Source organism: Solibacillus sp. FSL W8-0372 (assembly GCF_037969735.1).
Lineage (GTDB): Bacteria > Bacillota > Bacilli > Bacillales_A > Planococcaceae > Solibacillus > Solibacillus faecavium.
Genome location: NZ_CP150204.1, coordinates 1,019,899 through 1,077,569, shown reverse-complemented (window position 1 = coordinate 1,077,569; position 57,671 = coordinate 1,019,899). Strand labels below are relative to the sequence as shown.

Sequence of the window (57,671 nt, the reverse complement as noted above, 5' to 3'; positions counted from 1 at the left end):
ATTGCAATTAAAATCGAATAAGCCATATGGGCGAAGCTTTCCCCTGCAAAAAGTAAACTTCCAATAATTAGTACGCCCCCGATGATACCTAATATGCCACCTGGTACAACCAGCTCGGCAATGACTAAAATCAGTCCAATAACGAAAATGATCAGTGTTTCATATCCTGCAAATCCTGCAATGAGATGCCCAAAGAAAAACATACCTAATGAAGCAAGCCCCATTGACCCGGCAAGACCAAAGCCAGGCGAGTACAACTCTACTACTAATCCAATACTGGCAATCGACAACAGTATAGGAACAATTATCGGATTGGTAATAAAGCGCGCAAGTTTTTCTGCAAATGTTTGCTCAACTTTTACAACTTCACTATCCTCAAGCTGCAGTGTTTTAAGCAGTGCATCAATGGAAGCAACTGTTCCTTCAGAGTAATTCACCTTTTCGGCATCTTCAGCAGTCAATGTAAGAAGCTTTCCTTTCGGGGCTCTCAACTCTGGTAAATCAAAGTCATTTCTGACCATTGCCTGGGCGAATTTTGGATCCCGTCCGGAGTTTTCAGCAGCTGACGTCATTTTTGCAAGCCAATCGCTTTCTGCCTTTTCACCAGCTGTATTTCCTGCAGAATCGATAACCGCCGCTGCCCCCATTGTTGCATTTGGCGTCATATAAATTTTATCCGCATGTAATGCGATGAACGCACCTGCCGACAGCGCATCAGAATTAATGAAGGCGATAATCGGTATATCCGTATTATCCATTAGCCTGCCAATTTCAGAAGCCGCAGCGACAAATCCACCCGGTGTGTGCATATTAAGGATAATTGCCTCCGCATTATTGCTTTTCGCCTCATCAAATCCGCGCTTTAAATGCTCGACTAACCCTTTTTCAATTTCATTGTTTACCGATATTTCATATACTTTACCATTCGCAAATGCTGTTAAAGAAGGAAATACTAATACGAATGACATGACCATTAGAAAAATCCAACTAAAGATCTTTGTTCGTTTCATTATTCTCACCTCTCTTTGCTAAATTGTATGTATAGTAGGTATACGGATGAAAAGATAAAAGGTTTCAAAAAAGTTAACTTTTATCTGCGCCTTTTTCAAAATGGCTCCTCACCGAACTATTATACGCTAAATCAACCACAAAATTAATAATTTTCTATAATTTGCAATAAAAATCATTATTTCCGGTTAAAATATTCTCATTCGTAAATAAAAAAACGAACCCATTTAATTAGATTCTACTAAATAGGCTCATCTTATTCATGCATATACTCTTTTTGTTGAAATCGGGATTGTTAGGCTTTCTCTATATTTTGTAATAGTTCTACGCGATATTTTTATTTTTTCGGCACATCACCATAACATGGGGAAGATTTTCTAATAAGGTTTCACTTGATTGATTGGTGGGCTACGGCAAGACAGCGCTAAAGCCACGTTTATCACTGCCTTTATTGCCGTTTGCGAGGCCCACCAACCCCAAAATTTTGCCCTCGTTATAAAGTGTAATATAAATATACAACCAAGCCGCTTGCGCTATCGCGAGGCGGCGGAGAGCGGAAATGCTATGTTTTATATCTTCATTTTCGCAGAAATGTGTTTATGCCACAGCAGAACGGACTTTATTAAAAAATCTTTTTTTGTAATAAAATAAATAACCCCCAAGCCACATAAGTAGCTTGGGGGTTATATCATTTGTCTGCTCAGTTAAATCTGAAAATTGCGTGTTATGAACGTAGGGTTTTTACAGGGAAAATTACCACTTACGTTTACGTGCAGCTTCTGATTTCTTTTTACGCTTAACGCTAGGTTTTTCGTAGAACTCGCGCTTTCTAACTTCCTGAATTGTACCTGATTTTGATACAGTACGTTTGAAGCGACGAAGAGCATCTTCAAGCGATTCGTTTTTGCGAACGACAGTTTTTGACATCTCTCTTTCCCTCCCTCCGAACACACGTCAATACAATCATCAACATTTAGATAATGTGTACTAAAGTAGTATAGCTTATCATTAAAAAAGAGTCAACAAAAACTATCTATTTAGTAATTTGAATCTGATTTTAAACCATTCATGATAGCAACACCAGATGACGCGCCGATTCGAGTAGCTCCATTATCAATCATATTTTGCATATCTTCAAGGCTGCGAACTCCGCCGGATGCTTTTACACCAAGGTCCGGACCAACTGTTTTACGCATTAAAGCGATATCTTCCGCCGTAGCTCCACCTGTTGAAAAACCAGTAGAAGTTTTTACGAAATCAGCACCTGCTTCAACTGCCAATTCACATGCTTTCACTTTTTCTTCATCTGTTAAAAGACATGTTTCAATGATTACTTTTACTAAAGTACCATTTGCAGCGTCTACTACTGCTTTAATATCGTCACGCACTAAATCGAAGTCTCCATCTTTTAATGCACCAATATTAATGACCATGTCGATTTCACCGGCACCATTGGCAATCGCGTCTTTTGTTTCAAAAGCTTTTACTGCTGAAGTTGTAGCCCCTAATGGGAAACCGATTACTGTACATACTTTAACTTCTGTACCAGCTAATTGATCTGCACTGAACTTTACCCATGTAGGGTTTACACATACTGAAGCAAAACCGTATTCCTTCGCTTCTGCACAAATTTGTTGTACCTGTTTTTTTGTAGATTCAGCTTTTAATAAAGTATGATCGATCATTACCGCATAATTTTGAGTCATTGTATCATTACTCCTTTTAATGTTTCTTTAGTTGTCCGTACATCTTCTAGTTTAGCATTTTTTTTATCCGAGTTAAATTGTCAGACAACTAAAATTATTCGTCGGAATAGGCGAATTCCGTCCGTATAATTTTCTCTTCCAGTTGTTCGCCTGTACTCAGTACATATCGTATTTTCAATTCAGGTTGATGCCGATTTGCCAATTGATAAGTTAATATATTTTTTATTAAATGTTCCTGCGCTAATTCAAATGATTCTTGCTTCATAAGAGAATCGTCCGATAACGTAATCTCCCATTCTGAATACATGTCATTTGATGTAATACTAGTCACCCCATCGCCTGAACCTTTTCCGGTAACTTCTTTATATTCTTCTAGAAATTGCTTCGTCTGTTGGGAAATTTCACTAAGCTGCTGCTCATTCACCTGTAACGAGACAACCCCATCAGGCTGTATCGTCTTTTGAACTTCCGTAGCCTTAAATTCAATATTCAGTGATCCATATTGCCGTGCCACTTCTGGAGGAATATTTACTTCTACAGTCGGTTGCTCCAATTCGGTTTGAACTTCTTTTTGCTCTGTGCAACCATATAAAACAAATAACATAGCAAGCATCCATATCCATTTCATATAAATTGCCCTACCTTCTTTATCTAGATTCCGGATAAAACCGTTGCTCAAATACTAGCTTTGTCTTGTCATCAAGATAATATACTTGTACACCGATAGATTTACGACTATATATTTGAAATTTAATGGCATCTTCTACTATGCTAATTTCCAGCATTTCCGCGAGAATGTCGTGATCAAATAATTCCCGCTTCACTGTAAATTTAAGTTCTGATAAATCTTCATTGTACTCAAATGCTTCAAAAGCCTCTACTTCCGGCCTAATTCCCCGCTCGACCTCATTGCGGAAATCTTCAATTGTGCGGGAAAATTCATTGATCGCTTCCAATCTTACTGACTCTTCCATGTAAATTAATAAACGGTCCTCTTTTAACTCATAGTGCAGAATTCTTGATGGATCGAAATTTTTGAATTGATGTATATTCCCAATAACCCCATCCGGTATTTCTACGATAGATAATTTCGCCAGCTGCTCTTGTCCCATTTCCCATCCCCCGTCCATCATAAATGACCAATACCCTCTTTTTATTAGAATATGCGAATAGCAATAAAACTAAGAATTCTTTTGGATATGTATTATATAATATGCCGGAAAATAGAAACTAAAACTTTTATATAATAAAAAAGGGTTGCATAAAAGTTTTTAACTTCTATACAACCCTTTATATTTAATTTAATAATTCTTCTAAAACACGAACGAATTGACCTTCGTTATATGGGTAGCCTGCTTTTGTAACTTTCACTTTGACAAGCTGACCAATCATATCTTCAGTGCCTTCAAAAATAACTTTTAAATAGTTTGTTGTGTAGCCAACATATAGATTTTCATTATCTCCATCTTTGAAGCGCTCTTCAGGAATAACTTCCAGCACTTCGCCTTCAAAACGGGACGCATATTCTTTTGCCAATTGATCGTTTAATGCAATTAGGCGGTGAACGCGTTCGTTTTTAATTTCCTCATCCACTTGGTCGTCCATTCTCGCAGCAGGTGTGCCTGTACGCTGTGAGTAAGGGAATACGTGAAGTTCAGAAAATTTATGGTCGCGAATGAAATTAAATGTTTCCATAAACTCTTCTTCCGTTTCGCCTGGGAATCCTACGATTACGTCAGAAGTAACAGCTAAATCAGGTAACGCAACTTTCAGCTTCTCAAGACGCTCCGCGAAAAATTCCATCGTATATTTACGACGCATACGTTTTAATACTGTATCAGAACCCGATTGAATCGGAATGTGTAAATGGTTTACTACAATCTCAGAGTTTTGTAGTACTTCAATCACTTCATCCGTTAGTTGAGATGCTTCAATAGAAGAAATACGTAAACGTTTCAAGCCTTTAACTTGCGCTTCCAAGTCACGTAACAGCTGTGCTAGGTTATAGTCTTTGAAGTCTTGTCCGTATCCACCTGTGTGAATACCTGTTAGGACGATTTCTAAATAACCTGCATCTACAAGCTGCTGTGCCTGGCGAATAACTTCTTCCGGATCACGTGAACGCATTAAGCCGCGCGCCCAAGGAATAATACAGAACGTACAGAAGTTGTTACAGCCTTCTTGAATTTTCAGCGATGCACGTGTACGGTCCGTAAATGCCGGGACATCCAATTCTTCATACACACGGTTTTTCATAATATTACGTACAGCATTAATTGGTTGACGTTCATTACGGTATTGCTCGATATAGCCAAGCATTTTATCGCGGTCCTGTGTACCTACGACAATATCAACACCTGGAATGGCCATAATCTCAGCCGGTGATGTTTGTGCATAACAGCCTGTAACACAAATTACCGCATCCGGATTTTGGCGTATTGCACGGCGGATAACTTGACGGGACTTTTTATCCCCAGTATTCGTTACAGTACATGTATTAATAACATAAACGTCCGCCTGATGATCAAACTCCGTACGCTCATATCCCTGATCTTTAAATAATTGCCAAATGGCTTCTGTTTCATAGTGGTTTACTTTACACCCTAATGTATGTAGAGATACGGTTTTCGTACGTTCGTAACTCATAATTTATATCATCCTTTCAAGGTTTCACTTATCAATTTGCCAGTGGCATAGTTTTTAATTAGCTAAATGCAGATAAAATATCAACGTGTTTTATAATAGCACAAAACGCTATGTAAAGCCTATCTTTTTAACCTTCATGTTTTATAATTTGCCCATAGAAAAAGACTTTTAAAACGTGGATTTCATCTTAAAAGTCTTTTTACATGATAACTACTCTTTAATTATAATATTGACTACTTTTGTAACCCGGAGCGCTTTAAGCTTCCCCAGTCATTTTTGCCCCGTATGAAATACCAAAATCCCTGAAGGCGGAAAATAACCATTAGCGGACGGAACCAGAAAACTTCCGATAAAGAATATAAGAGAAGCTTCAATGTATCCCGTATGCGTGGATAAGTACTCATACTCCACGCCTCCAGCAAAATAGAAAACATAGAGATAACCGTACTGTAAATTAAAAACAGGACAAATAATGTGACTGCTGATTCCAAATAAATATCTCCGACTGTGAAAGAAAGGATGACATACAAATAGCCTAGCAGTTCGATAATTGGTCCAATCAATTCAATAAATACAAAATAAGGCACGGAAATAAGACCAATTCGCTTATATTTAGGGTTAAGCAGCATACCTCTGTTAAGTGTGAGACTGCTTAGTAGACCTTGGTGCCAACGTCTACGCTGTGTTTTTAAATCTTTTAAATTATTCGGTGCCTCTGTCCAGCACACCGGATCCGGTATAAATTCAATTGTTTTCTGTATGTTATGGCGCAGTAAATAGCTGTGCATTCGGACGACAAGTTCCATATCTTCACCAATCGTATTTTTATTGTAACCTCCGACTTTCACGGTATACTCTTTTGAAAATACACTGAAGGCACCTGAAATAATCAGCAATAAATTAAACCGGCTAAGTGCAATTCTTCCCATATAGAAAGCTCTTAAATACTCAATAATCTGCATGATCACAACCGGATTGTTCGGTACAACAGACTTTAATACACTTCCTGACTGAATATCCGATCCGTTGGCAATGCGTACACTTCCACCTGCAGCAATAACTCTTCCGTTTGATGCGATGATTGGTTTCATTACTTTCAGAAGGGATTTCGATGATAAAATAGAATCCCCATCAATGGAGCAAAAATATGGATACTGGGATACATTAATCCCTGCATTCAACGCATCCGCCTTCCCGCCATTCTCCTTATCCACTAAAACAATATTGAAATGAAGTGTCGAACGGTAAATGCCCCGGATTTCTTTAGCAGGCAATTGTTGCTGAACGGTCTGGAATATCGGCTCCATTTTAAAAACATCGATAACTGTTTGTAATGTTTCATCTTTTGAGCCATCATTTACTACTATGATTTCGTATTGCGGATATTCAAGAGTAATTAGCGATTGAATCGTATTGATAATCCCTATCTCTTCATTATAGGCAGGGACAATAATTGATACAGGTTTTGAATAAACTGCCTTTAAATTTACTCTATCTAGAAGCAGCTTATCTAGCTTTCTGTCTTTCTTTAACTGGAAAAATGCAAATATTAACATTAACGAATATACCGTAATGACAATAATCATATACAGAAAAATTAACGAAAAAAACACCTCATTAAACCAGTAAAATACTTTATCTGTATTCATTTAACATCACCCTAACTTCATGACTTCCTTCGCCATTTCCACTGCATACAAATCCTTTTTGCGCCCGACTATTTGCTGTAAAATTACTTTCCCTCCCGGCATTTTCAATAAGGATAGTGCTGCCTGTTTCCGTACCCTCCAATTTGAATCGGCCATTAACCGCTGCAAATAATCATAGGATTGCTCTTCCGTTACAAACCGTAAAATTTTAGCCATCATAAACCGCTCTTCCCAATCAGGAGAATTAACGAAGCTTTCATACGGTTTTAAATGAGAAATCATTCCAAAAGAAGTAATTGCCTTCAGTACCTTGACTCGAATTTCCAGATGCTCCGAGCATAATAATTGCTCATAAAAAGATAAGTAGGCTTTACTTAAATTTGTGCTGTAGCTTAAAAAATCAAGTAACGCCAATTTTATTTCGTAGGGCAAAGTTTCAAAATGGTTTTTAAAATAATCAATATAGTTCTCGTCGATATTTGATAATAAAATTTTGTATTCATAATCATCAAAAGGCACTCTCGGCTTATATATATGTGCAAAAAATAAATTCCGATTAAATTTCGCGACAACCTGTAGCATCAGTATATATTCCTCGGTTTCATAATACCGTGGCTTTCTTAAATGCCTCTCAATTATTGGTACGAGAAAATCCAGTTCCAGCATTAATGAACGCTGCAATACGTTAATACGAACTGACTTGTCACGGCTCTTCAGTTGTTTTATATAATACTTTTTCATATTCAAACAAGCATATTCGGACACTCTTCGTTGAATATCCTCATTACTAAACGTCGTCATATACGAAACAAAAATGTGATCTATTGCCATCATCGAAACCTTGTTCAATGTTTGTCGGGCAAACGGTTCATTGTGAATCAAAAAATTGTACCATTCCCTCTCGTTTTGCTCTACGTACTCTTGAATTTTCGCATTAATACGATTTCTTTTTATCCCTTTAAAAACCAAATAAATAAATATAAAAAAAACAACCAACAGCATTGATACGCCTATTAATATCGCCCCATATAAAAATTGAGTAGTCATCATTTCCGTGGCCTGCTCAAATAGTTTTTCATTTGTATTTCAAAAATCTTTAAGTTAAAAGGACGAACAAAGTAAGCGTCTGCACCATTTTCAAAGCTATAAAGCTGTGAGTCTTCCGAATTGCGAGTAGAGATAAAAACAATTAAGTACTTCTGTTCATTCGGTAATCCGCGTAAATAATGCAACACTTCAAAACCATTTTTTCTAGGGAGAATATCATTTAAAACGACAATATGGCTATGACTGCTCTGGTACCAGTCGGATTCTATAAAATCCTGCCCATCATTAAATTTCCTAATTTCCAATTCTCTATGCTCTGTCTCAATATTATGAAACAGATTCGAAAAAATCGACTGGGTGATTAAGTCATTATCTATAATACTTACTTTAACTATTACGCTTTCTTTCTCTAAAAAGTTCGATAAAACGATTGATTGTGAATGGTGAAACTCCAACCTCATCACCGTTTCCTCCATAATTCCCAGCACTTCCTCAAGGGCGTGAAGAGAATTAGCGATTTCAGCAATAACCGAAACGAGCGGCATATTAAATGGCTGCAGTTTCGTTTGTATCCGTCCTAAAAGCGCTTTGGTTTCGTTAACTTTACTAATCGCCAGTAGTAATATTACAAAATTTTCTGATTTATGTGCAAAGGCAAAGTCCGAAGAACGTAACTGGCTCTTTAACACTTGAATAAACTCTTCATAACTAACAGACGCCTCTTGCGAATATTTAATGTAAACGATTGAAAAGTGAATTCTCTTTTTCTTTACATAAACAAGCTGTAACTTATAAAGTTGGTTCAAAAACTGAAAATTTTCAACTGAATTGCTAAATCTACTTGTTGTTTGGTTAAGCATCTTTATGTCACCCCAATTCGTAAAAATTCTTGTAGGAGAACTTCTATTAGTTTTCTATTACCCTAAAATTATAAAGATAAAGATAAAAATGGATCTTCGGGGAATCAAATTTTTCTTAATTGATCGGTCGGCTATGTGGAAAACTTGTGGAAGCTCGCGTCCTTTGTAGGATAGTTTTGGGTGGCGAGACCACAAAGCATTTGCAGATTAAATTCGTAAAGAGATATATAGAGGAAGGAATTTCCGCTATTTCGCAAATAAATTTAAGAACAGTGAAAATAAGGGAATGGATTTCCTTTATTGACCTAAAAAGCATAAAATTTCACGATTATATTTAAAATAATGGTAAAACGTTCCCTTATTTATCCTAAAAGGAGCTATATCATTTAAATAACGGTAAAATCTTCCCTTATTTTAGAAGGACACTGAAAAGTGGGCCTCGCAAGCGGTAGTATAGTGCAATTTTATTGGAAATCTTTCTACATTACTCAGCCTATAAATTCCACAAAAAAATAGAAGCGCGCAGTCTTGAATACCGCACGCTTCTACTTTTAATTAATTATTAATATATTTTTCGAAAACATCTCCAAAATCTTTCTTCACAAATGTTTTCTTTTGATCGATGAGCCAGCTGTGTGAAAATGACGTGATTTCTTTAAATGCCTCTGCCGGAGAAACTCCATCAGCACCTGTACGTCCAAGTGAAGAGGCTGCCAAATTCAAGCTCTGTTTTGCCGCATCCATACTGAAGGAATTCGCTTTTTGTTCCAATGAGATGGCATGAAGCGCCTTATACAAATCTTTAATTTCAGTTAAATACTTTTTATGGATATCAATGCTTAACGGAACATTGCCGATAACAAATTTAATTTCTACGTCTAAATCAATTGTACCCGCAGTTTCAAGCAATACTTCATCAATAGTGAAATACTCATAGTCATAACGACGAAGCATCCGCTTTTTACTAATGGCATTGGCACCGTCAACGTGGATTAATGCATAGTTTGTAAAGCAATATTCGTCAGCTTTCGTTTTAATAAGAAAATAGATTTTTTCATCCATTTCATTAAAAATAAAATCATCTGCATCTGTCTTGTCAAAATCTTCTCTTGAAATAACTACACCAATATCAGATAAGCCTAAAGCATCTGAAGCAAATTTTTTAAACATTTTAGCGCCTCCTTTAATTGCATATATCGTTATACGTATTACACAATTAAAAGTTCCAAAAATACGATTATTAGTTCATATGGATTGCTGCAGGCTGATGCGCGAGATCCTTATCCTTACGTACCGGTTTATAGTGTTCAACTTTCGGTAATGGTTTAACTGGATGAAGCGGCTGTTTATGTTCCTTCAATATTCCATTGGCTGTAATACGGGCAGACTCCAAAATAATCGGCAAGCCACTTCCCGGGTGCGTACCCCCACCTACTAGCCAACAATGGTCAAGCTCTTCGAATTTATTGCGCGGACGGAATACAAGCATTTGCGATAATTGGTGCCCCAAATTGAATGTTGCCCCTTTATACACATGAATGTCTCGTTCCCAATCTTCCGGTGAAATGATACGCTCTTCTTCGATATATTCTCTAATATCTGTAATCCCTAATTTATCCGATACCATATTCAAAATTAAATCTTTGAATGGGGCAGTTATTTGTGACCAGTCAATTCCACTTGTATTGTTCGGTACCGGTACTAAAATATAAAGTGTCGACTTCCCATCTGGTGCTACTGTATCGTCTGTAACAACAGCATTTTGAATATAGATGGAAGGATCTTCAGACAATAGCTTTGTTTTCGTAATTTCCTCAACATTTTTACGATAGTCTTTTGCAAACCAAATTGTATGATGCGGAAGATCAAAACGTTTATTTACACCTAAATACAGCATAAACGTCGAACAAGAATATTGCTTTTTCTCCAATTTTTCAGGCGTATATTTTTTTAATACACCTGGCTCTACTAATTTAGTCATGGCATTGGCAAAATCACCGTTTATAATTACTTCATCTGCAATAATTTCTTGACCATCCTCAAGCACTAAGCCTGTCACCGTTTTACCATTTACTTTCAGTTTTTTTACACCGCTATTCAGTTGAATTTTCCCGCCCAATTCCTTCACGACTTTGGCCATCGCATCCGTTAATTTATTGATACCGCCTTTAATATGATAAACACCGAATGCATGCTCTATATACGATAGGATCGAAAAGGCACCCGGGCTTTCCCACGGAGACATCCCCAAATATTTCGCCTGGAATGTAAAGGCTAGCTGTAAATCTTCATCTTTATAGAACTTCGACAATGTATCTACAAGAGAGTTGCCGATTTCTAATTCCCCAGCAGCTTTTAGCACTTTCGGATTCAATAAATCTGTCATTCGATTCATAGGAGCTTGTAAAACAGGTGCGAGAACTTCCAATTTCTTTTGAGTACGCTCCATATAACGTTCATAGCTGCCTTCATTTCCTGGGAAAAGTTCATCGATTTGACGAATCATTTCATTTGCATCACGCGTCATATTGATCTTTTTATCATGGAAAATCAACTGATACATTGGATTTAAATCAATTAAATCTACATAATCGTTTATATTCCGTCCCGTTAACTCGAAAATTTCCTCCGCAATGTAAAGCATGTTCAAAAATGTAGGTCCCATATCGAACTTATATTCACCAAGTTTAATTTCACTTGTACGCCCACCTACATAGGCCTGTTTCTCATAAATTGTTACGTCATAGCCTTTATGTGCCATTAACATCGCTACCGCTAATCCACCAGGTCCAGCACCTACTACCGCAATTTTTTTCATCTCTACTGCCTCCTTTTATCCCAAGCATTGGACAATGATTAAAATAAATAATTAAATGTTGTACAACGTTAGCAACTTTCTTCATTGCCCTATTACTTTATTTGAATATTAATCGTTAAAATAACGACTTATAGCATGATATTTCACGTTAGACTGTTATTAATATATCCATCACCTTTAAAAAGGCTGCAAATGTTATACAAACATTGTACAATTAATACATGTGATTATACAAGTGAAAATTTCGAATTTGAGATAAAATTAATCAAATAGGACTAATCCATTCATACAAAAAAGGGATTGATTCGAAAGTTACCTTTCAAATCAATCCCTTTTTTTTATTCAAATTCGTAAGAAATGGCTGACAAAGCATATAATGGCGCTGTTTCTGTTCGCAATATACGAGGGCCGAGTGACATTGTTTGGGCACCCGCTTCAATCAGTACCTTTGATTCATTGCGGGAAATTCCACCTTCCGGACCAAAAATACATAGAATGCGTAATTCCTTATCTGTATTAAGTGATTGTAGCTTTTGCTTAAAGCTCGTCCGGTTTTCCAATTTAGCATCTTCTTCATCCGCAATAAAAATCGCATCGTAGTTAGCGAACTTTTGTATAAGCTGTTTAAAGCTTATTGGCTCTTCCACTTGCGGTATATGGGTACGGTGTGATTGCTCCGCAGCCTCCTGCGCAATTTTTTGCAGGCGTTCCTGGTTTTTTTTCACTTTTTTCGCATCCCATTTCACAATAGAACGCTCCGCCGCAAATGGAATCATTGCATACATCCCTAGTTCCGTTGCCTTTTGTGCGATAAGCTCCAGTTTATCTCCTTTTGGCAACCCACATGCGATATCCACCTTTATAGGCATTTCCGGTGAGGGGATAGTTTGTCCAGTCTTTTTGACTCGTACATCCTGATCGATCTCCACAATTTCACATATATTCGCTACATTTTCATGGACAACAATAATTTCTTCCCCTACTGCCATCCTCATGACTTTACTAATGTGGCGTGCATTTTCACCCGTTACAATAAATTCATTTTCATCATTTCCGGCTGATTCAATAAAATACCGTTGCATCGTGTTCACTCCTTGTTATACAAAAACAACAGCTGCATAAAACAGCTGTTGTTCTCTGAAATTTAATTAAGGACGGCGCGAAATAATCGCTACCCAATCTTCCATCATTAGAACTTCTTCAATTTCGAAGCCGGATTTTTCCAACGCTTCTTTTACTTCATCTTTTTTAGCACCAATGATTCCTGAAGTAACATAAAGTCCACCAGGTTTCACAATTGAAAATGCATCATCAGTAAATGACATAATGATTTCCGCTAAAATATTCGCCACTACAATATCGGCAGGCTCCTTAACGGTATCCAATAAGTTGCCGTGGAATACTTCAACAATAGCATCCATTTTATTTAATTCCACATTTTCACGTGCCGCTCTAACAGCTACCTCATCCAAATCAAGTGCATGCACTTTTTCCGCTCCAAGCATAGCAGCCCCGATCGACAGAACACCTGACCCTGTTCCAACATCGACAACTGTATGACCTTGCTGTACAACTTTTTCAAGCGCTTGCAGACACATAACAGTAGTTGGGTGTGTCCCTGTACCAAACGCCATGCCAGGATCTAGTTCAATAATCAATTCGTCCGTTGAAACTGGTTTATAATCTTCCCAAGTCGGTACGATTGTAAAGCGTTCAGAAATTTTTACGGGATGGTAATATTGTTTCCAAGCCGTTGACCAATCTTCCTCATCCACTTCACAAAGCGTTAAAATATTTTCACCAATATTTATATCAAAGTTTACAAGGTTTGCAATTGCAAGCTTAATTTCTTCGATTGTCTCCGCCAAGAAGCTTGAAGCTGATAAATATGCTTTTACAATGACACCTGTTTTTGGGAAGTCTTCTGGATTCAGCGCATAAATCTCACCAAATTTATCGATTCTTTCCTTATCTAATTCCTTTGAATCTTCAATTACTACACCACTTGCACCAGCTTCATGCAAAATGTTCGTCACTGCATCAACGGCCTCATGCGTCGTTAAAATCGAAAGTTCTGTCCATTTCACTTGCAATACACTCCTTAGTCGCCCTTAATTTTTTTTTTGATTTTATCAAATAGTGAACTACCTTGTTCTTCCGGAATGTCACCACTGATTTCTGCAAACTCTCTTAATAGTTGCTTTTGTTTTTCTGTTAATTTAGTAGGTGTGACAACTTTTACGATGACGTATTGGTTACCCATACCATAGCCGTGTACATTTTTTACACCTTTGTCTTTTAGGCGGAATTGCGCTCCTGATTGAGTACCTGCTGGAATTTTCAACTTCACTTTACCATGGATCGTCGGTACTTCTATTTCATCACCTAATGAAGCTTGTGGGAATGTTAAGTTTAGTTCATATAAAATATCGTCGCCATCACGTTCAAAATGTTCGTGCTTACGTACAGCAAAGATAATGTATAAATCTCCCGCTGGACCATTGTTATAGCCTTCTTCACCTTGACCTGCTACACGTAGTTGTTGACCATCATCAACACCAGCCGGGATTGTAATTTTGATTTTTTTCTTTTTCGTGATGCTACCTGTACCTCGACATGGTGTACATTTATCCACGATAATTTTCCCTTGACCACGGCAACTTGGACATGAGCGTTTGTTTACCATACGGCCAAACGGTGTATCAACCGCTTGATTAATTTGACCTGCACCATTACATTGTGAACATGTCTGAGGCTGAGTTCCTGGTTTCGCACCTGATCCGTGACAAGTATCGCACGTTTCTTCTTTCGGAATTTCGATTTCTGTTTCTTTCCCGAATACTGCCTCTTCAAATGTAATATTCATACGGAATTGCAGATCGTCACCTTTACGTGGTGCGTTCGGATCTTGGCGTCGACCGCCACCAAAGAATGAACTGAAAATATCCTCGAAGCCGCCAAATCCGCCGCCGCCATTGAAGCCACCGCCGCCAAAGCCCGCATTCGGATCTTCGTGACCAAACTGATCATAGCGGGCACGTTTTTGATCGTCAGATAGCACTTCATATGCTTCAGCTACTTCTTTGAACTTTACGTCTGCCCCCTCTTCTTTGTTTAAATCAGGGTGATACTGTTTTGATAATTTTCGGTATGCTTTTTTTATTTCATCTTTACTTGCACCTTTACTTAGGCCAAGCACTTCATAGTAATCACGCTTACTCATTGTTCACTCTCCGCTCTTTTTACATAACGTCTATTTTAGCATGTTGAAAAAATGATGTATACCTTTTGCTATCCTACTTTTTATATCAAATAAATAGTGGGTGTTATTTTATGGTTTCTAGTGCTTTCCATAACCGATAGAAAGCTTTCCACGGGCACGAGGCCAACACGATGTTGGTTACAAAGTCATTGTTACAGGACGTGGCGTTCTTAGCTTTTGTTCCTTCTTCTTAGGCGTCGTGAATCGCTCACCTTCGTGTAAGTTCTGCACTTTAATGGCATAAATGTCTCACTCAGACGAAATAAGCGGAGGATTTCCGCTTATTTAACTGATGATCCTCTTTTTAATTGTAAATAAGGGGAAGTTTTCCGCTTATTCATTAAAAAACCAGTGATTTTCATGCTTTTTACGTTAATAGACGGAATTTCTCCGCTTATTTTTGGCATTTTTCACGATTTTTTTAAAATAACCGGAATTTCTCCGTCTATTTAAGTTCCGTGCTTGCCATTTACACGGTAGCATGGGAGTCTCACACGAAATAAGCGGAGGATTTCCGCTTATTTAACTAATGCCCCTCATTTTAAGTGTAAATAGAGGGACGTTTTCCGCTTATTCATTAAAAAAAACGTTATTTTCCTGCTTTTTAAGTTAATAGACGGAATTTCTCCGTCTATTTTTCTCTTTCAATTTCAAAACGGTTAAGCACCCATCCATTTCCGCTAGCTCATCAACAAACTTAAAAGCCAAAGCCGCGAGCGGTCTTTGGCTTTTAAGTTTTATCAATCTCACTTTAGCGAAATTGTGTTAACGATTATTTATTGTCTTTATCGTCTTTTACTTCTTCAAAGTCAGCGTCTACTACACCGTCATCTTTTTTGCCTGCATCTGCAGCGCCATCAAAGCCTTCAGCTCCGCCTTGTGCTTGTGCAGCTGCTGCCGCTTGCTCGTATACTTTCATAACTAATGGCTGTAATACGCCTTCTAATTTTTCTTTAGATTCTTTAATACCATCGATTTCGCCTTTTTCTAAAGCAGCTTTTAACTCATCGCGTGCATCTTCAACAGATTTCTTTTCGTCTTCTGTAATTTGCTCACCTAAATCTGTAACTGTTTTATCAACTTGGAACACTAATTGGTCAGCTTCGTTGCGAAGATCTGCTTCTTCTTTACGTTTAGCATCTGCTTCAGCGTTTGCTTCTGCATCTTTAACCATACGCTCGATTTCTTCTTCAGATAAACCTGAATCAGATTGGATCACGATTGTTTGTTCTTTTTGTGTACCTAAGTCTTTCGCTTTAACTGATACGATACCGTTTGCATCAATATCGAATGTTACTTCGATTTGTGGAATACCACGTGGTGCTGGTGGAATATCAGATAATTGGAAGCGACCTAATGTTTTGTTGTCTGCAGCCATTGAACGCTCACCTTGTAATACGTGAATGTCTACTGCTGGTTGGTTATCTGCAGCTGTTGAGAATACTTGAGATTTAGATGTTGGGATTGTTGTGTTACGATCGATTAATTTCGTCATAACGCCACCCATTGTTTCGATACCTAATGATAATGGTGTTACGTCTAATAATAATACGCCTTGTACGTCACCAGCTAATACGCCACCTTGTACAGCAGCACCCATTGCTACTACTTCGTCAGGGTTAACGCCTTTGTGTGGCTCATGACCTGTTGCTTTTTTAATTGCTTCAACTACTGCAGGAATACGAGTAGAACCACCAACTAAAATTACTTTATCTAATTCTGAAGCAGAAAGACCTGCATCTGATAATGCTTGACGAGTAGGAACGATTGTACGCTCTACTAAGTCTTTTGTTAAATCATCGAATTTCGCACGTGATAATGATACTTCTAAGTGAAGCGGACCATCAGCACCAGCAGTAATGAATGGTAATGAAATTTGAGTAGAAGTTACACCTGATAAGTCTTTTTTCGCTTTTTCAGCTGCATCTTTTAAACGTTGCATTGCCATTTTGTCTTTTGATAAGTCTACTGCATTTTCTTTTTTGAATTCTTCTACTAAGTAAGCAATGATTTTGTCGTCGAAGTCGTCACCACCAAGTTTGTTGTCACCTGCTGTTGCTAATACTTCGAATACGCCGTCAGCTAATTCAAGGATAGAAACGTCAAATGTACCGCCACCTAAGTCGAATACTAGGATTTTTTGGTCAACATCTTGTTGATCTAAACCGTAAGCTAATGCTGCAGCAGTTGGTTCGTTAATAATACGCTCTACTTCTAAACCAGCGATTTTACCAGCGTCTTTAGTTGCTTGACGTTGTGCATCGTTAAAGTAAGCTGGAACTGTAATAACCGCTTTCGTTACTTTTTCACCTAAGTAGTCTTCAGCATAGCCTTTTAAGTATTGTAAAATCATTGCAGATACTTCTTGAGGTGTGTACTCTTGATCATCCACTTTAACTTTCTCGTTTGTACCCATTTTAGATTTAATAGAAATGATTGTATTCGGATTTGTTACCGCTTGACGCTTAGCAACTTCACCCACTTGTTTTTCACCGTTTTTAAATGCTACTACCGATGGAGATGTACGGTTACCTTCTGGATTTGGAATTACTTTTGGCTCGCCGCCTTCTAATACAGATACACAAGAGTTTGTTGTTCCTAAGTCAATACCGATAATTTTGCTCATAATTTAATTTTCCTCCTAATATTAAAAAACAGAATGTATGTGTTTATTTAACAATTACTGTCCAACCAAGCTTGACAGCCATTTTATATAACTAGCACTAAAAAGTACTGAATTACTCGTTTACTGATACCATTGAAGGTCTTAGAACACGGTCTTTAAGTTTATAACCTTTTTGCAACTCGCGTAAAACGATACCCGATTCCTTCTCACTATCCTGTTCCTGCATTACTGCCTGATGGAAGTTCGGATCAAAAGTTTCGCCTTCTGCTGGAATAATTGCTAAACCTTCTTTTTCCATTGCGGCTAACAATTGACCATATACCATTTCTACACCTTTATATAAAGAAGTCGCTTCTTCAGATGTCACTTCTACTTGAAGTGCGCGATCTAAGTTATCCAATGCCGGCAATAGTTCAGTTAATAAACTTTGCGCACGGTATTTTTCAGCAGATTCACGATCTAGACGACTACGGCGAGATAAATTATCATAATCCGCGCGTAAACGTAGGTAACGTGCATCTTCCTCTGCTAATTTCGCTTCTAATTCAGCAATTTTTTGTTCTTTTTCATCTAATACTGTTTCTTCAGTTTCAGCTGTTTCTACTACTTCCTCTTGCTCAGCAGTTTCTTCTTGCTTCAACTCTTCATTTGTTTTTGTTGTTTCAGACAATTCTCTTCCTCCTCGTATATCAACCATTTATTAAGTTACGCCGCTGCGTTACTGTTTCTTATCGAAAAACGCTTGGGAAAGACTGTTTGTCATAACATCTAATAATGTCACAACCCGTCTATAATCCATTCGCGTTGGTCCGATAATTGCGATAGCGCCTTGCTGTTCCTCACCGACTAAAAAGGAAGCGGTAATGACACTGCAGTTTTCCATCGCTAAATGATTGTTTTCTGAACCTATTCGAATTTGAATACCATGATTGCCCTGATTAAACAGCGTTTGAACTTGATTTTCTTTATCAAATAAGTCCATCAGCATTCTCATTTTGGCTATGTCATGGAATTCAGGCTGGTTTAACATATTCGATTTCCCGCCATAATAAAGTTTACTTTCATTTGGGTGGGTAGTTATGGACAATAAAGACCGAATGATTGATTCCGATGCGTTTATATGAGATTTCAATACCGACACTGCCTCTGTTTGAAGCTTTGTTGGAAGGTCATATAATGGTACACCTACTAATCGGTCATTCAGAATATTTACCATTTTTTCAATATCATGCGGGCTAAAACCCGTTGGTAACGTTAAAGTACGATTTTCTACATGACCGTTATCCGTTACAATAATAGCCACTGCCGTTTCCTCTGTTAAAGGAACGATCTGGAATTTCTTTACACGGTGCTTCTGCACATCCGGACCGAGCAATATCGTCGTATACGTCGTTAACTCCGACAAGATATTCGCCGATTCTTTAATAATTTGCTCCGCCTCAACAATTTGCTTTTCAAAGAGCGAGTGTATTTGTGCTACTTCGCCAGTCGAAATGACTTGAGGCTTAAGTAAATGGTCAACATAAAAGCGATAACCTTTTTCGGATGGCACTCTCCCTGAAGAAGTATGCGTTTTTTCTAAATAGCCTAATTCCTCTAAATCAGCCATCTCATTACGTATCGTAGCTGCACTGTACGTAATACCTTCTTTTTTCGATAGTTGACGCGAACCAACAGGCTGAGCAGACATCACAAAGTCATCTACGATTGCTTGCAATATTTGTAACTGCCGATTTGTTAACATCTCTTCACCTCTGTTAGCACTCGATTAAGAGGAGTGCTAATATATTATATAAATTAGCAAATCTCTAAAATGATGTCAATGAATTCGTCCGAAATTTTTAATATTCTTTTTGTGTCCATTTTACGCGCAGTAGGATTTACATCGAACAGCACCTTTACTTAAATTTATTCCCCTACTAAAAAGCGTTGAAAAACTTCATTGCCTATAAATCGGCCTTTTCTAGTTAAGCGAATGCCTTTTGTATCAAATTCAATCAATTGTTCCTCTAGTAAACGTGAAATCGTTTCCTTATAAAGATCCTCCATTGATTGATTAAATTTCATTTCAAATTCTTCATGTGTGACACCGGCCGTTTTTCTTAGCCCTAAAAACATTTGCTCTTCCAGCTTTTCCTCAACTGTCACTTCATGCTCGTGCAATAGCGGAAGCTTTTCTTCCATAACGATTTCGATATATTTTTTTATCGGTGCGACATTTGAATAGCGAATACCGTTTAAATAACCGTGAGCGCCTGCACCAAAGCCTGCATACTCATCATTATCCCAATAAATTTTATTATGTGTAGATGTATAGCCTTCATGCGCAAAATTGCTAATCTCATACTGCTGCAGTCCGTGCGCTTCCATCTTATCCATTAAAACACCGTACATACTCGCTTCAAGATCTTCAGTCGGCAAAACCAATTTCCCTTTCGCATATTGAATGTAGAAAATCGTTTTCGGCTCGACAATTAACGAATAGGCTGAATAATGGGGAAGCTTTAATGCCAATGCTTTTTCCAGTGTATCTTGCCACTGCTCCATCGTTTGACCAGGCAATCCATACATTAAATCAATGCTAATATTCTCAAAGCCGACGTTTTTTGCGTTTTGAATCGTTTCGTACACATGCTCATTAGAATGTGTGCGACCAATCTTCGTTAGAAGGGATTGATCAAATGACTGCACGCCCATACTTAAGCGGTTTACACCGCCATTGTAAAGCGCCTGTAACTTCTCGATAGTGAGTTCATCCGGATTCGCTTCACTACTAAATTCTTTTACGGATGACATCGGAATATGTTTCGTTATTAGCTGTAATAATTTCTCAATTTGCTGTGCGGATAATGCAGTAGGTGTGCCTCCACCGAGAAAAATTGTTTCTATATTAGTAAAAGCTTCAGGAGTTTTGGCAACCGTCATTGCCATTTCACGTCCTAGTGCTTCAATATACTCATCCACTGGCTGATTTTTAAAAAATACTTTATTAAAATCACAGTAGTTACAAATCTGATGACAGAAAGGAATGTGAATATATACACCTCTAGCCATTTAAATCACTTCCTTAATATTGTTATTCTCCTTTATTGTAGCCTTTCTACATTAAAATACAAATAGAGGCACTCAGAAAGAAACGACAAAAAAAGCTTTGTTAAATGAAATATCATCCAACAAAGCTTTACAACCTATTGCATGGAAAGCACAGGCTCTTCTTTATTCATAAGCATAATCAAATCAATGGCATTTAGTTCAGGTAGCTTTGAGCAAAATAATTCTGCCTCTTCTACTGTTTTAAATTGGAATGATTCAAGTTCCTTGGCTAATTCATATTGATCATCAACTAAACGAATTGTGTAAAGACGTACAATTGGATTGTACTGCTTGGAAGCATCGAAGTTTTCTCCCGCAATCACAATACCCGATGTGCCAGAAGCTTTACTAATGATTGTATCCACAATATGCAGCTCATCTTGGACAAACCACTCAGGTACCATAAGTTGAATTTGACTGTTCATAAAATCCATCCCCCTAAAATGTATTATTCTAGCTGTGTTTTATCTATTTTTTACAGCAGTTTCCCCAATTATTAAAATAGCTAATTTTTACTGTAGATGATTGTTTTCTACCACAGTAACAAAAGCATAAAAACCCAATATTTTTACAGCTTTTATAAAATAATTAATGCTATTGTACTATAACGGGCGACTTAATAAAAGAAGTTATCCCAAAAAAATTTTAATATAAATTACCAAATATTAGGTAATTTAACATATGGGATAATTTAACATATCACTCAGTAATATATCTTATTGATTAAATATAACAGGTATTTTGTTGAATTTCACTACTTTTCTGAAAATAATTATTAAATTTCACATTTTTATGTTTTTTTGTTAAATATCAAAAAAGTAGCATGTTATAAATAAAAAAGCATACTATTTAAAATTATAAATTACTTTATAGGAGTGTTTAGAAAAATATTCGTATAAAAATAATTAGAAATTCCCATAAAAAATATTGTGAAGAAGTTTATTGGATTATTGATATGTGATATTCACCACCATGGGTCACTTATTCGTCACCTTCAATCAGATAATCGTCAAGTCACTCAACATAATCGTCACCCCGCCTCCCTTATTCGCCACTTGATCACCGATATCCGCCACCTTCAACCAGATAATCGTCAACTCGCTCAACTTAATCGCCACTCAACCACAATTATTCGTCACCCTCTCACCACTCCAAAATAAAAAGAGCTATACAAGCTGAAATAACAGCCTGTATAGCTCTAAATTTTTATATTTACATGAATTCTTTAATTAGTTGATCGAATTGATCTTCCGATAAGCTAATATCGATATCAGTTAATGGCAGCTCTGAATAGCCTTTAATTTTATCTTGATAAGAAGTTGTTTCTGTATCCTGATAAATAATGCCTGTTACAAGACCTTCATGGCGCATTACAGTTTGCATCGCCATTTCGCGGTTAGAAGAATCATAGCCTTCGATGTCCGCTAGCTTTGTTAAATTCTCTTTGAACCAGTCGTATGTGTTTACTTTGTTGTACGTTACACATGGCGAGAATACGTTAATGAATGAAAAGCCCTTATGGTTTAAGCCAGCTTCAATCATTGCTGTTAATTCTTTAATATCTGTTGAGAAGCCTTGTGCCACAAATGTCGCACCTGCTGTTAAAGCTACTTCCAACGGCTTTAATGAAGGCTCGATTGCCCCGCCTGGTGTTGATTTCGTAATGAAACCAGCAGCAGAACGTGGAGATGTTTGACCTTTTGTTAAACCGTAAATTTGGTTATCCATTACTACATACGTAATGTCGATGTTACGGCGAATCGCATGGATTGTGTGACCCATACCGATCGCGAAGCCGTCACCGTCACCGCCTGAAGCGATTACTTTTAAATCTTTGTTGGCCATTTTCAAACCTTGTGCAATCGGTAAAGCACGACCATGAATGCCATGGAAGCCATATGAATTAATATAGCCTGAAATACGACCTGAACAGCCGATTCCTGAAATGACTGCCGTTTCGTTCGGTTCATAGCCTACGTTTGCTGCTGCACGCTGAATCGCCGCTTGTACGGAGAAGTCACCACAGCCTGGACACCAGTTAGGTTTTACGGAATTTCGGAAATCTTTAAATGTTGCCATGATTAAATTTCCTCCTTCACTAAGTTTGTTAATTCACGTGGTAAGAAAGGTGTACCATCGTATTTTAAAATCGATTTCGTCTTCGCGTGACCACCGATATTCATTTTCATCACATTTGCAAGCTGTCCTGTCGCATTGTTTTCCACGACAATCACTTTTTTCGCTTTATCCATTAATGCGCTCATCTCTTCTACAGGGAATGGATGGATTAGCTTAATATGGGCGTGGTTTACTTTCACACCTTCAGAGTTCAGCTTTTCCTGTACTTCTTCAATTGCTCCGCGCGTTGAGTTGAAGCCTACAAGTAAAACGTCCGCATCTTCATGAGGCGCGTTCACGTATACCGGATTTTCAAAACGGACATGCTGTAATTTACGCATACGCTTATCCATTTGCGTGCGACGGTTACCAGTCGCTTCAGATGGCTTACCAGTTTCATCATGCTCAACACCCGTTACGTGGTGAATACCGCCTTTTAAACCTGGTAAAACACGTGGTGAAACACCGTCTTCTGTATTTTCATAACGCTTGAAGTAATCTTTCGTTTCTTCATCTTCAACCGCTTCTACAATTTTACCGCGGCGAATTTCAATTTTGCTGTAATCAAATGGATCGACTGACTGTTTCCCTAATGATAACTGCAAGTCTGTCATTACGATTACCGGCAATTGCAGTTCTTCGGCAATATTAAATGCCTGGATCGTATCGTAAAACGCTTCTTCCATTGTAGAAGGCGCAATGACAACTTTCGGAATTTCACCGTGTGTACCGTAAAGCATCGCCATTAAATCCGACTGTTCTTGCTTTGTTGGTAAACCTGTAGATGGACCACCACGCTGTGTATCGAAAATCACAAGCGGCTGTTCTGTCATACCTGAAAGACCGATTGCTTCCATCATTAATGAAAGACCAGGACCTGCTGATGCCGTAAATGCACGCACACCACCGTAGTTCGCACCAATCGCCATTGTTGCTGCAGCAATTTCATCTTCTGTTTGAATAACCGCTCCACCTACTAATGGAAGCTTTTTAATCATGTATTCCATAATTTCAGATGCCGGTGTAATTGGGTAAGCTGCCATGAAACGAGAGCCAGCTGCTAATGCACCTAATGCCGCTGCATCGTTACCGATCATGAACATACGGCGTTTTCCGTCAGCAGGAGCAATCTCCCATGCACCTACACGGTCACCAATTTGCTCAGAAATCGCCTGGCGTCCGCGTTCGATCGCTTCGATATTTTTCGCAACGACTTCTTCACCTTTACGTCCGAAAATTTCATTTACAACACTTTGGAAAACGGATTCATCCAAGTTTAAAAGTGCTGCAGTTGCACCAATTGCAACCATGTTTTTCATTAAAGACGTACCAAGCTCAGCTGCAATTTCCGTAAATGGCACAGCATATAATGGTGCGACACAATCTTCCGGATTTGTTGGATTAAATTTAGCATCGGCTAAAATGATACTGCCTGGAGTTAATTCTTTATAGTTCACGTCGATTGTTTCCTGGTCAAACGCCACTAGTATATCTAAATCGTCCGCAATTGAACGTACTTCTGTTGGACGAACTGTAATTTTATTATTCGTATGGCCACCTTTAATTCGAGAAGAGAAATGACGGTAACCGTATAGGAAATATCCTAGACGATTCATTGCCATTGAGAAAATTTCACCTGTACTCTCAATCCCTTCACCTTGCTGCCCACCGACTTTCCATGAAAGCTGATGTAACATATCAACATCTCCTTAAAATTTCTGTATTATATAATGGTTAGAGCGAATGTAGCTAGCATCAAGCTTTGCTACGTATAGATATTTTTCCTACATTAGTTTAACATGAAGTGTAAGTCTCTTCTATTGCAAATGTCATATAGTAGTAAAAATCAGACCTTTGACGGAAAGTTTCTGTACACAATTTGTTTTGCGGGTAAAGTTGATTATTTATGCAGTTATTTAAGAAACGAAATTTTTTACATTTTGTTTCATTATTATGTAATATATTTGTTCTAACAAAATTTCTTGAAAATAAAAAACACCCGCTTAGCACTACCTAGGTGCTAAGCGGGTGTAGGACTATTGATTATTAGCTGAACGAGTTCTTTTTTCAACGAGTAATTTTAACGCCGTACGATCTTCTCCTGCAATTGTAATGTCTGCGAAAGCCGGGGCACAAATTAAATCTGTACCACTTGGTGCCACAAACCCTCGAGCGATTGCTACTGCTTTAATTGCTTGATTTAACGCACCTGCACCTACAGCCTGCATTTCTGCAAAACCCTGCTCTCGTATAACCGCCACGAGTGCTCCTGCAACAGAATTAGGATTAGAACGAGATGATACTTTCAATGAATCCACAGCTATTTCCCCCTCATCTAGTACTGCAATATCTTTTTAGACAATTTTTATTGCCTGTACGTCATTGTATGCACGTTATTTCTAAATTAGACTTCCAAAATCATAGATTACTTAAGAAAAATTAATCTGCGAAACTACAGTTCTCATAATAATAATGATGGTTAGGTGATTTGTAATTATTCATTACAACTCCAAAAATTTTCGTCTGCTCAGAAGTCAAAATCGCGGTCGCTTTTTGACCGCTCTTTTATCGACACCTCCTCTATTCAGAATTTCACATTTACTCGTCAATATTTGCGGGTCCGATAACAATGTGACTGAACTTATATCAATATCAGAATCCGAATAAATATTAAATGTCGGAAGCAATAAAAAAAACTAATGAAAATGACTGACAATACAATCAACGAGTCTAGTATGGAAAAAACCGTGTGCTTGGCAGTATAGTCCCTTAATTACCCCTACCAAAATACCTATAAAATACGATTTAAATTTTTTAACTTCATATCCTAAAAAATCGGTCGTTTTAGCATATTATCGAAAGTTGAAAACTATAACTTACTACCAAAAAAGAGAGTAGAACCTTGAAAACAAGATTCTACTCTACATTTTATTCATATTTCCAAACCTTTTCACCGGTTCTTTATCCGTGTCTTTTTAGAACGAGGATTTCTACTTTTCCCTATAAAACTAATGATAGAGGCAATAGTGGTTTATATTTCCATATGTTTTTTCAAATCTTCCTGAAGCTGCTGCAATTCACCTTCATCCGGCATATAGTAATAAATGCCGTCCAGCTTCGTATTCGTGCCTTTGTTCATATAAAGCTGCTCTATCTTTTTCAAACTATCACCATAATTTTTTTGAATACTAAGGAGGTCCTCAAATGGGACATTCATTTCTACATTTTTCTCCAAAGTTTTGAAAATCGATTTGTAGTTCCATACTTTTTTTATCGACAAGCTTTCGTCTAAAACGCCCTGAATGACTTGTTTCTGTCGATTTTGTCTGCCGAAATCACCAGTAGGATCATCATAGCGCATGCGTACATATTTCAAAGACTGCTCGCCATTAAGTACTAATTCCCCAATTGGAAAATGCTCGCCCTGAAAATTGAAATTCAAAGTGTTTTTAACCTTTACTCCACCGAGGATATCTATAATATCGACAAAGCTTACCATATTCACTTTCACTACATAATCAATTGGAATGCCCAATAAATTTTCCACCGTTTTCATCGACATTTCCATGCCACCAAAGGAATAGGCATGATTAATCTTGTCTTTAAAGTCTTTCCCCACCATCTCGGTATAGGTATCCCGTGGTATACTCAGCATCTTTGTCGTTTGAAGTGTTGGGTTGACGGTCAAAACAATCATCGTATCCGAGCGCCCTACATCGCCTTCCCGTTCATCTACCCCTAGAACGAGCGCTGAAAACGGCTCCATTTCTGTTGTAATATTAACTGGCTGCATCCGTATTTCAGATGATTTATCCTCCATCGGTGTATAGATCTCATTTGCAGTACTTTTTATATCTCCATATACATTCAAAATGACAATGAGACTCGTACTGACTAAAACAATTGCGGTGCTAATTATCCATTTCCATGCTTTTTTCATCCTGATTCTCCTCAGACTCTTTTCAACTATAGTAGAGAGCATATGAACTATAATTTCCACCGCAATTGCTAAATATTCACTTAGTTTGTGCCATTAATATCCTATAAAAAAACACCTACACATTGATTAAAAATAGGCAATCGCCAAGTTTTTCAATAGTAGGTGTTATATTTTGACCGATATTTTCTTTTATTTAAGCTCTAAAAGGGTTGTCTTCGTTAATCAAAACACGTTCCTGTCTGATCGCTTTTCCTGTTTTATCATCGATTTCGACAAAGAATGCGCTCAATACAGCACGACCTTTTTTCGGTACTTCATAGCGTGCAGGCATATTTGTCAAAAATTTATAAATGACATTGTCTTTCCCCATACCGAGCACTTCGTCGTACGGTCCAGTCATGCCAACATCCGTAATATATGCTGTACCGCCTGGATATATACGATTATCAGCTGTCTGAACATGCGTATGCGTTCCAACAACAACAGACGCTTTGCCATCCAAATGCCAGCTTAATGCAATCTTTTCACTTGTCGCTTCTGCATGGAAATCGACAAATACTATTGGCGACGTTTTTTTCGCTTCTTCGACCATCTCCACTGCCATGGCAAATGGATCTTCATGCGGCGGTAAAAATACACGACCGTGTAAGTTAATAACTGAAATCGTCACACCGTTTTTCGATACTTGTGTCATACCGCGACCTGGTGCATCTTTTGAAAAGTTTGCCGGACGAACTAAATAATCCGCATCATCAATAAAATCAAAAATGTCTTTGTTGTCCCACGTATGGTTCCCCATCGTAATGACATCGACACCCATTTGCAGTAAATCATTATAAATTGCACGTGTAATGCCGCGCCCTGCTGCAGCGTTTTCTCCGTTTGCAATCACTACATCCAAATTATATTTTTTCTTTAATCGGGGTAAATACTGTTCCACAGCATCTCGACCGATTGAACCTACGATATCTCCAATAAATAATACTTTCATTTTATACAACCACACTTTCTCATGTTAAGCATCCATTTTACCATTGTTTTTGGAGTGTACGCAAAAAAACTGCTACAAATTGAATTGTAACAGAATTAGAAGTTGAAATTTTTGTTTTGATGACCATTCCATGTATCAGAAATGATACGCTGCAAATTTTTCTCAGCATATAAGCCTAATTCTTGCTGTATTTTTTGCAGACTTGCAATGAATACAGGTGTATCTTCTATACTGCTGTCTGACTTAGTAATCGTCTCTTTTTCTTTCGTTTCCTTTACCGAGTAACCTTGCCCATTTCCTAAATTATAAATTTTAAAAGACTGCTCATTTTTTACAACCGTTTCTATTGTTAACGAATAGGCGTTCACTAGATCTTCCACTTGTATATCCGAAGCATTTAAATAGCGCAGCACAATACAGTTCATCTTATAGGCCATAGTATAATCCTGCAAAATTTGTTCACTAAAATATTTAGACCTTGCATATGGATTAGTCGTCTCGATATAGCTTTTCTCATGCAAAGGCTCTGTTAAAGCTGTAGACGAGTAGACAATATTTTTAACATGATGTTCCCGCATTATTTTCAGCAACACTAACGTTGCAGTTACATTGTTTTCATAATAAAGTTGCGGATTTTCATGGGATTCAACTTCCAGACCTGCTGCTGCCAAATGCACAACAGTCTTAATTGGGAAAAGAGAAAAGACCTGTGTTAAGCGCTTTTCATCTGCTATGTCCCCTTCAATAAAGATCGCCTGTTCATTCACTGCTTCACGACAACCTGTCGATAAATTATCGTACACAACAACCCGTTCTGACTCGACTAAGCGATTTACAACATGACTCCCAATATAGCCTGCTCCCCCAACGACTAAAATCATCGTGCATTACCCCTTTCTATATTCAAGAGTGAATAACTCTATTTGTATGGTAATGATGTCCTCCTCATGATGCATCTAGGTATTTGTATATTAATTTGATCCCCCTTAAAGTGGGATTGATTAGCAAGTAACCCCTATCAAGCCTTAACTTTACGTACTAACCGGAAAAATGTCGGATATACTCTTAATCTCACTAACGGCTTCATCATCCGGTGTTTCCACGGTAGCTGAGAGAAATTTTTGCTCTCTCTTATAATTTGCCGTTCCAGAGATTTTAATTGCCTTGTGTTCGAAGTGGTCAATAATACATAATGATAGCGGTGAATATACAGCCGTAAATTTAGCGCTTCTATTACATTTCGATATTGTCTTTTATCAAAAAACTGCTTTAGTTGAGCGTACGTTTGCTCATGTGATTGTGCAATGGACGGGTTGTAGATTTTAGCAGGTCTACCCTCGCTTTGTACAAAGTTATACTGCGGCTCATTGACAATCGCAATTTTTTTCGCAAACGATAAATAACGGGCAACAAACCCTACATCCTCAAAGAAGGTGCGATTTTCAAAATACAGTTCCTCATCGTGAATGATTTTCCGTAAAAACAGCTTATTCCACGCCACCGTATATGCTTCATTATGCTTTGCCAAAAAATAATCTACCGGATTCGTTTTAGACAATAACGCTTCATTGATTTTATAATGCTTTTTGCGGTTCGTTTCTGGCCAATATTTCGTATAGCCGCATAAGACGAAATCTGCATATTTTTGCTCCGCCCGCTCGACAAGCTTTTCATACATTCTATATTCAACGAAATCGTTCCCGTCAACAAAGGCAATGTATTTTCCTTTGGCCTCTTTTATCCCCTCATTGCGTGCTTCACTTAAACCGAGTTGATCAGAATCAATGAGGCGAAAACGGTCATCCTCTTTTACAAACTCTTCACAAAGACGGACTGTGTTATCGGTAAAAGCATGTTTAACAATAAGCACTTCTATCGCTTGCAAAGATTGGTTTTGCAAGCTATGGAGACACGGTTTTATAGAGCCCTCCATACTATGGACAGCGACAATTATTGATACAATTGGTATCATGTAAAATCCTCCTTGCAAATTAAAGTAATGAAATAATTTAGAGCATCGTTACGATTTTGACCGAGCAATTGAAATAGGTTGTTTACGTTTTCCGATATTCAACTCAAGCCATTGCCCAAGTTCTCGGTTCGCCTGCTCATGAATATCGATATTCAGGCAGGCATCAGGTGTAAAGCTCAGCTTATTAAAATAAATTTTCTCATCCACGATATTCAAATCGACACGGACATACGTAAATGGTTTACTTAGCTTTTTAGCAATTGCCAGTAGATCTTCCAGCTGTTTTGGCTTAGATTCTGAAATCTCATAAGGAAGCTTTTTCTCAATATATCCCGTATCTTCCCAATCGGGTGTCAGCATAACCGATTGCTCATTTCGTGTATTACGTTTTAATGCAAGTTCAATAATTTTAGGTTCTCCATGGAAGCAATGTATTTTGTATGCATTGGAAATGTCGCTTCTTGAAGGCTCTATATATTTCTCAATAATAATTCTCGGTTTAATCTTTAAATAATGAGGTTCCGCATTAATAAGTGCATAGTTCGTCGCCATCATTTCTGCTAATTGTAACCTCGTTTTTTGGTAGTCCAATTCTCTTTTATTCTCGCAAACAATTGTAAACCCAGAGCCATGCGTGCATTTCATAACGAATTTCCTTGGTAATTGCTCAAAAATAATATCCTCTATTTCTTCAAAAATACCGATAATCGGTACTAATAAATGGCTATATCCGAGTGCAATCATATATTCTCGCATCTTCACTTTATCCGTAAACCTCACTTTGAACTCTACATCCTCAAACAATTTAAGCCACATAAGCTTCTCACTGAAAGTTTGCGGATTGTCCAAATTCAAACTATGTTTAAACGTTTTCCAGAACAGCAGTTTACTTGCAAAGACCGGGGATAATTTCACAATCTGCGCAAAAGTAAAACGCTTTGCTTTTAAAGTTGTTTGCATTAACTAACCTCCTCTTTCACATTACTAATAGTCTTCAAAGATTAGTGGAATGAAAGTGAGTGTGAATAATAATGTAGATGTAGTGCAGTTAAATTTATATTGATCGCTTAAAATATTGCTGTTAATAGATTATAAAAATAAATTTAATGATTACAGAAAATACCATAACTTTCTTTTTTAATATTATAGTCACGAGTGATTTAATATATACCTAATATTGTAAGATTTCTCTCTATTAATTATTGAAATGCCAAATAGCACCCGCCTGTTAGGAGATGGATGCTACTCTATATTTTTTAATGTCGATTTCACTCGAAATACCATTTCTACTGAAGGTTTTGATAAAAATGGACAGCATTCGTCAGTACGTTATTTTTTATTGGAAATCCAAAAATAATGTAGAATGATGTCATCAACATATTTTAAATAAGTCGTTTTTTGTTTAAAAAATTCACGAAAAATAGAGTATACTACATATAAGTATTATGTAAACTAACTTTCTCTATGAGCAATAATTAATTATTTTAAAAAAATTTTCTTTAACAAATTTTAACATCATTTCAACCTCATTTCTTCAGTGCAAAAAAACCTCTTCCATCAACCTGTTTTAATCCTCTCAACAACGAACCATTTTTGTCCCTTCACATGAGCACAAAAAGTCCGCTCAAAAAGATTTAATTATTTTTTTAATTATTTTTAAAAAGATATATTGTTGCGTTAAAACGCAACTGCGTGTTTTTTTTCTCTGTGCATTTCATAATCGGATCTCCCCAAAAAATTATTTTCAATTTGTATGTCCCTTTTTTTGATTTTGGAAGCCATATATAGGGCAAGACAGAATTCAAAGGATGGAGGTTGCAACATGCAATTATTAGAGAATGGTAGACAGCTATTTTTATCACAGGATTTAGCCGTACGTATCGGTATTGTGTTGGCCCTATTCCTTCAGCATCTGTATTACCGATTACAAACGCAAGATGTGGTGAAGGACGGAACATTTGGTACCGGCAAACTTATCAAGGGTGAGCAAAGCAATGCTCATTTATGGATGCAAAAGACCATATCCGACTGTATAGCTGATATAAGTTTGCTACAATATGATTTCTTTCTCTTTACTAGAAAATTAGAGAAACTATCCTCTACTCTACAGCTCCGTAATATTGATGATAATATTCTCAGCTTCTTCTGAATTAATAATTAAAAGAGTACTTTCACATTATTGTTTCGCCCAATTAAGAATTGCTTTGTGATCTGTTCCAATAGTTTTAGCAATTTCGTGTGAACTTTCATTGCCTTTTATGTATCGGAAGACTGCTTGTAGTTTTTCTTCTAATGTAAATTTAGCCATATAAAAACTACTCCTCCAAATGAAAGAGGTGTCTGACATTTGGGGAGCAGTTCAATAGCAGGGGGGTTCATTTCCATAAAAAAACTGTAGAAAAACTCAAGTTCTTTGAGTTTTTCTACAGTCTAAATTTAATTATAAATATCCAGTAGTTTTAGATTACTTCGCGTATTCCACCGAACGTGTTTCACGGATAACCGTTACTTTAATATGCCCTGGATAATCGAGTTCTTCTTCAATACGTTTGCGAATATCACGCGCTAAACGATGTGACGCAAGATCATCAATCTTTTCCGGTTGTACAATAATGCGTACTTCACGGCCTGCTTGAATCGCAAACGATTTTTCAACGCCATCATAGCTTTCCGAAATTTCTTCAAGCTTTTCAAGTCGGCGAATATAGTTTTCAAGTGTTTCACTACGTGCACCTGGGCGAGCGGCTGATAATGCATCGGCTGCTGCTACAAGTACTGCAATGACAGAAGTAGCTTCAGTATCACCATGGTGAGAAGCAATTGAGTTAATAACAACTGGGTGCTCTTTATACTTAGTTGCTAGTTCCACACCAATTTCTACGTGGCTTCCTTCAACTTCGTGGTCAATTGCTTTCCCGATATCATGCAGTAAACCTGCACGACGCGCTAATGTCACATCTTCGCCTAATTCAGCAGCAAGTAATCCTGCTAAGTGGGCTACTTCGATTGAGTGTTTCAATACATTTTGACCATAGCTTGTACGGTATTTCATACGACCAAGGATTTTCATTAAATCTGGATGCAGGTTGTGAATACCTACTTCAAATGTTGTCTGTTCCCCTGTTTCGCGGATTTGTTCATCCACTTCACGGCGGGATTTTTCAACCATTTCTTCAATACGTGCCGGGTGAATACGACCATCTTGAACTAGTTTTTCCAGTGCAAGGCGTGCTGTTTCACGGCGGATTGGATCAAAGCCAGATAGAATAACTGCTTCAGGTGTATCATCAATAATTAAATCAATACCAGTTAGCGTTTCCAGTGTTCGAATGTTACGACCTTCACGACCTATGATGCGACCTTTCATCTCATCATTTGGTAAATTTACAACGGACACTGTTGTTTCTGCAACATGGTCAGCTGCAAAGCGTTGTAGTGCAAGTGATAATATTTCGCGAGCTTTTTTGTCTGAATCTTCTTTCGCACGTGTTTCCGCTTCTTTTGTCATGACTGCAATATCCGTTGAAAGTTCATTTTCAACTTCTTGCAAAATAACCTCTTTTGCTTCTTCACGTGTCAGAGCTGCAATACGCTCAAGCTCTGTTTTTTGACTTGCAACAAGTTCTTCTACTTTGCTTTCCATCTGTTCAATATGCTGTTGTCTGCTTGCCAGAGCTTCTTCTTTACGCTCTAGGCTCGTCTCTCTTTTATTCAGAGCATCATCTTTGCGGTCAAGATTTTCTTCTCTTTGCAATAAACGGTTCTCTTGTTTCTGAAGCTCGCCACGACGGTCTCGAATGTCGTTTTCTGCTTCAGAACGAAATTTGTGAGTTTCATCCTTTGCTTCAAGTAGTGCTTCCTTTTTAAGAGCATCTGCTTCGCGTTTCGCATCTTCTACGATTTGCTCAGCTACATGCTTTGCACCAGTGACTTTTGATTCATTCACGTTTTTCATGTAAAAATAGATAACAGCAACACCGACAGCGAATCCTAGCAAAGCAGGGAGAATCATTTCCATAATACTAATCCCTCCTAAGCTGATATGTCTGATGTTCTTCTAGTCGGCTATATATGTTTTCGAATTTTCAAACATATTGCCTATTTCATTTCAAAATTTAGAAATTATACATTTTAATTGTATAGTTCATAATTAGGTATGTCAAGAATAGCCATGGTTAAAGGGGTTTTTATATTTTTAGGATTGGGTTGTTTCAGAGCATGCCGCGTCGAGGTGGAAAGTACTTGTTTATTGCGGTGGCACACGGCGACTGGGTTGGCAGGATTTTCTAATAAATCTTTAAAAGTTCTAATATATTTTTATTTGTGCTAATAAACTTTCGATTTTCTAATATATCCCAAACTTTTTTAGATATCTTTATCTTAAAGTGTCTCTTAAGACGTGTCCATTTTTCATACTAACCTCACTTTTGCTAATAAGTGAACCCCATTTTCCAATATCCCCATCTGATTTTCTAATATCAGGTGGAGATTTTCGAATAAAGAAAACAATTGTTCTAATAAAATCCCCGAAAGCATTCCCCAACGGTTTCCCCAGAGCAAAGTCAGACCAAGTTTCTAATATCCACCTCTAAACTTCTAATCTAACGCAAAGTTCTTCTAATAAATTTACACGCCGCACACTCCACATGACTAAATGAAGTCATTCAACCGCCCCAGCCCATGCACTCCCCCCTACCAAAAACAAAAACCCAAGCAAGAACACTCGCTTGGGTTCGCAAATATTATTTTTCTTCTTCAAATAATTCCAGTTCATCGATTTCTTCTTCTGCTGTGTCATTGGCACCGATTGTATAGCCAAGCTCGCCGATTCCGAAATGTTGACGGATTTTTTCTGTTACATCCTCTTTAATTGCAGGGTTTTCTTTTAAGAATTGTTTTACGTTTTCACGGCCTTGGCCAATTCGTTCATTATTATATGAATACCATGAACCGCTCTTTTGGATAATATCCAGTTCTGCACCGATGTCGACGATTTCACCTTCTTTTGAAATCCCTTCACCGTACATAATGTCTACTTCTGCTGTACGGAATGGTGGAGCTACTTTATTTTTAACAACTTTGATTTTCGTTTTGTTACCGATAATTTCTGTACCTTGCTTAATCGCTTCACCGCGACGTACTTCTAAACGGATAGAAGAGTAGAATTTAAGGGCACGTCCACCTGTTGTTGTTTCCGGATTACCGAACATAACTCCGATTTTTTCACGAACTTGGTTGATGAAAATAGCAAGCGTATTTGATTTGTTAATAACACCTGATAATTTACGTAATGCCTGAGACATTAAACGCGCTTGAAGACCCATGTGCGAGTCACCCATTTCGCCTTCAATCTCTGCTTTTGGTACTAATGCTGCTACAGAGTCGATTACGATAATATCAATCGCACCAGAACGTACTAATGCTTCCGCGATTTCAAGTGCTTGTTCACCTGTATCCGGCTGTGATAATAGTAACTCATCTATATTAACGCCTAATTTTTGTGCATATACCGGGTCAAGTGCGTGCTCAGCATCGATAAATGCTGCTGTACCGCCATTTGCCTGTATTTCTGCGATGGCATGTAATGTAACTGTTGTTTTACCAGATGATTCTGGTCCGTATACTTCTACAATACGTCCACGTGGGTAGCCGCCTATACCTAATGCTGCATCAATTGCGATAGAGCCTGATGAAGTTGTCTCCATATGTCGGTTGGAATTTTCACCTAACTTCATGACAGAACCTTTACCGAATTGTTTTTCTATTTGTTTTAACGCCATGTCTAACGCTGCTTTACGATCGCTCAAACTATTTCCTCCTTAAGAAAAAAGCTTTATTTAACTTATGTCTCTATTATACTTGCTAATGAGATAACATTCAAGAAAAAAGCGAACATATTTTCGCTTTTCCTTAGAAATCTTCTGAATGCCTTATTTTCCGCTTCCAAATCTACATTTTTCCACAAAAGCTTAAACTAGATTAGCTTTTTATAACCTAGTTTAGCCAGTTCTCTCATTAAATAGCTAAATGTAAATTTAACGGCCCTGATTCGATTCGTGTTTCGGGACCCTGTTAGCTGCAAACGATATGTGAAAGGCTCATGGTCGCCGATACTAATTCCTACCCAAATGGCTCCTGCAGGTAGACCGTCATGACTGCCTGGTCCTGCAGCGCCTGTTAACCCTATACCGATATCTGTATGGAATTTTTCTCGAACTTTCGTAGCCATTGCAGCTGCACATTCACTGCTTACAATGCCATATTCTTCGATAAGATCCGCGGAAATGCCGAGCTGTTCTATTTTTGTTTCCTTCGTATACGTCACAACGCCGCCAATTAATGCAGAGGCGACACCAGGGACCTCTGCCAGCTCTGACTGGAACAGACCGGCAGTTAAACTTTCTGCGGCAGAAATCGTTAATTCATTTTCCAATAACATTTGGACAAGATTAAAGCCAAGTGATTCATCATTAACCCCGTAAAAATACTCTCCGACGATATCTAAAATTTCACGTTTCTTTAATTCAATTAAGCGGAATGCCTGCTGTTCATTTTGCGCTTTCGCTGTAATTCGTAGTGTCACTTCCCCATCTGAAGCAAGCGGTGCAACAGTTGGATTCGTTTGTTCATCCAATATATTCTCGATACGATCTTCCAGTTCTGCTTCCCCAATGCCATAAAAACGCAGTACATGCGATAAAATAACGCCACCATCATGTAAAAGTGCGGCTAACTTCGGTTTCGTTTCGTATTGGAACATTGGCTCCAGCTCTTTTGGCGGTCCTGGAAGCAAAATATAAATGCGGTCATTGTCGGATAAGAACATGCCTGGTGCCATGCCATGCTGATTCAGCAGTACATCGCAGCCTTCCAATACAAGCGCCTGTTTGCGGTTGTTTTCTGTCATAGGACGTTTTTGTTTTGAAAAGAACTCTTCAATCGCATAGAGTGCAGTCTCGTCAAATACTAAATTTCGATTTAAATGCCTTGCAATTGTTTCCTTCGTTAAATCATCCTTTGTCGGTCCTAACCCGCCGGAGAAAATAATCAGGTCTGCTCGCTGTTCTGCAATATGGATTGCCTCGAGAAGCCGCGCCTCATTGTCCCCTACAACGGTATGATAATAAACATTAATCCCAAGCTCAGATAGTTGGCTTGAAATAAACTTTGCATTCGTATTGGCAATTTGCCCCAATAACAATTCCGACCCTACCGCAATAATTTCTGCATTCATTCAAAGACCCCCTTATATAAAGAAAAACTAGATTAGAAAAACATCATCCCGTACAAACGTGCGGGAATTTGTTTTATCTTAATGGATTCATAATACTACTATTCCTATCCATAAAGAAAATCTAACCTAGTTTTTTGAAATTTATTTATTTTATTTCGAATCCAACAGTACACGACGGTTAATGTAGAAATAATCCCATCCGGACCATACTGTAAAGATCAGGGCAACATAGAGCATAATCATATCAAATGGTATGCCAACTAAAGTAAAAATTGTGTTGTGTAAAATCAATGCGGAGATTGCGACAATTTGGGCCCAAGTTTTAATTTTACCGAGCTGATTTGCGGCCACCACTTCACCTTGACCGGCCAAAATCAGTCGTAAGCCTGTTACTGCAAACTCACGCGAAATGATGATAATGACAATCCAGGCAGGCGCTAATTCGATTTCCACCAATAATATAAAAGCAGCTGAAACGAGCAGTTTATCTGCAAGCGGGTCCAAAAACTTCCCAAAATTCGTCACTAAATTATATTTACGGGCATAATAGCCATCTACCCAATCCGTTGCTGAAGCGAAAATAAAAATCAGTGCGCCTACAAAATAGTTCACTTGCATTTCCGCGCCAAACAGCGTCATATTCCCCCAACCGAAATCAAACATCATTACAATCACAAATACTGGGATTAATAAAATGCGGGAGACTGTTATCTTATTTGGAATGTTCATTTGTTAACACCTTTCATCGAAAGAAAAGAGCCATCTTAATAGATGACTACTCCCCTTGTTGTTCATTCACTAATTTTAATATGACATTTTGCGTCATACGATCTTGTGCATATGTTAATTCTACATCATTTATATATACTTTAGCCACTTTTGAATTTCCTAAACGAATTCTAGCATAGCCATCTGCTGTGGAGTCATTTTCTACAATATCCCCAGCTTTGTAAACAGTGGCATTAACCTGCTCCTGGCGTTGTTCATTACGAATGCCAACCCAAGTTTCGCCTGACACTTCAACACGAACTTTCAATGAATCTGTTCCAGATACTTCAAATGTTGTATCTTCTCCGGAAACGACTCCTGAGCTAATTGTTTGTGCAGGTTCAGGTTCTTCTTCAACCGGTTCTTCTACTGGTTCTTCATCTTCTTCGTTGTTTTCCTCTGTATCTTCTACAGGTTTACTCGGTGTTGAGTTTGGATTTTGTTCATATTCAATCGGTTTATTATCTTCTTCTACTACATCTGGAACACTACCTATTTTTTTCATAGAAAGTGTAGTAATCACAATGATTATAACAATCGCAAATAATGCTACTATTATTTTAGGCATTGTTTCCATCATCTTATTACTTGATGTTGCCTTCATTGAACGGCGACTTGGACTTTGTGAGAAAGACTGTGCTACCTCTTCTTTCTGAATCTCCGGAATATCTTTGCGATACTCGGTTAAAATTTCATCCGCATCCAATCCAACAGCCTCTGCATACTGCTTAATAAAAGCTCGTACATAAAATGAACCCGGCATAATCGCATAATTGCCTTCTTCTATTCCAATTAAATACCGCTTTTGAATTTTCGTGATATTTTGTAAATCTTCTAAACTATAGCCTCTAGCTAATCTCGCTTCTTTCAAGCGAGCTCCTAGTTCTGTCAAAAAAAACACCTACTTTTAATATATTGAACTAATTAATTCATAATAAAATGAATTACTATTTTTCTAAAATTCAAACCCTCCAAAATGATCCGTACTTGATAACATATTATTCTTTTCAATAATTTCATAAGTAATTTCTTCGTCCGGATCGTGACGTAATTCAATAATGTAATCGAAATCTTCTATTTTATATGATGAATGCTGTACGAAAAGATCTGGATGTTCAATTACTTTAATCGTCGGCATTCCCATGATTTCTCGAACTAATTGCTGGTGTCGTTCGTCAGTTGTACGACGCGTAACAGCACCATCTAAAATAAATATATTATTCCCATTAAACTCATCGCCCATTAAAGCATTTCGGACAGTTTGTTTAATCATTGTAGAAGAAATGAAAATCCATCTCTTATTGGCACAGACACTTGCAGCAACAATCGACTCTGTCTTTCCTACACGAGGCATACCACGAATCCCAATTAATTTATGACCATCCTTCTTAAATAATTCCGCCATAAAATCAACTAAAATACCTAATTCATCCCGGACAAATCGGAATGTATTCCTTTCATCGGCATCCCGTGGAATATAGTACCCATGGCGAACTGCAAGCCGGTCCCGCAACTTTGGTTCACGAAATCTAGTCACATTAATATTTTCCATTGTGGAAACGATCGAGATAAACCGTTGAATTGATTCTTCGTTTTCAGTAGACAGCAACATACCGCGATGCCCTTCATCCACACCGTTAATCGAGACAATATTAACACGAAGCATCCCTAGTAGCGAAGCGATATCGCCTAATAAACCTGGTCGATTCACTTGAATTTCGTATTCAAAATACCATTCGCCCATTTTTTATCTGTCCCCTCGTAATAGAAACGTTTTTATTTCTTATAAGTTCCATCATAGCGGATTTTGTACCTATTGAAAAGTTAGAAACCCACGTTTTTCTTAGATTTCTTGAAATTATTTTAGAAAAACCTCTTGCAAAAATTTAAAGACCGAAAAAAATGCCGCTCACAGATTTTGTGAGTGACATCTTTTTCAAAATTCAATTAATGTGTTGGTTTATTTTGAACAAGTTTCATGATACAGCTAGCAATTGCTTGCTTTTCATCTTTCTCAGCAACTGACCATAAATCTGATAATACACGCTCTTGCTCATTTTGTGGGTCAACGTTTTTCGCAAGATACTCACCAATCTGAACTGCTGCCTTCTCAATCATTTTCGTAGGCATACCGCTTTCTTTTGCGTCAGATACTTGTTTACCTAAAAAGCTTGTCCATTGCTCCCAGTTTTGTAAAATTCCCATATGTTTTTCCCCTCCTCTCGCACAAATAGTATGTGCAAGTATCGGGAAATTATATGTACCATCCACCATTAATCCGAATTATTTGTCCGGTTACATAATCTGCCTGGCCGCTTAAATAAAAGGCCGCCATATTTGCAATATCACGAACCTCTCCAAATGTTTGCAAAGGAATTTGACTTTCAATTTCAGCCCGCTCTTCGATACTGAACTTTGCATTCATATTCGTATCAATAATGCCTGGAGCAATCGCATTAACGCGAATGCCATTATACGCAACTTCTTGAGCATAGGCTTTAACGAAACTATGCTGGGCACCTTTCACTGCGGAATAGGCAACTTCCCCGGCAGCACCAACATCGCCCCATATAGAGCCGATGACAAGCACATAGCTGACTTTATTGGCACGCAGTTTACTTGCCAGTAACGCTGTTGTACGCATTGGATTTTGCACGTGGACATGCCATAGCTTCGTCATTTCCTGTGCAGGTGTATTTTCCAATAAGTCATAAAACGCATGACCATTTGCAAATACTATTGCTTGCAATGAAAAAATTTGTGCCGCAATTTGTTCGGCCCCGGTGTCACTGCTGAAATCTGCTTTTACTGGCATAAACTCCTGATTCGGGTACTTGTCGTTAAAAGTACGGAGCATACCGTCAATGACAGTATGCCCAGTGTGGTAATGCAGATAGAGTGACCAGCCATCCTGTGCCAATTGCTGACAAATTGCTTGCCCAATCGCACCGGATGCACCGCACACTAATGCAAATTTCTTCATTTTTTATCGCGCTCACTAATCGGTAAAATCGTAAACACTGTTTGTTGATTCTCACCTTGAATCGTTTCAAATGCTTTTGCAATATCTTCTACTGTAATCGTTTCAAGTACCGGCACAACATCAAATAAGTTCATATCATTAAATTTATAGCGTGTAAACTGGTTGGCGATAAACTCGATTGAATTCAGTGCGCGCAGGAAGAATCCAATTTTTTTACGTTTAATTCGCTCTACATCTTCTGTCGTGAATAAGTTTTCACCTTCAGCCTGTGCCAACTTCTCTTTAATCAAGTTAACAAGCTGCTCCGGCTGTTCTGTATCCGATCCAATTAACGCAAAGCCAAAGCCGCTTTCCAATGTAAAATCATATCCATACGACTCATCAATCAGGCCCTCTTCATATACATCTGTATAAAACGAAGAAGCACGCCCGAATAAGCATTCTACGGCAATTTGTACGGCAAGTTCATGCTTGAGCATTTCTTCGCCGCTCAGGTCGACTTGTTTAGCCTTTAATCCAACATAAACTTTTGGCTTTTGAACATCCATGTGAAGAACGCGTTCTGATGTTGCAACATCTGTAGGCTCTTCATCAAACATTCTCTTTATATCAGTCGGTTCCGGGAATGTCTTTTTACTTTGATTGTCTTCAATAAATGCCATCATTTCAACAGGATCTACTGCCCCGATAACAAACAGCAGCATATTCGATGGATGATAAAATGTGTTGTAGCATGTGTATAAATGCTCTGCCGTAATACCATCAATCGATTCAATCGTACCGGCGATATCAATTTTCACAGGGTGATTATGGTACATATTTTCAATTGCACCAAAATATAAACGCCAATCTGGCTGATCATCGTACATCGTAATTTCCTGTCCGATAATCCCTTTTTCCTTATTAACTGTTTCCTCTGTGAAATAAGGTTCTTGAACGAAATTCAGTAATGTCTCAGTGCTCTTGTATATATGATCTGTTGCTGAGAATAAATAAGCCGTTCTTGTAAACGATGTAAAAGCATTTGCTTGTGCGCCTACTTCACTGAACTTTTGAAATACATCACCATCTTCTTTTTCGAACATTTTATGCTCCAAAAAGTGGGCAATCCCATCTGGAACGGTAATCGGCTCCGTCTCTCCAAGCGGAACAAAAGTCCGGTCAACCGAACCATATTTAGTCGTAAACGTAACAAATGTTTTAGAAAAACCCTTTTTCGGCAAAATATATACGTCTAATCCATTATTTAGTTGCTTATAGTATAATGTTTCATCTAGTTGCTGGAATTCAATTGTCTCCATGGATTACTCCCCCTTACCGCATAAGAAATACGTTGCTTGCAATTCGATTTGCTGCGCCATTTTCTGCACATCTTCTTTTGTGACAGATTGCCAGCGCAATGTCCACGTATCTAATGTAAACGGCTCGTCTAAAGTTTTATACTGGTCAAAAATTTCAATTTGCCCACGAGGCGAATCTAATGCTTCTTTTAACTGGTTAATAAGCATTGCCTTCGTTTGCGCCAATTCTAAATCAGAAATTTCACCGTTTTGCATCGCTTTTAACTGGTCTTCAATTAAATTGCGTGCCTTCTCTTCATTTGCCGGCTCAATACCTGAAACAACAAATAATAATCCGTAGTGTGAAGCATAGGAGCTTGAGGCATAATAAGCTAAGCTTTCTTTTTCACGTACATTCATAAATAATTTTGAATGCGCATAGCCGCCAAAGATGCCGTTGAAAATTTGCATTTTCGGGAAATCTTCATCTCCGAATCGCACTGGTGTCGAGTAGCCGATATGCAGTTTCCCTTGCTTCATTTCTTGCGTTTCTTTTGTATATGGTTCAACTTTTGTCGAAGTCGTATCTTCTTTAGTCGGTTGTGGTACATTACGGTCAGCAAATGGGAAGGCTGCTTTTAACTGCTCCGTCATTTCTTGAACATTAATATCACCGACAACATAAATATCGATCACATCATTTGCGATCATCTCTTCATATGTTTTTGTAAGTGATTGTGGTGTGATCGCTTTTACTGTTTCAATTGTTCCGTTCGCAGAAATAGACGCTGCGCTATTTGGACGCATAATTTCTGTTAAACGTTTTTGTGCATAGCGCGATTTGTCATCAAAAATCGATTGGATACGTTGGATGACCATTTCTTTTTCACGTTTTACAATGGCCTCTTTAAATACACCGTTTTCAAAATTCGGCTTAAAGATGGCTTCCTGAATAAGGCTAATTACCTCATTTAATACATTGCCATGCGATAAATATTGGTCATTCACCGTTTCGACATTTAATAGTACCGTGTGCTCTTGACCGCGCTTTGTCGTATCAAAATACAATACCGTCCCAAAAAGGTCATCTAAATAGCTGCGGTAACTAGCCGCTGTTGGAAATTTCTCGTTACTGTGCTGTAGTACATTCGATAATACCGTACGTTCTGCCGCTGTTTCTTCATTTAATGGCGCTCTCCACTTGATCGAAAAGTTCACCGTCTTAAATTGAGCGGTTTGTCGTATATGAAGCGAAACACCTTTCGCAATTTCTGTCTTTAAAAACAAAAAAACTCCTCCTGACTACCTCTTGAATATGGATAAAATTGCTTCTTCTCTACTATACATGTGTTGCCTTCATTTATGCAAAGTTATTATACGTACTAAGTGTTCCCTAAATCGTGACAAATATGAACAAAAAGTATTAGCTGTTTTAAAAAATGATTACTTTATACTTTCCGGGCAATATGTTCTACTTTTCTGTGAATAGTTTCAACTTTTGCATCAGAGCTTTCTACTTTCACACGCTATCTGGCTAATTAATTCAGCGCTTTCTACTTTCCGAGCGATTCGTTCTACTTTTCTGTGAATAGCTTCCACATTAGCCGCAAAAATTTCTACTTTCTCTTCAATCCGTTCTACTTCCTCACACTACCCGGCTAATAAATTCACCGCTCCCACTTAATCCACAAAAAAACCGCCTGCACAAATGTTACTTTGTACAGGCAGTTATTAAAATTTATCGTTTTCCTTTAATATAAGGAACTCCTGATGCTTTTGGAGCTACTGCTTTACCGATGAATCCTGCCAACGCTAAAATTGTCAGTACATACGGTAACACTTGCAGAATAACGGATGGAATATCCTGAACGAAAGGAATATTACCTCCAGCGATACTCAATGTTTGGGCTAATCCGAAGAACAATGCAGCACCTAATGTACCGAGTGGATGCCATTTCCCGAAAATCATCGCAGCGATCGCAATGAAACCTTGTCCTGCTACTGTAGAACCAGAGAAATCACCAGATGCTGTCATCGCTAATGAAGCACCACCAACACCTGCTAATGCGCCGGAAATCATTACGCCGATATAACGCATTTTTGCTACGTTAATCCCCATTGTATCCGCAGCCATTGGATGTTCTCCTACCGAACGAATACGTAAACCGAATGGCATTTTGTAAAGAACAAACCATGCACCTACCGCAACAACCAATGCGATAATGGTTGTGGAATATACATTCTGGAACAATAGCGGACCTAAAAACGGTATATCTGATAAATACGGTATTTCAAAACGTTGTAATGGCGCTGAAACCATATCTGTTTGACCTTTACCATAAATTAATTTCACTAAAAATACTGTTATCGCTGCAGCAAGCATGTTCGCTGCTACACCTGTAACTGTTTGGTCTGCACGGAACGTTACAGCAGCAACGGCAATAATTAACGAGAAAATTGCTCCTGCCAATAATGCAGCTAATAAAGAGAGCCAAATGACATTTTTCCCAAAGTCAGCATAGTATTCTAAGTTTACATAAATACCTGTAAATGCACCGACAATCATTAACCCTTCAACACCAAGACCAATTACCCCAGCACGCTCCGAGAATAGAGCCCCGATACCTGTTAAAATAAGCGGTGTTGCGTATAAAAGAGCGGAAGGGACGATAAAGTATAACACTTCTAAAAAGCTCATGTTACTTGCCCTCCTTTTTCTTTCCAAATTTCTCTAAACCGACACGCAGAATATAGCCTGATGCTACGAATAAAATGATAACCGCGATAATAATTGATACAATTTCTTCTGGAATTCCAGCTGCGTTTGGCATGTTTAAAGCGCCATATTTTAGGGAACCGAATAGAGAGGCACCGAAGAATACCCCGATTGGATTGTTTGCACCAAGTAATGCAACGGCAATACCGTCGAATCCAATTCCTGATGCGGCAGCTTTAATTGATGCGTTTTGATATGTACCTAACGCTTCCATTGCACCACCTAAACCAGCAAATACACCTGAAATTGTCATAGCTAAAATGATATTACGATTTACATTCATACCTGCATATTCTGCAGCATTTTTATTGAAACCAACTGATTTCAACTCATAACCACGAGTTGTTTTTTCCAAGATGAACCACATTACTACGACCATTAAAATGGCCACGAAAATCCCTAAGTGCAAACTTGAGTTATCAGTAATTTCACGTAGCCACTGATTACGTAATGTTGCAGATTCTACAACTGTCGGTGTTTTAAAGCCACCGTCAGATAATGATTTTATGGCAGCATTCGTTAAGTATAATGCTGTGTAGTTTAACATAATTGAAGCAATTACTTCGTGTACATGAAGTTTTGCTTTAAGGAAACCTACGATAAATGCCCAGAAAGCACCTGCTGCAGCTGCTGCAAGTAACGCCAATGGCAAGTGGATAATTCGTGGTAGCCCTTCGATTGCATAACCTACATAGGCAGCAGCAAGCCAACCCATTAGTAACTGGCCTTCTACCCCGATGTTAAATAAACCAGTACGGAATGCAAACGCTACTGCAAGACCTGATAAAATATATGGTGTGATTTGGCGAATTGTATTACCAATTGAATAGGCATCTCCAAAAATACCATTCCATAGAGCGATATACCCATCCATGGCGTTATATCCACTGACAACCATGATAATACCACCAACTAGTATACCTAAAACTACTGAGATTAATGGAACGAGTATATTCACAACGCGATTTGACATTATTCGTTCCCCTCCTTGATGGCTTTTGCCTTACGCTTTTCACCGGCCATTAATAAGCCAAGTTCCTGTTCAGAAGTTTCTTTCGGATAAACAGTATCTACAATCGTTCCATCATAAATTACCGCAATACGATCTGAAACGTTCATTACTTCGTCCAATTCAAAGGAAACTAATAATACGGCTTTCCCTTTATCACGCTGTTCAATTAAACGCGAGTGAATAAATTCAATTGCCCCTACGTCCAGTCCACGTGTAGGAAGTGCAGCAATTAACAGATCCGGATCACGATCTACTTCGCGTCCAATAATTGCTTTTTGCTGGTTACCACCTGAAAGTGCACGTGCAGGCGTCATTTCACCTTGACCTGTACGAACATCAAACTCTTCAATTACTTGACGAGCTTTTTCGTTAATTTTACGGTAGTCCATAATGAAACCTTTTGAAATTGGCGCCTTATAGTAAGTTTGTAGCGCGATATTATGCCCAATTGGGAAATCCAATACTAGTCCGTGCTTATGACGGTCTTGTGGAATATGGCCAAGACCTGTTTCCGTAATTTCACGAGGCTTCAAACCAGTAATATCTTTGCCGTTTAAAGTAACTTTACCGCTTTTAATTTTACGCAATCCTGTAATTGCTTCGATAAGTTCAGATTGACCATTTCCGTCAATACCAGCAATCCCGACGATTTCGCCACGGCGTACTGATAAGTTCAACCCTTTTACCTTATCAATATTACGGTAATCGGCTACGACTAGATTTTCTATAGTTAGAACCTCTTCTGTAGGATGAGCTTCCCCTTTTTCCGTTTTAAACTCGACTTGACGGCCAACCATTAATTCCGCAAGTTGATCCGGGTTCGTTTCAGCAGTAGCAACTGTTCCAATCCCTTCACCTTTACGAATAATCGTTACTCGGTCAGATACTTCCATAATTTCTTTTAATTTATGTGTAATAATAATAATCGATTTACCTTCTTTAATCAGAAGCTTTAAGATCGCAATCAATTCAGTAATTTCCTGTGGAGTTAACGAAGCTGTCGGTTCATCAAAAATTAAGATTTCTGCACCACGGTATAACGTTTTTAAAATTTCAACACGCTGCTGCATCCCTACAGAAATGTCCTCAATCTTTGCGTATGGATCCACATCCAAATTATATTTCTTTGATAAGGCCGCAATATCTTTTGCCGCATCTTTAATATTAATAGCACCTAGTTTTGTAGGCTCACTACCTAGAATGATATTTTCGGTTACCGTAAAGTTTTCAACAAGCATAAAGTGTTGGTGAACCATTCCGATTCCTAAATCATTTGCTTTGTTTGGATCAGTAATTTTTACCGATTCCCCACGTACTTTTATTTCACCTGCTTCAGGTTGATAAAGACCGAAAAGCACATTCATTAAAGTCGACTTACCTGCACCATTTTCACCGAGTAGTGCATGAATTTCGCCTTTTTTTAATTGGAGGGTGATATTATTGTTCGCTACGAAACTCCCGAATTCTTTCCGGATTCCTAGCATTTCAATCACGTATTCCACAAGACTCACTCCCTTAGGCTTATTTATATTTTAAAAATTTTTAGAAATTAACACATGAAAGATTTTTTACAAAATCTTTCATCTATTAACTTTTATTCCAAACTTTTGTTTCAATTATACCATTCGACGCATTAACAATTATATCCTTTTCAATATTATATTGAAATAGAACGCTTACATTTTCACAATTCCTACAATTATGAAATTTCTGGTAATATACATTACACTTTGCAGAATATTTAAATAAATTATCATATACAGTAGAAAATCATCATGGGGGAATAAACCCCCATGATGATTACTCCGTAAAAGTTTATATTATTGTTTTGGTTTTTCTTCAGAAACTGTAATTTCACCTGAAGCGATTTTTTCTTTATATTCTGCTACTTTATCCATTACATCTTGTGGAATTGCGCCACGAGAATCTGCTAAATCAACGCCATTTTCAGCTAAACCGTAAACAGTTGTTGTACCACCAGGGAACTCACCATTTTTTGTTTTAGTTGCGATATCAACTACAGCTGTATTAACACCTTTTAACATAGAAGTTAAAGTGATGTTTGTTGAATCATCTACTTGTCCTTCTGCGTATTGGTCAGCATCTACACCAATTACCCATACGTTAGCGTCTTTATCTTTTGTTTTACGTTCTTTTGCTTCTGAGAATACACCGTTACCTGTACCACCAGCAGCGTGGAAAATAATATCTACACCTGAAGAGTACATAGAGTTTGCAGCGATTTTACCTTTAGAAGCATCATCAAATGCACCTGTATAGTTCACTTGAATTTCGATATCTGGGTTAACTGCTTCAGCACCCTCTTTGAAACCAGCGTGGAAGCGGTTAATTACAGGAATATCTACGCCACCAATGAAGCCGATTTTACCAGACTCAGACATAGAAGCTGCAACAACACCAGCTAAGAATGCACCCTCTTGCTCTTTGAATAAGATATTTGCTACGTTTTCAGCAGCAACTTCTGCATCGATAAGAGCTAATTTTGCTTCTGGGTTGTCATTTGCGATTTCTTCAATTGCGTCACCCATCATGAAACCAACACCGAATACTAAATCGAAGTCACGGCGTAATAAGTTGTTTAAGTTTGTATTGTAGTCAGCATCTGTTTGTGATTGTAAGTAATCGAAACCACCGTTACCTTTAGATAAGCCGTTGTCAGCACCAAACTGTTGAACACCTTCCCAAGCTGATTGGTTGAATGATTTATCATCAACGCCACCAACATCAGTTACCATTGCGATAGAGAAATTATCGTCAGAACCTGTGTTTGTTTCAGAACCAGTGTTGTTGTTTGAAGTGTCTGTTGAATCCGTTTTTTCTTCGTCGGTACCACATGCAGCTAAGATTGCTCCAGTTGCTACTACAGATGAAATTAATAAACCAAATTTACGCTTTTTCATTAATGAGTCCCCCTCAAAGGTAATTGATATTAGCAGGAATTAAATAATAGAAATTATTGTTCTACACCCGTTTTCGTACTACATGGAAACTAAATTTGTCAGCTCTGAAATAATTTTTTGAATAAAGCACTACACGATCACTTTCGTCATAATGTAGCTGTTTCAATACAAGTAAAGCTGTTTCCGGACCACATTTTAATATCGGTGATACTTCATCATGGAAGCCTACAGGATCAATATAGGTCACCGCATATGCGACACGGATGGCACCAGTTTGCTCTAATGCCGAAAATATTGAAACGTTTTGATCACTTATAAATTCTTTTGGCAGTAAACTTGCCGGTACTTTGTCTACACAGTAGACTACTGGCTCATTATCTGCCGTCCTTACACGTTCAATCGTGATAACATTGTCATCAATGTCCGTTTGGAAGCGTTCCACATCATCTTCCGTAGCCGTTTCTTCCTTTGCACTAATAAAAATAGTACCAGGCTTCATCCCAGCGTTTTCTATCATAGATGATACACTCGATAATTGTTCAATGCCTGATGAAAATACCGGCTTTGGATTTACAAATGTTCCAACTCCATGACGACGGACTATGATATTTTCTTCTTCTAACAGTCGAAGTGCTTCACGAAGCGTTGCACGACTTACTCCGAGTGTTTTTGAAAGTTCAAATTCAGAAGGTAATTTTTCGTTTTCACAATAAATCCCTTTATCTATATCTGATTTTAAACGGTCAATAACTTGTAAGTATAGATGACGATGATCCGCTTTAATTGTCATTTAGTATCACCACCATAACATAGAGATCAGACATCTGATGTACAACATTCCTACTAATTCGTGAATAATATAACACTTTCAACGTAAAAAGAAAACATATTTCTTTAAATGTGTTATGTTATTGTGAAAATTTAGCGAATTTATTTAAAAACTTATAGAAAATAATATATTCAGAAATGTTGAAATAGTCCGTTATAATGGGCTTTCTAATACTTTAAAACTTGTCGTGGTTTGCTTCCTTCTGGTGGTCCTACGACACCGCGCTGTTCCATTTGATCAACAATTCTCGCTGCCCGCGAATACCCGATTCTAAATCGACGTTGCAATAAAGAGACAGAAGCGGTTTGCATTTCCATTACAAGTTGAACTGCATCATCATACAATTCATCCGTTTCATCCATTGCATCTATTATCGGTTCATCCGTAGGTATCATCGCTTCCTCGTATTGTGCTTTTTGCTGCTGGATGACACTTCCGATTACTTTTTCCACTTCTTGATCACTTACAAAAGCACCTTGAACACGTACTGGCTTCGATGCACCTGCTGGTAGATACAGCATATCCCCACGTCCAAGTAAACGTTCTGCACCACCCATATCCAAAATCGTCCGTGAATCGACTGCGGAAGATACGGCAAATGCAATTCGTGACGGAATATTAGCTTTTATTATTCCGGTAATAACATCTACAGACGGTCGTTGTGTAGCAATAATAAGATGGATTCCTGCAGCTCGGGCCATTTGTGCAAGCCTTGTAATTGCGTCTTCCACTTCACTAGAAGCGACCATCATTAAATCTGCCAACTCATCCACAATAACGACAATATACGGAAGTTTTGGCTGTTTTTCAGATAATCCTTCATTGTTCATCTCAATGAAATCATTATAGCCCTCGATATTTCTTGTACCTGAGTGCGAAAATAAATCATAGCGACGTTCCATTTCCGAGACTACTTTTTGCAATGCTTGGGCTGCTTTTCTTGCATCCGTTACAACAGGGGCCAATAAATGTGGAATCCCATTGTACACACTGAGCTCTACCATTTTTGGATCAATCATCATCATTTTCACTTCGCTTGGCTTAGCCCGCATTAATACTGAAATAATAATCCCATTAATACATACACTTTTACCACTGCCCGTCGAACCGGCAACAAGTAAATGCGGCATTTTATTCAATTCGGCGGAAATGGATTGACCTGTAACATCTCGACCTAAGCTGACGAACAACTTTGAGCCCACTTTTACTTGTTCGTTCGCTTCAATCACTTCTCGTAAAGTTACCATAGCGACTTCACTGTTCGGAACTTCTATCCCAATTGCAGACTTCCCAGGTATCGGTGCTTCAATTCGAATATCTTTTGCAGCAAGTGCGAGCGCTAAATCATCCTGAAGGCCGACAATTTTACTTACTTTCACACCTGTATCAGGCAAAACCTCATATTTCGTTACGGCAGGTCCTAAATGGACTTGCGTCACTTTTGCCTTTACACCGAAGCTTAAAAATGTTTGTTCTAGCTTTTTAGCGTTCATTTGAATGACCGAATATTCCCCACTTTGATCGTGTTCAGGTGGTGCATTTAATAATTGAAGTGATGGCAGCGTATATGTTTGATTAGAATTGGACATCACATCGATGATCGGCTCACTCAATGGCACTTCTTCCACATCGATGTCCTTTTGCTTTTCTTGTTTTACTTGCTCAACAAAATTTGAAATAATGGGCTCCTGTCGGACTGGTGCGGCTGTAATAATTAGTTGTTCCAAATCCGCGGCATCTTCTTCTTCCATGGGTGGCTCTACATTAGAACGTCGAACTTTTTTTTTGCTTTCGGCATTTGCCTTACTTAATTTGCTTCGTTTCGTTCTTTTCAATGTGCCCTTAATATCTGGTGCTTTTTCCAGTAGAAACGGGACGAGTGCTTTACCAGTAATTAAAATAACACCTATGGACAATAATACGAATGCAGCAATTTTTGTACCTGATGAATCAAACAGTACATGGAACATGCTGAACAAAAGTCCGCCAATCATACCACCGCCAAGAGAGTTACTACGATTCGTAATACCCTCCATGCTGATTAGTATTCTCCAAGTTTCTTTTAATACCGAATTTGATAGCAGCGTGTTTGTGGCAAGTAATTGTTCAAATAACAAGCCGTGACTAAATACCGTTAAGCTTGCCCCGACAAAAAGCACTCCATAAACAACACGGCTATTAAAAGCGACCCCACGTCGTTTTACCATTAACATTCCTGCGACTAAAAAGCATAGTAACGGAATAATGAAATGCAAATTCCCAAAGAAAAACATCGCCAATGAATGGAGCCATCTACCGACCAGACCAAATTCCAAAAACTCGATAATAGCTATGGCGATCAGCAGCACTCCGATAATTTCATATGCAAGTGGATGCAGTTCCTCTTTACTTTTTGCTTTTAAGGATGGCTTTGCTTTTGGTTTTGGTTTTGGTTTTGATTTAATATTTCTCTTTCTTTCCAATTGATGTTCACCTACTTCAAGTTGTTCCTAATTATAAACGCCGAACTTTTACATTTGGCTTTCATTTCCCCTATAGTAATTTCATCATAACCTTCGTCTTTTGCAAGGATCGTACTGAAATTAAGTTAGAAAAAGGGCTTTCTCACGCAAATAGTAAGAAAACCCTTTTTTGTTTATTCCTATGGTTCATCCTTATCATATAGGGATGATTTCCATTACGGGTCGGACCCTTTCCGCGGGCACGGCCTGAGCCTGTAGTCTCAGGCATCGTGCTTTTCCCGCTGGAGTCGCCTCCCCTTCATTCCAATCATCTACTTTAATAGTTGAAGTGGATTTATAATTATTTTAAAAATTAATATTCCATAATAATTGGAATGATCATCGGACGACGCTTTGTTTTTTGGAATAAGTATTGATTTAATGTATCTCGTATTTCCTGTTTAATATTCGTCCATTCAAACGTTTCTTTGCCCACGTATTTTTCAATTACTTCACGTGCCATGTCAGCCGCTTCTTCCATTAACTGCTCAGACTCACGCACATAAACAAAACCACGTGATAAAATTTCCGGACCTGATGCAATTTTCTTCTGTGCACGGTTCAGTGTCACAACGACGATAAAAATTCCATCTTGAGAAAGTAACTTACGATCACGTAATACGATATTTCCTACATCGCCTACTCCAATTCCGTCAATCAGAACATTTCCTGCTTGTACACGGCCTGTCATGCGCATTTTACCGTTTTTGTATTCGATAATATCGCCTTTATCAGCGATGAAAATTTGTGACTTTTGTAAACCTACTTGTTGCGCCAGCTTAGAGTGCGCAATTAGCATACGGTACTCCCCTTGAATTGGCACAAAGTATTTAGGCTTCATAAAGTTAAGCATTAATTTTAAATCTTCCGCACTGCCGTGACCCGAAACATGTACTTTCTTATTCGATGTCATAACATTTGCCCCTGCTTTTGCAAGTTGATTCATCGTGTTGTACATTTGCACTTCCATGCTTGGTGACGGTGTAAATGTAATTAATACTGTATCTGTATTTTTGATTTTAATATCACGGTGATGTTTACGGACAATTTTATCTAGTGCATCAAGTGGCTCGCCTTTATTGCCTGTTGCCATCACAATAATTTCGTCATCTTGGTATTTATGGATTTCATTTACTGGCACAATGATGTCTTCGTCCACTTCCAAATAGCCTAAGTTAACGCCGATATCGACAATTTTCTCCAAAGATTTTCCGACTACTGCAACTTTTCGGTATGATGAAGCTGCTTGTCTAAACACCTGCTGAATACGTATGAAATTCGAAGCATAAAGTGCTACGATAATTCTGCCTGGTGCCGAGTGGAAAGTTTTTTGCAATTCTTCTGCCACAACCGCTTCACTTGTAGTATAGCCTGGACGTTCTGCTTCAATAGACTCCGATAAAAGCATAAAGACGCCTTCTTCTCCAAGCATCGCCATTTTTGCTAAATCCGGCTTAAACTTGCCTGTTGCCGATTGGTCAAATTTAAATTCACCAGTATGAACGATTGCCCCTTCAGAAGTATGGAACACAATACCTAAAGAATCCGGAATACTATGTGTTGTATGGAAGAATGTCACATACGTTGAATTAAAATTCATACGGCTATTGCTTGATACTTCAAAGAATTTCACCTGATATGGTGCCGGCAATTCTTTTAAATGTTCTTTTGCTAGTGCAATCGTTAATTTAGACCCGTATACAGGCGCCTTTACTTTTTTTAGTACATACGCAATCGACCCAATTGCATCTTCATGTCCGTGCGTAAGGAAAATTCCTTTTACGCGATCTTTGTTTTCCTCTAAATAAGTAATATCTGGAATAACTATATCAATACCCAGCATTTCGTCCTCTGGGAACATGAGCCCGCTGTCTACTACGAATAGCTCTTCATCGATTTCTATTACATACATTGATTTTCCGATTTCGCCAACTCCACCTAATGGAATGACACGGATTAGTTCATTTTTTGTTTTTGTCACTTTATTTCCTCCTAAATTGTTCCGAACAGCAACCACTTAAACTTCATTATACGGTGAGAATGTCGTTAGTACAAATAAAAAAGTGATTTTATCTTTTTTATGAAAAATATGTAAAAGCTAAACCACTACAGCGCCTAAAGAGTTTGTTGTTTACAATATAACATATCACGCGTTCAAATCGATTTATATGACTTATTGATTTCCTTTACGGGGACGCTTTCCGGGGGCACGGCCTGAGCCTGTAGTCTCAGGCGTCGGTGCTCCTGCGGTTACTCGTCGCAAAATAAATTTTGCTGTTCCCCCAGGAGTCGCCCCTTCACTCCAATCAATTCATATAATATCAATTTCTTAATAAGAGTATTTCCCTTATAAAAAGAAATTTCTATTTATATCTTAGTCTGTTTTTATTAAAAATTTTTACTAGATGCTTAGCAGGTATAAGTTGTTCATGTTCATTGATTTGAATTGATTACTAGTCATCGCAGATATCCTATCTCACTTTATTTAAAGCGATGGATAAGTTGATTGGAGTGGAGGGACCGTGACTCCAACGGGAACGGCAAGCGCGGAAGATCCACTAAATTGTGCCTGCCGTTGTAGGCACAATTTAGTTAGCTGGAGCCGTGCCCGGGGAAAGCATCGGTCCCGGAATGGAAATCAACGGTTTTCATTAGTTAACTTTATTTTAATAAAAAAGACTGTAGGCAATCCCGAATTTCTTCGAGTTTGTCTACAGTCTGCAACCACTACCTCTTTAAAAGTAGTGGTTGTTTACTTATTAGTTTGTTTGTAGAGCACGGAACTGTTCTGCTTTTGCCTGATACGTATTCCAAATGTCATCAAATGCTGCTTTTTCTTCAGGCAGCATTTCCATCATTGGCATACGAACATCTAATGTATCAAAGCCTAATTTTGTCATCGCATATTTAATTGGTGATGGATTAGGCTGTGCAAATAATGCACGGACTAGTGGTAGTAAAGCACGGTGAATTTGGGCAGCTTCCTGATGGCGTCCTTCTTCAAAAGCACGAACCATTTGCTGCATATCTTTTCCGACTACATGTGAAGCAACCGAAATGATGCCTCGACCGCCGATTGCAAGTAATGGTAACGTCAACCCGTCATCTCCCGAGTATACAAGGAAGTCTGAATTAACATTTTCAATAATATCACCCATTTGATCCAAATTGCCGCTCGCTTCTTTAATGCAAGTAATATTCGGTACATCCTTGCTTAAAGCGATTGTCGTTTCCGCTAAAATATTTGCACCTGTTCGACCTGGTACATTATATAGCATTACCGGCAATGAAGTTTCTTTGGCAATCGTTTCAAAGTGGGCATACATACCGCGCTGGTTTGGCTTATTATAATATGGTGTAACAAGCATAATACCATTTGCGCCATTTTCTTCAGCTTTATGTGTCATCATAATTGAATAGGCAGTTTCGTTATCCCCTGTACCTGCAATAACCGGCACACGTCCCGCTACTTTTTCCACAGTAAAACGAACGACCTCAATTTTTTCCTCCGTTGACATCGTTGGGTTTTCTGAAGTTGTTCCACAAGCGATAATCGAATCTGTTCCATTATCAATCAAATGGTTAATAATTCGTTCTAGTTCAGGATAATTAATCGTGCCGTCCTTTTTAAACGGTGTAATCATCGCTGTACCAATTCGTCCAAAATCCATTACTAAATCCTCCCCTTATAGTAAGTTATCCTCTAGCATAGCCTCTGCGATTTGAATAGAGTTGAGTGCAGCACCTTTTAGTAAATTATCTGACACAATCCATAAGTGGAATCCTTTTTTATTGTCCAAATCTTGGCGAATACGTCCAACGAATGTCGGCTCCTCGTTTTCTGCAAATATTGGCATCGGATAAACTTGCTGTGTTATATCATCCTGTAACACGATTCCTGGTGCATCTTTTAATACGTCGAAAATTTGCTGTACTGTCGCTTCTTCGGCAAGCTCGATATACACTGATTCCGAGTGACCTGATACGACCGGTACACGGACACAAGTAGCAGCAACTTTTAATTCAGGTGCTTCCATAATCTTTTTCGTTTCGTTAATCATTTTCATTTCTTCATATGTAAAGCCATTGTCCGTAAACTTATCAATTTGCGGAATGACATTACGTGCGATTGGAAAATGTTTTTTATCCGATTTTACAGGAAGAACTTTTGCTTCCACGTTTTTGCCTGCGTCCCATTGTGCGCTTTGATCACGCAATTCATCAATCGCTGCAATACCTGAACCTGATACAGCCTGATATGTCGATACAACAATTTTTGTTAAACCAAACTTTTCACGGATTGGCTGCAATGCTGCGACCATTTGAATTGTTGAACAGTTTGGGTTTGCTATAATCCCTTTAGGAATCGTTTTTAATGCATGACGGTTTACTTCTGGTACTACAAGCGGTACTTCCGGATCCATACGGAAGTGGCTCGTATTATCAATTACAATTGCGCCACGTTTTGCTGCTTCGGGTGCCAAAGCCTCCGAAACAGCGCCACCTGCTGAAAATAATGCAATATCAATACCTTCAAAGCTTTCAGGTTTTGCTTCTTCTATTGTATAAGTCTCACCGTTGAATTCTATTTTATTACCTGCAGAACGAGCAGAAGCTAAAAATTTAATAGATGCAATCGGAAATTTACGCTCTACTAATTTCTCCATCATTTTTGTACCAACTGCTCCAGTTGCTCCTACTACCGCAACATTTAACTTTTTCAACATGTCTCATCTCTCCTAAAAATATCGGTATGTATATAATGTTGGATATTGTAACATATATTATTTGAATTGTGTTAGGAATTTTGATTATTTAAAATATTGTATAAATATTGGCTGGATCTGTTTTTTATGAGCGAGCGTATATGCTACAGTATCGAGCATTTTTGTGAAATCTGCTATAAGTGATGTAGGTTTATTAATTGGATCATCTTGACCGAATGGAATAAAGAAGATGTTTTTTGCATTCATTAGTTTCATTAAATTCATACCATTTAAACCAAGTGCATCATTCGTCGAAATACCAAGTACAACAGGTGAGCCATTGCGCAATGTCGCCTTTGCAGCCATTAATACTGCACTGTCTGTAGCAGCATTGGCAAATTTACTAATTGAATTGCCTGTCATTGGTGCAATCACCATACAATCCAATGGGTTTTTAGGTCCAAACGGCTCTGCCTCTGCTATTGAACTGACAACCTTTTCTCCCGCCTGTTCTTCTATTTTTGCAATCCACTCTTCACCTGTTCCGAATCGTGTTGCAGCATGTAATACAGAAGGAGTAATAATCGGTACTACTGTTGCACCAGCTTCCCGAAACTGGGAAATTTTTGGCACAACATCTTCATACGTACAATGTGATGCTGTTATCCCTAAACCAATGCGTTTTCCTTCAAGCACTTGTATCCTCCTTTCGTAATTCTAGTATTGTTTCTGTTAACAACCTTGCCGCAGCTTGCGGAAAGTATTTGCCGGGTAATCCTGGTAATAATTCATATTGAGATAATTTCACATCATTCAGACACCCTGGACTTGAAGCAAGATCGTAAATTGGACGTGTAGTCCATGATGCGTAGTTTTTTGTTAGCCAATCTGTTGGAATCGTATTAATAAGGAAATCAGCATCCAC

At 38.1% G+C, this 57,671-nt stretch carries 50 protein-coding genes (2 of these 50 only partly in view); 1 reads left to right on the top strand and 49 read right to left on the bottom strand.

The window, feature by feature from the left end; all coding sequences use genetic code 11:
* The 27 genes from MKY13_RS05150 to MKY13_RS05020 all read right to left on the bottom strand — a co-directional run.
* A protein-coding gene (locus tag MKY13_RS05150) for a nodulation protein NfeD (RefSeq protein ID WP_191698310.1) crosses the window boundary here: on the bottom strand, positions 1-1,010 show its 5' portion. It extends 325 nt beyond the left edge of the window; only the first 1,010 of its 1,335 coding nucleotides appear in the window; the start codon lies at positions 1,008-1,010; its stop codon lies beyond the left edge, outside the window.
* A 751-nt stretch (positions 1,011-1,761) separates the two neighbouring features.
* Entirely contained in the window at positions 1,762-1,935 is a 174-nt protein-coding gene (rpsU, locus tag MKY13_RS05145; protein WP_004227078.1) for a 30S ribosomal protein S21, read from the bottom strand.
* 110 nt (positions 1,936-2,045) lie between these two features.
* Positions 2,046-2,714, bottom strand: coding sequence for a deoxyribose-phosphate aldolase (gene deoC / locus MKY13_RS05140; protein ID WP_339215603.1), 669 nt, complete (start codon positions 2,712-2,714; stop codon positions 2,046-2,048).
* A gap of 94 nt (positions 2,715-2,808) precedes the next feature.
* A complete protein-coding gene (locus MKY13_RS05135) occupies positions 2,809-3,342 on the bottom strand; it encodes an adenylate cyclase (protein ID WP_339215601.1) in 534 nt (177 codons plus the stop codon).
* A gap of 19 nt (positions 3,343-3,361) precedes the next feature.
* Complete coding sequence (locus MKY13_RS05130; protein ID WP_339215599.1) at positions 3,362-3,826, bottom strand: hypothetical protein; 465 nt, start codon at positions 3,824-3,826, stop codon at positions 3,362-3,364.
* A 184-nt stretch (positions 3,827-4,010) separates the two neighbouring features.
* A complete protein-coding gene (gene mtaB / locus MKY13_RS05125) occupies positions 4,011-5,360 on the bottom strand; it encodes a tRNA (N(6)-L-threonylcarbamoyladenosine(37)-C(2))-methylthiotransferase MtaB (protein ID WP_191698314.1) in 1,350 nt (449 codons plus the stop codon).
* Positions 5,361-5,593: 233 nt separating this feature from the next.
* Positions 5,594-7,009, bottom strand: a complete 1,416-nt coding sequence (locus MKY13_RS05120) for a glycosyltransferase (protein ID WP_339215597.1) — start codon at positions 7,007-7,009, stop codon at positions 5,594-5,596.
* Between the two features lie 6 nt (positions 7,010-7,015).
* Entirely contained in the window at positions 7,016-8,059 is a 1,044-nt protein-coding gene (locus MKY13_RS05115) for a HEAT repeat domain-containing protein (RefSeq protein WP_339215595.1), read from the bottom strand.
* Positions 8,056-8,916 carry a response regulator gene (locus MKY13_RS05110; protein WP_191698316.1) on the bottom strand — a complete coding sequence of 287 codons (861 nt, stop codon included), beginning with the start codon at positions 8,914-8,916 and terminating at the stop codon, positions 8,056-8,058. The genes MKY13_RS05115 and MKY13_RS05110 overlap by 4 nt, the downstream gene beginning before the upstream one ends.
* Positions 8,917-9,471: 555 nt before the next feature.
* Positions 9,472-10,086 (bottom strand): PH domain-containing protein, encoded by a 615-nt coding sequence (locus tag MKY13_RS05105; protein ID WP_191698317.1) that lies wholly within the window; start codon positions 10,084-10,086, stop codon positions 9,472-9,474.
* A gap of 70 nt (positions 10,087-10,156) precedes the next feature.
* On the bottom strand, positions 10,157-11,734 hold the full coding sequence (gene crtI, locus MKY13_RS05100) for a phytoene desaturase family protein (protein ID WP_339215591.1): 1,578 nt from the start codon (positions 11,732-11,734) through the stop codon (positions 10,157-10,159).
* Between the two features lie 338 nt (positions 11,735-12,072).
* The gene (locus MKY13_RS05095; RefSeq protein WP_339215589.1) at positions 12,073-12,816 is read right to left on the bottom strand and encodes a 16S rRNA (uracil(1498)-N(3))-methyltransferase; all 744 of its coding nucleotides are present in this window, start codon (positions 12,814-12,816) and stop codon (positions 12,073-12,075) included.
* Positions 12,817-12,882: 66 nt separating this feature from the next.
* The gene (gene prmA / locus MKY13_RS05090; RefSeq protein ID WP_191698320.1) at positions 12,883-13,821 is read right to left on the bottom strand and encodes a 50S ribosomal protein L11 methyltransferase; all 939 of its coding nucleotides are present in this window, start codon (positions 13,819-13,821) and stop codon (positions 12,883-12,885) included.
* A gap of 14 nt (positions 13,822-13,835) precedes the next feature.
* Entirely contained in the window at positions 13,836-14,957 is a 1,122-nt protein-coding gene (gene dnaJ / locus MKY13_RS05085) for a molecular chaperone DnaJ (RefSeq protein WP_191698321.1), read from the bottom strand.
* Positions 14,958-15,768: 811 nt separating this feature from the next.
* Positions 15,769-17,622 (bottom strand): molecular chaperone DnaK, encoded by a 1,854-nt coding sequence (dnaK, locus tag MKY13_RS05080; RefSeq protein ID WP_191698322.1) that lies wholly within the window; start codon positions 17,620-17,622, stop codon positions 15,769-15,771.
* 112 nt (positions 17,623-17,734) lie between these two features.
* A complete protein-coding gene (gene grpE / locus MKY13_RS05075) occupies positions 17,735-18,292 on the bottom strand; it encodes a nucleotide exchange factor GrpE (RefSeq protein ID WP_318245165.1) in 558 nt (185 codons plus the stop codon).
* Between the two features lie 48 nt (positions 18,293-18,340).
* A complete protein-coding gene (gene hrcA, locus MKY13_RS05070) occupies positions 18,341-19,366 on the bottom strand; it encodes a heat-inducible transcriptional repressor HrcA (protein WP_191698324.1) in 1,026 nt (341 codons plus the stop codon).
* 164 nt (positions 19,367-19,530) lie between these two features.
* Entirely contained in the window at positions 19,531-20,676 is a 1,146-nt protein-coding gene (gene hemW / locus MKY13_RS05065) for a radical SAM family heme chaperone HemW (protein WP_191698325.1), read from the bottom strand.
* A gap of 134 nt (positions 20,677-20,810) precedes the next feature.
* Entirely contained in the window at positions 20,811-21,140 is a 330-nt protein-coding gene (locus MKY13_RS05060; protein WP_191698326.1) for a geranylgeranyl pyrophosphate synthase, read from the bottom strand.
* 787 nt (positions 21,141-21,927) lie between these two features.
* Positions 21,928-22,794, bottom strand: a complete 867-nt coding sequence (locus MKY13_RS05055) for a 2-oxoacid:ferredoxin oxidoreductase subunit beta (RefSeq protein ID WP_191698327.1) — start codon at positions 22,792-22,794, stop codon at positions 21,928-21,930.
* A 2-nt stretch (positions 22,795-22,796) separates the two neighbouring features.
* Positions 22,797-24,530, bottom strand: a complete 1,734-nt coding sequence (locus MKY13_RS05050) for a 2-oxoacid:acceptor oxidoreductase subunit alpha (protein WP_339215584.1) — start codon at positions 24,528-24,530, stop codon at positions 22,797-22,799.
* A 339-nt stretch (positions 24,531-24,869) separates the two neighbouring features.
* A complete protein-coding gene (locus tag MKY13_RS05045) occupies positions 24,870-25,151 on the bottom strand; it encodes a stage V sporulation protein S (protein ID WP_191698329.1) in 282 nt (93 codons plus the stop codon).
* A 713-nt stretch (positions 25,152-25,864) separates the two neighbouring features.
* Entirely contained in the window at positions 25,865-26,773 is a 909-nt protein-coding gene (locus MKY13_RS05040) for an LCP family protein (RefSeq protein WP_191698330.1), read from the bottom strand.
* Positions 26,774-26,966: 193 nt separating this feature from the next.
* Positions 26,967-27,764 (bottom strand): TIGR00282 family metallophosphoesterase, encoded by a 798-nt coding sequence (locus tag MKY13_RS05035; RefSeq protein WP_339215582.1) that lies wholly within the window; start codon positions 27,762-27,764, stop codon positions 26,967-26,969.
* Positions 27,765-27,859: 95 nt separating this feature from the next.
* A complete protein-coding gene (locus MKY13_RS05030) occupies positions 27,860-28,645 on the bottom strand; it encodes an NAD-dependent epimerase/dehydratase family protein (protein WP_339215580.1) in 786 nt (261 codons plus the stop codon).
* 137 nt (positions 28,646-28,782) lie between these two features.
* The gene (locus MKY13_RS05025; protein ID WP_339215578.1) at positions 28,783-29,736 is read right to left on the bottom strand and encodes a glycosyltransferase family 2 protein; all 954 of its coding nucleotides are present in this window, start codon (positions 29,734-29,736) and stop codon (positions 28,783-28,785) included.
* A gap of 48 nt (positions 29,737-29,784) precedes the next feature.
* Positions 29,785-30,696: an ATP-grasp fold amidoligase family protein gene (locus MKY13_RS05020; protein ID WP_191698334.1), complete on the bottom strand. Its 912-nt coding sequence runs from the start codon at positions 30,694-30,696 to the stop codon at positions 29,785-29,787.
* A gap of 862 nt (positions 30,697-31,558) precedes the next feature.
* Here MKY13_RS05020 and MKY13_RS05015 point away from each other — a divergent pair.
* A complete protein-coding gene (locus MKY13_RS05015; protein ID WP_339215575.1) occupies positions 31,559-31,885 on the top strand; it encodes a hypothetical protein in 327 nt (108 codons plus the stop codon).
* Positions 31,886-31,912: 27 nt separating this feature from the next.
* On the opposite strand, the gene MKY13_RS05010 is transcribed toward MKY13_RS05015, so the two are convergent.
* The 22 genes from MKY13_RS05010 to MKY13_RS04905 all read right to left on the bottom strand — a co-directional run.
* Complete coding sequence (locus tag MKY13_RS05010) at positions 31,913-32,044, bottom strand: transposase (protein WP_191698336.1); 132 nt, start codon at positions 32,042-32,044, stop codon at positions 31,913-31,915.
* Positions 32,045-32,200: 156 nt separating this feature from the next.
* On the bottom strand, positions 32,201-33,754 hold the full coding sequence (gene rny / locus MKY13_RS05005) for a ribonuclease Y (protein WP_191698337.1): 1,554 nt from the start codon (positions 33,752-33,754) through the stop codon (positions 32,201-32,203).
* A 724-nt stretch (positions 33,755-34,478) separates the two neighbouring features.
* The gene (gene recA, locus MKY13_RS05000) at positions 34,479-35,543 is read right to left on the bottom strand and encodes a recombinase RecA (protein ID WP_191698338.1); all 1,065 of its coding nucleotides are present in this window, start codon (positions 35,541-35,543) and stop codon (positions 34,479-34,481) included.
* 167 nt (positions 35,544-35,710) lie between these two features.
* A complete protein-coding gene (locus tag MKY13_RS04995) occupies positions 35,711-36,970 on the bottom strand; it encodes a competence/damage-inducible protein A (RefSeq protein ID WP_339215572.1) in 1,260 nt (419 codons plus the stop codon).
* A gap of 150 nt (positions 36,971-37,120) precedes the next feature.
* Positions 37,121-37,699: a CDP-diacylglycerol--glycerol-3-phosphate 3-phosphatidyltransferase gene (pgsA, locus tag MKY13_RS04990; RefSeq protein WP_339215569.1), complete on the bottom strand. Its 579-nt coding sequence runs from the start codon at positions 37,697-37,699 to the stop codon at positions 37,121-37,123.
* Between the two features lie 46 nt (positions 37,700-37,745).
* Positions 37,746-38,639, bottom strand: coding sequence for a helix-turn-helix domain-containing protein (locus tag MKY13_RS04985; protein WP_339215567.1), 894 nt, complete (start codon positions 38,637-38,639; stop codon positions 37,746-37,748).
* A 54-nt stretch (positions 38,640-38,693) separates the two neighbouring features.
* Entirely contained in the window at positions 38,694-39,482 is a 789-nt protein-coding gene (locus MKY13_RS04980) for a DUF3388 domain-containing protein (protein ID WP_191698342.1), read from the bottom strand.
* A gap of 203 nt (positions 39,483-39,685) precedes the next feature.
* Positions 39,686-39,943, bottom strand: coding sequence for a DUF3243 domain-containing protein (locus MKY13_RS04975; RefSeq protein ID WP_191698343.1), 258 nt, complete (start codon positions 39,941-39,943; stop codon positions 39,686-39,688).
* 49 nt (positions 39,944-39,992) lie between these two features.
* Positions 39,993-40,721, bottom strand: a complete 729-nt coding sequence (locus tag MKY13_RS04970) for an SDR family oxidoreductase (protein WP_339215564.1) — start codon at positions 40,719-40,721, stop codon at positions 39,993-39,995.
* Complete coding sequence (locus MKY13_RS04965; RefSeq protein WP_339215562.1) at positions 40,718-42,022, bottom strand: pitrilysin family protein; 1,305 nt, start codon at positions 42,020-42,022, stop codon at positions 40,718-40,720. Before MKY13_RS04965 ends, MKY13_RS04970 begins: the two co-directional genes overlap by 4 nt.
* 3 nt (positions 42,023-42,025) lie before the next feature.
* Positions 42,026-43,288, bottom strand: a complete 1,263-nt coding sequence (locus MKY13_RS04960; protein WP_339215560.1) for a pitrilysin family protein — start codon at positions 43,286-43,288, stop codon at positions 42,026-42,028.
* Positions 43,289-43,739: 451 nt separating this feature from the next.
* Positions 43,740-44,699 (bottom strand): ABC transporter permease, encoded by a 960-nt coding sequence (locus MKY13_RS04955; protein WP_191698347.1) that lies wholly within the window; start codon positions 44,697-44,699, stop codon positions 43,740-43,742.
* 1 nt (position 44,700) lies between these two features.
* Positions 44,701-45,750: an ABC transporter permease gene (locus MKY13_RS04950; RefSeq protein ID WP_191698348.1), complete on the bottom strand. Its 1,050-nt coding sequence runs from the start codon at positions 45,748-45,750 to the stop codon at positions 44,701-44,703.
* Positions 45,750-47,291 carry an ABC transporter ATP-binding protein gene (locus MKY13_RS04945; protein ID WP_339215558.1) on the bottom strand — a complete coding sequence of 514 codons (1,542 nt, stop codon included), beginning with the start codon at positions 47,289-47,291 and terminating at the stop codon, positions 45,750-45,752. Before MKY13_RS04945 ends, MKY13_RS04950 begins: the two co-directional genes overlap by 1 nt.
* A gap of 318 nt (positions 47,292-47,609) precedes the next feature.
* Complete coding sequence (locus MKY13_RS04940; protein ID WP_339215556.1) at positions 47,610-48,710, bottom strand: BMP family protein; 1,101 nt, start codon at positions 48,708-48,710, stop codon at positions 47,610-47,612.
* A 61-nt stretch (positions 48,711-48,771) separates the two neighbouring features.
* Positions 48,772-49,500: a GntR family transcriptional regulator gene (locus MKY13_RS04935; RefSeq protein ID WP_191698351.1), complete on the bottom strand. Its 729-nt coding sequence runs from the start codon at positions 49,498-49,500 to the stop codon at positions 48,772-48,774.
* 206 nt (positions 49,501-49,706) lie between these two features.
* Complete coding sequence (locus tag MKY13_RS04930) at positions 49,707-52,001, bottom strand: DNA translocase FtsK (protein WP_339215553.1); 2,295 nt, start codon at positions 51,999-52,001, stop codon at positions 49,707-49,709.
* A 352-nt stretch (positions 52,002-52,353) separates the two neighbouring features.
* The gene (locus MKY13_RS04925) at positions 52,354-54,021 is read right to left on the bottom strand and encodes a ribonuclease J (protein WP_339215551.1); all 1,668 of its coding nucleotides are present in this window, start codon (positions 54,019-54,021) and stop codon (positions 52,354-52,356) included.
* A 778-nt stretch (positions 54,022-54,799) separates the two neighbouring features.
* A complete protein-coding gene (gene dapA, locus MKY13_RS04920; RefSeq protein ID WP_339215549.1) occupies positions 54,800-55,711 on the bottom strand; it encodes a 4-hydroxy-tetrahydrodipicolinate synthase in 912 nt (303 codons plus the stop codon).
* 15 nt (positions 55,712-55,726) lie between these two features.
* Complete coding sequence (locus MKY13_RS04915; RefSeq protein WP_339215547.1) at positions 55,727-56,767, bottom strand: aspartate-semialdehyde dehydrogenase; 1,041 nt, start codon at positions 56,765-56,767, stop codon at positions 55,727-55,729.
* 84 nt (positions 56,768-56,851) lie between these two features.
* Positions 56,852-57,442, bottom strand: coding sequence for a dipicolinate synthase subunit B (locus tag MKY13_RS04910; protein ID WP_191698355.1), 591 nt, complete (start codon positions 57,440-57,442; stop codon positions 56,852-56,854).
* On the bottom strand, positions 57,435-57,671 hold the 3' end of the coding sequence (locus MKY13_RS04905; RefSeq protein ID WP_339215545.1) for a dipicolinate synthase subunit A. 543 nt of this gene lie beyond the right edge of the window; the window shows 237 of its 780 coding nt (coding positions 544-780); its start codon lies beyond the right edge, outside the window; it ends in the stop codon at positions 57,435-57,437. Before MKY13_RS04905 ends, MKY13_RS04910 begins: the two co-directional genes overlap by 8 nt.

Bases quoted from the DNA above. Each gene is read 5' to 3' on its own strand.
- MKY13_RS04950 (WP_191698348.1), bottom strand. From the start codon at position 45,750: ATGTCAAATCGCGTTGTGAATATACTCGTTCCATTAATCTCAGTAGTT.
- MKY13_RS04940 (WP_339215556.1), bottom strand. From the start codon at position 48,710: ATGAAAAAGCGTAAATTTGGTTTATTAATTTCATCTGTAGTAGCAACT.
- MKY13_RS05025 (WP_339215578.1), bottom strand. From the start codon at position 29,736: ATGATACCAATTGTATCAATAATTGTCGCTGTCCATAGTATGGAGGGC.
- dapA (WP_339215549.1), bottom strand. From the start codon at position 55,711: ATGGATTTTGGACGAATTGGTACAGCGATGATTACACCGTTTAAAAAG.
- MKY13_RS05055 (WP_191698327.1), bottom strand. From the start codon at position 22,794: ATGGCAACATTTAAAGATTTCCGAAATTCCGTAAAACCTAACTGGTGT.
- MKY13_RS05110 (WP_191698316.1), bottom strand. From the start codon at position 8,916: ATGCTTAACCAAACAACAAGTAGATTTAGCAATTCAGTTGAAAATTTT.
- MKY13_RS05015 (WP_339215575.1), top strand. From the start codon at position 31,559: ATGCAATTATTAGAGAATGGTAGACAGCTATTTTTATCACAGGATTTA.
- MKY13_RS05105 (WP_191698317.1), bottom strand. From the start codon at position 10,086: ATGTTTAAAAAATTTGCTTCAGATGCTTTAGGCTTATCTGATATTGGT.
- MKY13_RS05035 (WP_339215582.1), bottom strand. From the start codon at position 27,764: ATGAAAGTATTATTTATTGGAGATATCGTAGGTTCAATCGGTCGAGAT.
- pgsA (WP_339215569.1), bottom strand. From the start codon at position 37,699: ATGAACATTCCAAATAAGATAACAGTCTCCCGCATTTTATTAATCCCA.
- MKY13_RS05130 (WP_339215599.1), bottom strand. From the start codon at position 3,826: ATGGGACAAGAGCAGCTGGCGAAATTATCTATCGTAGAAATACCGGAT.
- hrcA (WP_191698324.1), bottom strand. From the start codon at position 19,366: ATGTTAACAAATCGGCAGTTACAAATATTGCAAGCAATCGTAGATGAC.
- MKY13_RS04980 (WP_191698342.1), bottom strand. From the start codon at position 39,482: ATGGGCGAATGGTATTTTGAATACGAAATTCAAGTGAATCGACCAGGT.
- MKY13_RS04965 (WP_339215562.1), bottom strand. From the start codon at position 42,022: ATGGAGACAATTGAATTCCAGCAACTAGATGAAACATTATACTATAAG.
- MKY13_RS04970 (WP_339215564.1), bottom strand. From the start codon at position 40,721: ATGAAGAAATTTGCATTAGTGTGCGGTGCATCCGGTGCGATTGGGCAA.
- deoC (WP_339215603.1), bottom strand. From the start codon at position 2,714: ATGACTCAAAATTATGCGGTAATGATCGATCATACTTTATTAAAAGCT.
- MKY13_RS05030 (WP_339215580.1), bottom strand. From the start codon at position 28,645: ATGATTTTAGTCGTTGGGGGAGCAGGCTATATTGGGAGTCATGTTGTA.
- MKY13_RS04915 (WP_339215547.1), bottom strand. From the start codon at position 56,767: ATGTTGAAAAAGTTAAATGTTGCGGTAGTAGGAGCAACTGGAGCAGTT.
- dnaK (WP_191698322.1), bottom strand. From the start codon at position 17,622: ATGAGCAAAATTATCGGTATTGACTTAGGAACAACAAACTCTTGTGTA.
- MKY13_RS05020 (WP_191698334.1), bottom strand. From the start codon at position 30,696: ATGCAAACAACTTTAAAAGCAAAGCGTTTTACTTTTGCGCAGATTGTG.
- hemW (WP_191698325.1), bottom strand. From the start codon at position 20,676: ATGGCTAGAGGTGTATATATTCACATTCCTTTCTGTCATCAGATTTGT.
- MKY13_RS05135 (WP_339215601.1), bottom strand. From the start codon at position 3,342: ATGAAATGGATATGGATGCTTGCTATGTTATTTGTTTTATATGGTTGC.
- MKY13_RS04975 (WP_191698343.1), bottom strand. From the start codon at position 39,943: ATGGGAATTTTACAAAACTGGGAGCAATGGACAAGCTTTTTAGGTAAA.
- MKY13_RS05120 (WP_339215597.1), bottom strand. From the start codon at position 7,009: ATGAATACAGATAAAGTATTTTACTGGTTTAATGAGGTGTTTTTTTCG.
- mtaB (WP_191698314.1), bottom strand. From the start codon at position 5,360: ATGAGTTACGAACGTACGAAAACCGTATCTCTACATACATTAGGGTGT.
- MKY13_RS05010 (WP_191698336.1), bottom strand. From the start codon at position 32,044: ATGGCTAAATTTACATTAGAAGAAAAACTACAAGCAGTCTTCCGATAC.
- MKY13_RS05095 (WP_339215589.1), bottom strand. From the start codon at position 12,816: ATGCAACGGTATTTTATTGAATCAGCCGGAAATGATGAAAATGAATTT.
- MKY13_RS05115 (WP_339215595.1), bottom strand. From the start codon at position 8,059: ATGATGACTACTCAATTTTTATATGGGGCGATATTAATAGGCGTATCA.
- rny (WP_191698337.1), bottom strand. From the start codon at position 33,754: ATGGAAATGATTCTCCCTGCTTTGCTAGGATTCGCTGTCGGTGTTGCT.
- crtI (WP_339215591.1), bottom strand. From the start codon at position 11,734: ATGAAAAAAATTGCGGTAGTAGGTGCTGGACCTGGTGGATTAGCGGTA.
- dnaJ (WP_191698321.1), bottom strand. From the start codon at position 14,957: ATGAGTAAGCGTGATTACTATGAAGTGCTTGGCCTAAGTAAAGGTGCA.
- MKY13_RS04955 (WP_191698347.1), bottom strand. From the start codon at position 44,699: ATGAGCTTTTTAGAAGTGTTATACTTTATCGTCCCTTCCGCTCTTTTA.
- MKY13_RS04935 (WP_191698351.1), bottom strand. From the start codon at position 49,500: ATGACAATTAAAGCGGATCATCGTCATCTATACTTACAAGTTATTGAC.
- rpsU (WP_004227078.1), bottom strand. From the start codon at position 1,935: ATGTCAAAAACTGTCGTTCGCAAAAACGAATCGCTTGAAGATGCTCTT.
- MKY13_RS04995 (WP_339215572.1), bottom strand. From the start codon at position 36,970: ATGAATGCAGAAATTATTGCGGTAGGGTCGGAATTGTTATTGGGGCAA.
- MKY13_RS05060 (WP_191698326.1), bottom strand. From the start codon at position 21,140: ATGAACAGTCAAATTCAACTTATGGTACCTGAGTGGTTTGTCCAAGAT.
- MKY13_RS05040 (WP_191698330.1), bottom strand. From the start codon at position 26,773: ATGAAAAAAGCATGGAAATGGATAATTAGCACCGCAATTGTTTTAGTC.
- MKY13_RS05050 (WP_339215584.1), bottom strand. From the start codon at position 24,530: ATGTTACATCAGCTTTCATGGAAAGTCGGTGGGCAGCAAGGTGAAGGG.